General features: G+C 64.6%; 53 protein-coding genes and 2 tRNA genes (1 of these 55 only partly in view). 24 read left to right on the top strand and 31 right to left on the bottom strand.

Translation table 11 applies throughout. The annotated features are described in order from the left end of the window. Positions 1-690 carry the 5' portion of a sulfite exporter TauE/SafE family protein gene (locus DI606_RS06780; protein WP_293980824.1) on the bottom strand. Its footprint begins 75 nt before the window's first position, so 690 of the gene's 765 nt are visible here — the first part of the coding sequence; the start codon lies at positions 688-690; the stop codon falls past the left edge of the window. A gap of 160 nt (positions 691-850) precedes the next feature. Here DI606_RS06780 and epsC point away from each other — a divergent pair, with 160 nt between their 5' ends. Both epsC and DI606_RS06770 read left to right on the top strand, forming a co-directional pair. Further along, positions 851-1567: a serine O-acetyltransferase EpsC gene (gene epsC, locus DI606_RS06775; RefSeq protein WP_293980823.1), complete on the top strand. Its 717-nt coding sequence runs from the start codon at positions 851-853 to the stop codon at positions 1565-1567. Further along, complete coding sequence (locus tag DI606_RS06770; RefSeq protein WP_293980821.1) at positions 1567-1905, top strand: DUF2794 domain-containing protein; 339 nt, start codon at positions 1567-1569, stop codon at positions 1903-1905. Before epsC ends, DI606_RS06770 begins: the two co-directional genes overlap by 1 nt. A gap of 25 nt (positions 1906-1930) precedes the next feature. On the opposite strand, the gene DI606_RS06765 is transcribed toward DI606_RS06770, so the two are convergent. Continuing rightward, positions 1931-2989: a hypothetical protein gene (locus DI606_RS06765; protein ID WP_293980820.1), complete on the bottom strand. Its 1059-nt coding sequence runs from the start codon at positions 2987-2989 to the stop codon at positions 1931-1933. A 137-nt stretch (positions 2990-3126) separates the two neighbouring features. Here DI606_RS06765 and DI606_RS06760 point away from each other — a divergent pair, with 137 nt between their 5' ends. Then, positions 3127-4071: a nitronate monooxygenase family protein gene (locus DI606_RS06760; protein ID WP_293980819.1), complete on the top strand. Its 945-nt coding sequence runs from the start codon at positions 3127-3129 to the stop codon at positions 4069-4071. Here DI606_RS06760 and DI606_RS06755 read toward each other — a convergent pair. Both DI606_RS06755 and DI606_RS06750 read right to left on the bottom strand, forming a co-directional pair. Further along, positions 4048-4932, bottom strand: coding sequence for an alpha/beta hydrolase (locus tag DI606_RS06755; protein WP_293980818.1), 885 nt, complete (start codon positions 4930-4932; stop codon positions 4048-4050). The two genes, DI606_RS06760 and DI606_RS06755, sit on opposite strands and share 24 nt — an antisense overlap. A 102-nt stretch (positions 4933-5034) precedes the next feature. Next, positions 5035-6999: a PAS domain-containing sensor histidine kinase gene (locus DI606_RS06750; RefSeq protein WP_293980817.1), complete on the bottom strand. Its 1965-nt coding sequence runs from the start codon at positions 6997-6999 to the stop codon at positions 5035-5037. A gap of 164 nt (positions 7000-7163) precedes the next feature. On the opposite strand from DI606_RS06750, the gene DI606_RS06745 reads away from it, so the two are divergent. Both DI606_RS06745 and DI606_RS06740 read left to right on the top strand, forming a co-directional pair. Beyond that, positions 7164-8078, top strand: a complete 915-nt coding sequence (locus DI606_RS06745; protein WP_293980815.1) for a sugar kinase — start codon at positions 7164-7166, stop codon at positions 8076-8078. A 48-nt stretch (positions 8079-8126) separates the two neighbouring features. Continuing rightward, positions 8127-8200 (top strand) — tRNA-Gly (locus tag DI606_RS06740). 535 nt (positions 8201-8735) lie between these two features. Here the strand turns inward: DI606_RS06740 and DI606_RS06735 are convergent. From DI606_RS06735 to cyoA, 7 genes are read right to left on the bottom strand one after another with little or no spacing between them, the layout of a single operon-like run. Continuing rightward, a complete protein-coding gene (locus tag DI606_RS06735) occupies positions 8736-9269 on the bottom strand; it encodes a response regulator transcription factor (RefSeq protein WP_293980813.1) in 534 nt (177 codons plus the stop codon). Further along, positions 9259-10590 (bottom strand): ATP-binding protein, encoded by a 1332-nt coding sequence (locus DI606_RS06730; protein WP_293980812.1) that lies wholly within the window; start codon positions 10588-10590, stop codon positions 9259-9261. The genes DI606_RS06735 and DI606_RS06730 overlap by 11 nt, the downstream gene beginning before the upstream one ends. After that, the gene (locus tag DI606_RS06725) at positions 10587-11303 is read right to left on the bottom strand and encodes an SURF1 family protein (RefSeq protein ID WP_293980811.1); all 717 of its coding nucleotides are present in this window, start codon (positions 11301-11303) and stop codon (positions 10587-10589) included. Before DI606_RS06725 ends, DI606_RS06730 begins: the two co-directional genes overlap by 4 nt. After that, on the bottom strand, positions 11300-11725 hold the full coding sequence (gene cyoD, locus DI606_RS06720) for a cytochrome o ubiquinol oxidase subunit IV (RefSeq protein ID WP_293980810.1): 426 nt from the start codon (positions 11723-11725) through the stop codon (positions 11300-11302). Before cyoD ends, DI606_RS06725 begins: the two co-directional genes overlap by 4 nt. Beyond that, a complete protein-coding gene (gene cyoC / locus DI606_RS06715; protein WP_293980809.1) occupies positions 11722-12345 on the bottom strand; it encodes a cytochrome o ubiquinol oxidase subunit III in 624 nt (207 codons plus the stop codon). The genes cyoD and cyoC overlap by 4 nt, the downstream gene beginning before the upstream one ends. A 6-nt stretch (positions 12346-12351) precedes the next feature. Next, positions 12352-14343, bottom strand: coding sequence for a cytochrome o ubiquinol oxidase subunit I (cyoB, locus tag DI606_RS06710; protein WP_293980808.1), 1992 nt, complete (start codon positions 14341-14343; stop codon positions 12352-12354). A 5-nt stretch (positions 14344-14348) separates the two neighbouring features. Further along, positions 14349-15467: a ubiquinol oxidase subunit II gene (cyoA, locus tag DI606_RS06705; protein WP_293980807.1), complete on the bottom strand. Its 1119-nt coding sequence runs from the start codon at positions 15465-15467 to the stop codon at positions 14349-14351. A 187-nt stretch (positions 15468-15654) separates the two neighbouring features. Here cyoA and DI606_RS06700 point away from each other — a divergent pair, with 187 nt between their 5' ends. Further along, positions 15655-16986, top strand: a complete 1332-nt coding sequence (locus DI606_RS06700) for an MFS transporter (protein ID WP_293980805.1) — start codon at positions 15655-15657, stop codon at positions 16984-16986. Here DI606_RS06700 and DI606_RS06695 read toward each other — a convergent pair. The 5 genes from DI606_RS06695 to DI606_RS06675 all read right to left on the bottom strand — a co-directional run bounded on the left by DI606_RS06695 (position 16983) and on the right by DI606_RS06675 (position 21123). Then, positions 16983-17828, bottom strand: a complete 846-nt coding sequence (locus DI606_RS06695; protein WP_293980803.1) for a glycosyltransferase — start codon at positions 17826-17828, stop codon at positions 16983-16985. The genes DI606_RS06700 and DI606_RS06695 overlap by 4 nt on opposite strands. Before the next feature lie 5 nt (positions 17829-17833). Beyond that, positions 17834-19108, bottom strand: a complete 1275-nt coding sequence (locus DI606_RS06690; protein WP_293980801.1) for an ammonium transporter — start codon at positions 19106-19108, stop codon at positions 17834-17836. A 71-nt stretch (positions 19109-19179) separates the two neighbouring features. Then, positions 19180-19902, bottom strand: coding sequence for a head GIN domain-containing protein (locus tag DI606_RS06685; RefSeq protein WP_293980799.1), 723 nt, complete (start codon positions 19900-19902; stop codon positions 19180-19182). Further along, positions 19854-20603, bottom strand: a complete 750-nt coding sequence (locus DI606_RS06680) for a head GIN domain-containing protein (RefSeq protein WP_293980797.1) — start codon at positions 20601-20603, stop codon at positions 19854-19856. The genes DI606_RS06685 and DI606_RS06680 overlap by 49 nt, the downstream gene beginning before the upstream one ends. A 124-nt stretch (positions 20604-20727) precedes the next feature. Beyond that, complete coding sequence (locus tag DI606_RS06675; protein ID WP_293980795.1) at positions 20728-21123, bottom strand: VOC family protein; 396 nt, start codon at positions 21121-21123, stop codon at positions 20728-20730. A gap of 120 nt (positions 21124-21243) precedes the next feature. Between DI606_RS06675 and hemB the strand changes: the two genes are divergently transcribed. Further along, positions 21244-22239 carry a porphobilinogen synthase gene (gene hemB / locus DI606_RS06670; protein ID WP_293980793.1) on the top strand — a complete coding sequence of 332 codons (996 nt, stop codon included), beginning with the start codon at positions 21244-21246 and terminating at the stop codon, positions 22237-22239. 122 nt (positions 22240-22361) lie between these two features. Then, positions 22362-22940, top strand: coding sequence for a gamma carbonic anhydrase family protein (locus DI606_RS06665; protein WP_293980791.1), 579 nt, complete (start codon positions 22362-22364; stop codon positions 22938-22940). A 6-nt stretch (positions 22941-22946) separates the two neighbouring features. On the opposite strand, the gene DI606_RS06660 is transcribed toward DI606_RS06665, so the two are convergent. The 5 genes from DI606_RS06660 to zwf form a co-directional block, all read right to left on the bottom strand. Beyond that, positions 22947-23459, bottom strand: a complete 513-nt coding sequence (locus DI606_RS06660) for a hypothetical protein (RefSeq protein ID WP_293980789.1) — start codon at positions 23457-23459, stop codon at positions 22947-22949. Between the two features lie 40 nt (positions 23460-23499). Then, positions 23500-24117 carry a bifunctional 4-hydroxy-2-oxoglutarate aldolase/2-dehydro-3-deoxy-phosphogluconate aldolase gene (gene eda / locus DI606_RS06655; RefSeq protein WP_293980788.1) on the bottom strand — a complete coding sequence of 206 codons (618 nt, stop codon included), beginning with the start codon at positions 24115-24117 and terminating at the stop codon, positions 23500-23502. After that, the gene (glk, locus tag DI606_RS06650) at positions 24114-25094 is read right to left on the bottom strand and encodes a glucokinase (RefSeq protein WP_293980787.1); all 981 of its coding nucleotides are present in this window, start codon (positions 25092-25094) and stop codon (positions 24114-24116) included. The genes eda and glk overlap by 4 nt, the downstream gene beginning before the upstream one ends. A 93-nt stretch (positions 25095-25187) precedes the next feature. Further along, on the bottom strand, positions 25188-27014 hold the full coding sequence (gene edd, locus DI606_RS06645; protein WP_293980785.1) for a phosphogluconate dehydratase: 1827 nt from the start codon (positions 27012-27014) through the stop codon (positions 25188-25190). Beyond that, positions 27007-28470: a glucose-6-phosphate dehydrogenase gene (zwf, locus tag DI606_RS06640; RefSeq protein ID WP_293980784.1), complete on the bottom strand. Its 1464-nt coding sequence runs from the start codon at positions 28468-28470 to the stop codon at positions 27007-27009. Before zwf ends, edd begins: the two co-directional genes overlap by 8 nt. 189 nt (positions 28471-28659) lie before the next feature. Between zwf and DI606_RS06635 the strand changes: the two genes are divergently transcribed. Then, positions 28660-29280 (top strand): flavodoxin family protein, encoded by a 621-nt coding sequence (locus DI606_RS06635; RefSeq protein ID WP_293980783.1) that lies wholly within the window; start codon positions 28660-28662, stop codon positions 29278-29280. 98 nt (positions 29281-29378) lie between these two features. After that, positions 29379-29463: transfer RNA gene (locus tag DI606_RS06630), tRNA-Leu, on the top strand. Positions 29464-29478: 15 nt separating this feature from the next. Here the strand turns inward: DI606_RS06630 and DI606_RS06625 are convergent. Beyond that, positions 29479-30636 carry an aminotransferase class I/II-fold pyridoxal phosphate-dependent enzyme gene (locus DI606_RS06625; RefSeq protein ID WP_293980781.1) on the bottom strand — a complete coding sequence of 386 codons (1158 nt, stop codon included), beginning with the start codon at positions 30634-30636 and terminating at the stop codon, positions 29479-29481. Positions 30637-30703: 67 nt separating this feature from the next. Here DI606_RS06625 and DI606_RS06620 point away from each other — a divergent pair, with 67 nt between their 5' ends. Further along, positions 30704-31006 carry a hypothetical protein gene (locus tag DI606_RS06620; RefSeq protein WP_293980779.1) on the top strand — a complete coding sequence of 101 codons (303 nt, stop codon included), beginning with the start codon at positions 30704-30706 and terminating at the stop codon, positions 31004-31006. Here the strand turns inward: DI606_RS06620 and pgl are convergent. The 5 genes from pgl to DI606_RS06595 form a co-directional block, all read right to left on the bottom strand. After that, positions 30964-31656 carry a 6-phosphogluconolactonase gene (gene pgl, locus DI606_RS06615; RefSeq protein ID WP_293980777.1) on the bottom strand — a complete coding sequence of 231 codons (693 nt, stop codon included), beginning with the start codon at positions 31654-31656 and terminating at the stop codon, positions 30964-30966. The two genes, DI606_RS06620 and pgl, sit on opposite strands and share 43 nt — an antisense overlap. 2 nt (positions 31657-31658) lie before the next feature. Further along, a complete protein-coding gene (locus tag DI606_RS06610) occupies positions 31659-32135 on the bottom strand; it encodes a YbaK/EbsC family protein (protein WP_293980776.1) in 477 nt (158 codons plus the stop codon). Further along, positions 32132-33136, bottom strand: a complete 1005-nt coding sequence (gene galE, locus DI606_RS06605; RefSeq protein WP_293980775.1) for a UDP-glucose 4-epimerase GalE — start codon at positions 33134-33136, stop codon at positions 32132-32134. The genes DI606_RS06610 and galE overlap by 4 nt, the downstream gene beginning before the upstream one ends. Before the next feature lie 68 nt (positions 33137-33204). Then, on the bottom strand, positions 33205-35379 hold the full coding sequence (locus DI606_RS06600; RefSeq protein WP_293980773.1) for a 3-hydroxyacyl-CoA dehydrogenase NAD-binding domain-containing protein: 2175 nt from the start codon (positions 35377-35379) through the stop codon (positions 33205-33207). A gap of 24 nt (positions 35380-35403) precedes the next feature. Then, the gene (locus DI606_RS06595) at positions 35404-36612 is read right to left on the bottom strand and encodes an acetyl-CoA C-acetyltransferase (protein WP_293980771.1); all 1209 of its coding nucleotides are present in this window, start codon (positions 36610-36612) and stop codon (positions 35404-35406) included. Positions 36613-36891: 279 nt separating this feature from the next. Here DI606_RS06595 and DI606_RS06590 point away from each other — a divergent pair, with 279 nt between their 5' ends. Beyond that, on the top strand, positions 36892-38541 hold the full coding sequence (locus tag DI606_RS06590) for an MFS transporter (RefSeq protein WP_293980769.1): 1650 nt from the start codon (positions 36892-36894) through the stop codon (positions 38539-38541). On the opposite strand, the gene DI606_RS06585 is transcribed toward DI606_RS06590, so the two are convergent. Continuing rightward, positions 38542-39141: a nucleotidyltransferase family protein gene (locus tag DI606_RS06585; RefSeq protein WP_293980767.1), complete on the bottom strand. Its 600-nt coding sequence runs from the start codon at positions 39139-39141 to the stop codon at positions 38542-38544. A 152-nt stretch (positions 39142-39293) separates the two neighbouring features. On the opposite strand from DI606_RS06585, the gene folE reads away from it, so the two are divergent. The 9 genes from folE (at position 39294) to DI606_RS06540 (ending at position 50719) form a co-directional block, all read left to right on the top strand. Next, positions 39294-39899 carry a GTP cyclohydrolase I FolE gene (folE, locus tag DI606_RS06580; RefSeq protein ID WP_293980766.1) on the top strand — a complete coding sequence of 202 codons (606 nt, stop codon included), beginning with the start codon at positions 39294-39296 and terminating at the stop codon, positions 39897-39899. After that, complete coding sequence (locus DI606_RS06575) at positions 39896-40735, top strand: SDR family oxidoreductase (protein ID WP_293980764.1); 840 nt, start codon at positions 39896-39898, stop codon at positions 40733-40735. Before folE ends, DI606_RS06575 begins: the two co-directional genes overlap by 4 nt. A 204-nt stretch (positions 40736-40939) precedes the next feature. Further along, the gene (locus tag DI606_RS06570) at positions 40940-43312 is read left to right on the top strand and encodes a TonB-dependent receptor (protein ID WP_293980762.1); all 2373 of its coding nucleotides are present in this window, start codon (positions 40940-40942) and stop codon (positions 43310-43312) included. Then, positions 43312-44535 (top strand): dipeptidase, encoded by a 1224-nt coding sequence (locus tag DI606_RS06565; protein WP_293980760.1) that lies wholly within the window; start codon positions 43312-43314, stop codon positions 44533-44535. The genes DI606_RS06570 and DI606_RS06565 overlap by 1 nt, the downstream gene beginning before the upstream one ends. Positions 44536-44661: 126 nt before the next feature. Continuing rightward, positions 44662-46809 carry a histidine kinase dimerization/phosphoacceptor domain -containing protein gene (locus DI606_RS06560; protein WP_293980758.1) on the top strand — a complete coding sequence of 716 codons (2148 nt, stop codon included), beginning with the start codon at positions 44662-44664 and terminating at the stop codon, positions 46807-46809. Beyond that, complete coding sequence (locus DI606_RS06555) at positions 46809-48530, top strand: PAS domain-containing protein (protein ID WP_293980756.1); 1722 nt, start codon at positions 46809-46811, stop codon at positions 48528-48530. The genes DI606_RS06560 and DI606_RS06555 overlap by 1 nt, the downstream gene beginning before the upstream one ends. A gap of 113 nt (positions 48531-48643) precedes the next feature. Then, positions 48644-49537, top strand: coding sequence for an iron-containing redox enzyme family protein (locus DI606_RS06550; RefSeq protein ID WP_293980755.1), 894 nt, complete (start codon positions 48644-48646; stop codon positions 49535-49537). After that, positions 49537-49890, top strand: a complete 354-nt coding sequence (locus DI606_RS06545) for a hypothetical protein (RefSeq protein WP_293980753.1) — start codon at positions 49537-49539, stop codon at positions 49888-49890. The genes DI606_RS06550 and DI606_RS06545 overlap by 1 nt, the downstream gene beginning before the upstream one ends. A 106-nt stretch (positions 49891-49996) precedes the next feature. Continuing rightward, entirely contained in the window at positions 49997-50719 is a 723-nt protein-coding gene (locus DI606_RS06540) for a Crp/Fnr family transcriptional regulator (protein WP_293980844.1), read from the top strand. A gap of 29 nt (positions 50720-50748) precedes the next feature. On the opposite strand, the gene mprF is transcribed toward DI606_RS06540, so the two are convergent. From mprF to DI606_RS06525, 3 genes are read right to left on the bottom strand one after another with little or no spacing between them, the layout of a single operon-like run. Then, positions 50749-53319: a bifunctional lysylphosphatidylglycerol flippase/synthetase MprF gene (mprF, locus tag DI606_RS06535; protein ID WP_293980752.1), complete on the bottom strand. Its 2571-nt coding sequence runs from the start codon at positions 53317-53319 to the stop codon at positions 50749-50751. Positions 53320-53323: 4 nt separating this feature from the next. Next, positions 53324-53734, bottom strand: a complete 411-nt coding sequence (locus DI606_RS06530) for a DUF2147 domain-containing protein (protein ID WP_293980751.1) — start codon at positions 53732-53734, stop codon at positions 53324-53326. Position 53735: 1 nt separating this feature from the next. Then, positions 53736-54440 carry an AcvB/VirJ family lysyl-phosphatidylglycerol hydrolase gene (locus DI606_RS06525; RefSeq protein ID WP_293980749.1) on the bottom strand — a complete coding sequence of 235 codons (705 nt, stop codon included), beginning with the start codon at positions 54438-54440 and terminating at the stop codon, positions 53736-53738. A 171-nt stretch (positions 54441-54611) separates the two neighbouring features. Between DI606_RS06525 and DI606_RS06520 the strand changes: the two genes are divergently transcribed. The 3 genes from DI606_RS06520 to DI606_RS06510 are packed head-to-tail and all read left to right on the top strand — an operon-like array spanning position 54612 to position 57066. Further along, positions 54612-55055 carry a PDZ domain-containing protein gene (locus tag DI606_RS06520; RefSeq protein ID WP_293980748.1) on the top strand — a complete coding sequence of 148 codons (444 nt, stop codon included), beginning with the start codon at positions 54612-54614 and terminating at the stop codon, positions 55053-55055. Further along, the gene (locus DI606_RS06515) at positions 55024-55701 is read left to right on the top strand and encodes a response regulator transcription factor (RefSeq protein ID WP_293980747.1); all 678 of its coding nucleotides are present in this window, start codon (positions 55024-55026) and stop codon (positions 55699-55701) included. The genes DI606_RS06520 and DI606_RS06515 overlap by 32 nt, the downstream gene beginning before the upstream one ends. Positions 55702-55704: 3 nt before the next feature. Beyond that, positions 55705-57066: a HAMP domain-containing sensor histidine kinase gene (locus DI606_RS06510; RefSeq protein WP_293980745.1), complete on the top strand. Its 1362-nt coding sequence runs from the start codon at positions 55705-55707 to the stop codon at positions 57064-57066. Positions 57067-57108: the final 42 nt, after the last annotated feature.

The following is a 57108-nucleotide window of genomic DNA, read 5'->3' as shown; positions in this document are numbered from 1 at the left end:
CGGGGCCATATGGCGCGCCAGCATCGCGCCGAAGGGCGCGGCGATGACGCCGCCGATCAGCAGGCCGACGGTGTATGTCGTAAAGCTTTCCCAGCCCAGATGAATCAGGAAGGCGAGGCTGATCGAACTGGTGAGGAAGAATTCGACGGTGTTGACAGTGCCGATGGTGTGGCGCGGACTCGATCCCTGAAGCAGCAGGTTCGACGTGACGATCGGCCCCCATCCGCCGCCGCCCGTCGCGTCCAGAAAGCCGCCCGCGACGCCCAGCGGCGCGACCAGTCGGGGGTCCCGCTGCTTGGGCGGCAGGTGGAAACCGCGCCACAACAGATAGAGGCCGATCGCCGTCAGGTAGAGGAGGATGAAAGGCTTGATGACCGATCCGTCGATATTGGAAAGGACATAGGCCCCCGTCACGCCCCCGACCACGCCGGGGATGATGAGCCGCGCGAACAGTTTCCAGTCCACATTGCGATGCAGGATGTGGCTGATCGCGGACACGCCGGTGGTGAAGGTTTCGGCCAGATGGACGCTCGCTGACGCGCGGTTCGGCGGCACGCCCATGGTGAGCAGCAGCGTGCTGGAAATGACGCCGAATGCCATGCCGAGCGCTCCGTCGATCACCTGCGCCCCGAAGCCGATAAGGATAAACGGCCAGAGATCGTCGAAATTCGCCAAGAACATGTCGATCATCCGGCACCCTTCTTCATATTTGTCTATCGCATTGATAGGGAAGGCCACGATGAGCAAGCAACCCTTATTTGTGGGCGGAAAAGCCCGGATTTCGCTTCGTCTGGAATATAAGGCGAAGCTCCCTTATATGGATCGCTCATAAACGGTCTGGACTTCAGGGATGATCCGCAACCTTATTACGTATCTGGATTCGGTCAAAAGCCGCGATCCCGCCCCGCGTTCCCGCGCGGAGATTCTTCTGTATCCGGGCGTCTGGTCGCTGGCCTTTCATCGCGTGGCGCATCGGTTGTACCGCGCGCGGCTCTTTTTTCTGGCGCGGGTGGTCAACCACGCCTCTCGGTTCCTGACGGGCAACGACATTCATCCCGGCGCACGGATCGGCAAGCGTTTCTTCATCGACCACGGCTTTACCGTGATCGGGGAGACGGCGGAAATCGGCGACGACGTGACGCTGTACCAGAACGTTACGCTGGGCGGCACCGATCCGGCAAACGGCATTGCGGGAAAGCGCCACCCCACGCTGCACGATGGCGTGATCGTGGGGTCGGGCGCGCAGGTCCTGGGCCCGATCCAGGTCGGCGCGCGGGCGCGCGTGGGCGCAAACGCGGTGGTGACCAAGGATGTAGCGGAAGGCGCAACGATGGTCGGCATCCCGGCGCGCGCCATGCTGGTCGACGTGACGGCCTACCAGCGCGACTTCGTGCCTTATGGAACGCCCTGTTCGGATTGTTTCGACCCGGAAAAGCAGAAGCTGGAACTGCTCCAGTGCGAGGTCGAGCGGTTGCAGGCGCGCCTGTCCGAACTCATGGCGGAGCGGCGCGGGAGCGCGCCGTCCGGCCATGAACCGATGCCGATGAGGGAGCATGGCCTGCGCTGATGAACAATGTCACCCCGTTTCCCCGCCACGGTGCCGGTCAGGTCGGGTTCGACCGGTTGGAGTTGCAGCGTATCCTCGACCTGTACGGCCGCATGGTGGCGGCGGGTCACTGGCGGGACTATGCGATGGACATGGGGCGGGAGGCTGCCGTGTTCTCCGCCTTTCGCCGCACCGCCGAGCGTCCCGAATATCGCATCGAGAAGCGCCCGTCGCTGCGGCATCGGCAGGGCATGTGGGCGCTCGTGGGTGAGAGCGGTCAGGTGTTGAAACGCGGGCAGGAGCTTCAAGGCGTGCTGGCGCCCGTCGAACGCAAACTGCTGCGCATCGTCGAGGACTGACTCGCAGCAGTCGTCGTTAGCGGAATCAGGCGACGGCCCGGTCGAGATACGGCAGGCGTGCCGATATGCTTTCGGGGAGGCTGTGCACCACCATCGCCCGCGCATTGTGCCAGAGCGCCGACAGCAGCAGCAGCGCCGATCCGATCACCAGCGCCGTCAGCGCCCACGACAGTTCCACCGCGCCTGCATGACGAAACAGTGCATAGAGCGCATAAAGCACGTAGGCGAGGCTCGACACCAGCAACGCGCGCCGGTCTATCGCGAGCGCAACGACGCCGAACGCAACATAGAGCGCGATCACCATCAGCGCGCGACCGCCGCCGATCTCGCCGCCGTCCAGCACGCCCAGCAGATGAAACAGCGAATGCGCGATCATGGGCGCTGCGGCCAGATGCAGCCAGAATGCGACGTCGGAGCGGCGCGTCAAACGCGCGCGGTCGCTCATGTCCCACCACATGGCGAACGCGAACAGCGCGATGCCCGCCGCAAGTATCAGGAGGAACGGCAAGGGGGCGAACCCCGGCGCGGCCGCCATGACGAGGCCACCGACCACGCCGGCCGCCGCCGCCGATCCCGCCGCGACGGTGATAGGCACCATGAACCGTCGCCAGTGCAGCCACGCGGCAAGGGCGCAGCACGCGGCGACCGCCGATGCGATCAGCGACGCGATGCTGTCCCCGACATCGGGCGCGATCTGCGCGACGATTGCGATCAGGGCCAGCGCAACGCCTCCCACAAATCCCGCCAGCAGCAGGATGGAGGGCAGTGCCATCCGTCGTCTGCGCGTAAAATATTCGGCCAACCCCCAACTCGCCGCCGCGACCAGAACGCCCGACATGAAGGCGGGCTGGCGATCGGCAATGCCGAATCGCAGGCTGTTGCCCAGCCACCCCAGCGCGACCAGCAGGATGATCCCCGCGATCGACACGAAGATGTCGTTGAAGCCGGTCAGCAGGCGGAACTGCTCCTCGTCCACCAGCGGGCTCGCCCGCAGGCGCGCCACATGATCGCGCAGAGCCTGTGCCGCCTGCGCCGGGATCGCGCCCGCCGCTACGGCATCCTGCAAGTCGCTTTCGCTATACATTCATCCTCCACCCCGGACTTCGTTCAGCCGGCAAGATAGCAGTGGTGTGTTGCCATATCAATACAGTTGAAATTACCGCTTTTCGGGCGCTTTGACTGATGTTAGCGCCGCGTCGAACAGGAGAGGAAAGCATCGTCATGACCCTGCCGTCGCTGTTGAAGGATCGTCTGGCCCTGCCGCTCATCGGCTCACCGATGTTCATCATTTCGCAGCCGGAACTGGTGATCGCGCAATGCCGGGCAGGCGTGGTCGGTTCTTTCCCCTCGCTCAACGCCCGGCCTTCGGGTGTCTTCGAACAATGGCTGCAACGGCTCCAGTCGGAATTGACCGATGCCGATGCGCCCTTCGCGGTCAACCTCATCGTCCATCGGTCCAATCCCCGGCTGGAAGAGGATCTGAAGCTTTGCGTCCAGTATCGCGTGCCCATCGTCATCACCTCGCTCGGTGCGCGGGAGGATGTGAACGAGGCAGTGCACAGCTATGGCGGGATCGTGCTGCATGACGTCATCGACGACCGTTTCGCGCGCAAGGCGATCGAGAAGGGGGCCGATGGCCTCATCGCGGTAGCAGCCGGGGCGGGCGGGCATGCGGGCACTCTGTCGCCCTTCGCGCTGGTGCAGGAGATCCGCCGGTGGTTCGACGGCCCGCTCGCGCTGTCGGGCTCCATCGCGACCGGGCGCGCCATCGCGGCGGCGCAGATGATGGGCGCGGACCTTGCCTATATGGGGTCGCCGTTCATTGCGACAGTCGAAGCCAATGCCGACGCGGGTTACAAGCGAATGATCGTGGACAGCCATGCCGACGATATTCTCTATTCCGATGTCTTCACCGGTGTTCATGGCAATTATCTGCGCCCCAGTATCGTCGCGGCGGGGCTCGATCCCGATCATCTGCCTGAAGCGAAGGACATGGATTTCGCCAGCATGACCGGCGGCGACAAGAAGGCGTGGCGCGACGTGTGGGGCTGCGGGCAGGGCATCGGCGTGATCGACCAAGTGCAGCCCGCCGCCGATTTCATCGCCGACCTCAAAAAAGACTATGCGGCGGCCATCGCCGGTCTAGGCGCGCAGAAAATCGCCTAGCTCAGCGATGAAGCGGTCGAACTGGTCGTGGTGCAGCCAATGGCCGGCATCGGCGAACTCGACCAGCTTCGCATCCTGGAAATGCGCCATGCGTCCGTCGCTCGCCGGGTTTGACGCCCAGCTGTTGGCGCCGAGGCACAACAGGGTGGGGCAGGTCACGCGCGACCAGAATTCCGGCAGCTGTTCGTCGACTTTCTCCTGCGGCGGCATGACGCTGAGGCAGGGGTCGAACTTCCAGCTATAGCTTCCGTCCTCGTTGCGGTTGACGCCATGGTTGGTGAGGTGCAGCGCCTGTTCCAGGGTTAGCTGCTCGTTGCGTTCCTGCATCCGGCCCACTGCCGCCTCGATGGTGGGGTAACAGCGAGCGACACGTCCGGCCTTCCGGCGGCGTTCGGCGATCCAGCCGGCCCAGCGTTCGGGCGCGGGCTTGTCGGCCTTTTCCCGCATGGCGGCAGGCGACATCCCCAGCCCCTCTATCGCGACGAGGCGCCGCACCTTATCGGGGAACAGCCCTGCATAGCGCAGGGATACAGAGCCGCCGAGCGAGTGCCCGACGATTGCTACCGGGGCGCGGTCGAGAAGGTCGACCAGCAGCGCGAGATCGTAGACGAAATTCGCCATCGAATAGGTGCCGTCCGCCGCCCAGCCGCTGTCGCCATGCCCGCGCAGATCGAGCGCCACGACATGATGGTCCCGCGCCAGCGCCCGCGCCGTCCAGTCCCAGCTGTGCGCATGGTCGAAACCGCCATGGACGAGGATCACGGTCGGCGCGGACGGATTGCCCCAGTCCAGATAATGCAGCCGGGTGCGCAGCGACGTGAAGAAATGCGATGTCGGCGTCGGAAGTGTCGGCGTGTCCATGCGGCCCTTCAGGATCGTCGGGTGGGGAGGGGTGGGACCCCCTTCGACGAACTGCCGCGCCGTTGCAACCCTTGGAGCGCCCTAAATCGGGCTTGGCGGCGTTCAGCCCCGGACGCTCGGCCCGCCATATCCTCCATCGGGCTGCATGGCGCGCGCGGCAGCGGTGACTGACGCGACGACATAGGCAAGGTCGGCCTGACGGAACGGCTTGTCCAGCCTCGGCCGCCTCGTCGCATGGGGCGGCAGTTCGGCAAAGCCGGTGATGATGATGACCGGCAATCCCGGTCGCAGCGCGTCGATGGCGTCGGCCAATTGCGCGCCCGTCATTCCCGGCATCGCGTGGTCCGTCACTACCAGATCGACTTCGCTCGTTTCCAGCATCCGCAGCGCGTCCCGCGCCGAACTCGTCTGGAATACGGTATGGCCAAGATTTTCCAGCATTCCGGCGGTGTTGGCCAGGACCAGATCGTCGTCGTCCACCGCCAGGATGACGAGCGGGCGATCTTCTGCCGGTTCGTCGTCCGCCACCGCGATCAGCGGCGCATCGCCGCCTTCCTCTGCGACAGGCAGCCACATCGTGACACTGGTTCCCTCTCCCGGCGCGCTGGCGATGGTGAGCGATCCGCCGCATTGATGGACAAAGCCATGCACCATGGAAAGGCCCAGCCCCGTTCCCTTGCCCACGCCCTTCGTCGTGAAAAAGGGTTCGCGCGCCCGTTCCAGCGTGTCGGCATCCATGCCCTCGCCATCGTCATGGACGGTGAGGCGGATATAGCTGCCGTCGTCCAGATCGGGCCGTTCCTCCCGGCTGACGTCCACCTCCGCAGCGTCGATGCGGATGCGCCCGCCGTCGGCCAGGGCGTCGCGCGCATTGACGGCAAGGTTGAGCAGCGCCAGTTCCAGCTTGGCGGGATCGGCATGGGCCTTGCGCATCGAGGGCGGGAAGTGTGCGTCGATGGCGATGGCGCCGCCGAGTGTCGTGCGCAACACATCGGCCATGCCCTGCACCAGCGTCGCACAGTCGACCGGTTGCAAGTGCAGGTCCTGCTTGCGCGCGAAGGCCAGCATCCGCTGGGTCAGCGTCGCCCCGCGATCCGCCGCCGTCATGGCATTTTCGATATAACGGCTGATGTCGCCGCCGATCGCCAGCCGCTGTCGTGCGAGATCCAGGCTGCCCATGATGACCGCGAGCAGATTGTTGAAATCATGCGCGACGCCGCCGGTCAGTTTGCCGATGGCCTCCATCTTTTGGGTCTGGATGATGGCCTCTCGCGCTTCCTCCAGCACGCGCTCCGCTTCGCGTCTTTCGGTGAGGTCGCGCGTGATCTTGGCGAACCCGATGAGGGTGCCGTCATCCCCGTGCACAGCGTCGATGACCGAATTGGCCCAGAAGCGCGACCCGTCCTTGCGGACGCGCCAGCCTTCGCTCTCAAACCGCCCATCCGCCTGCGCCGTGGCCAAAGCCTGAGCGGGCACGCCTGCCAGCCGGTCGTCGTCGCCGTAGAAGCGGGAGAAATGCTGGCCGATGATCTCCTCGGCTGTGTAACCTTTCGCCCGCTGTGCGCCCAGGTTCCAACTGCTGACGGTCCCTGCGGGATCGAGCATGTAGATGGCATAGTCGGTCACGCTTTGCACCAGCAGCCGGAACCGCTCCTCGCTGACGCGGAGCGCTTCCTGTGCGTCGCGGCGCTCCGTCAGGTCGCGCGTGACCTTGGCAAATCCCAATAGCGTGCCGTCCTCCGACCGGATCGGGTCGATGACCACGCTGGCCCAGAAGCGCGTTCCGTCCTTGCGTATGCGCCACCCCTCCGCCTCGAACCGGCCCTGCGTCCTCGCGGTGTCGAGAGCGTGTCCCGGAAGGTTCGCCGCCCGGTCTTCCGGCGAATAGAAGCGGGAGAAATGCTGTCCCAATATCTCGTCCGCCTCATACCCCTTGAACCGCCGCGCGCCCGCGTTCCAGCTGATGACTGTTCCTGAAGGATCGAGCATGTAGATGGCATAATCGGTCACGCTCTGGACCAGCAACTCGTATCGGTTGCTCGCCTGATCAAGTGAAGCAGTAATCATAAATCCCCGCACAGGGCGTATCGCGCTGGCCGCCTTGTGCCAAAAATTCGCGCATTCGCCAATGTTCCATAATGGAGCATGTTATCGCTCACGTCCTCGGACTTGACTTGCCCTTATGTGCGGGTCACGACCGACATAACAGCGGCGGAGGAACTGAACAGCGCATGAAGAACGACACGGCCACCGTCACTGTCATCGGCGAAGGCATGCTCGAACTCAGCCGGGGCGAGGGCGATGGCTGGAATCTGCGCTATGGCGGCGATGTGATAAACACCGCCGTCCATCTGGCGCGGTTCGGCGACCGGGTCCGGCTCGCCAGTGCGCTTGGCACCGATCCCATGAGCACGCAACTGCGTGATCAATGGGAGGCGGAAGGCGTGGATACGGCGCTGGTCATTGCAGCCGACGGGCGGCTTCCGGGGCTTTATGCCATCGAAACGGACGCGCAGGGGGAACGCAGTTTCCACTATTGGCGCGGGGAGGCAGCGGCTCGCCGCATGTTCGATCTGCCGCAAAGCGCGGCGATGGTGGCGCAGGCGGCGCAATCGGACCTTCTCTATTTCTCGCTCATCACGCTGGCGATCCTGCCCGACCGGGGGCGCGAGGCTTTGCTGTCCCTGTGCGAGCAGGTGCGGGGCCGCGGTGGACGGGTCGCGTTCGACGGCAATTACCGCGCTCGCCTTTGGGAAGATGCAGCGACCGCGCGGCATTGGCGCGATCGTGCGATTGCTGTGAGCGACATGGGTCTTCCGACACTGGCGGATGAGGTCGAGATGGGCGAAGCGGACGATGCCGCCGACGCGGCGCAGCGCTGGGGCGCTGGCGACGGTCGCGAAGTCGTCGTCAAGCTGGGCGGCGACGGGTGCCTCGTCGACGGTGCGATGGTACCGATCCCCCGCGCGCTGACCGTCATCGATTCGAGCGGAGCGGGGGATGCGTTCAATGGCGGCTATCTTCACGCACGCCTTGCCGGAGCATCGCCGCAGGCGGCCGCGCTGGCGGGTCATACGCTCGCTGGCTGGAACATCGGTCGTCGCGGCGCCATCCCCGCGCGCGACGCGCAGGCGCCCTACGCCTGACCCCCGTTGACAGCGCCTGCCGCTCTGGGCAATGGAGACAGCAGGCACGCGGGTGTAGCTCAATGGTAGAGCAGCAGCTTCCCAAGCTGACGACGGGGGTTCGATTCCCCTCACCCGCTCCAACACCTCACGCCCGTATCCAACGATTATACGTCGCTGAAATTCAGCAAGTATTTTTTAGTGCAGGCTGGCTTTCGTCCGGTGAACAAGGCGGCCTTTCTCAAGACGCTGCGAGGGCCATTCACAGGCTTTTAGCGAACGTTTCGTCAATGCGTCGCGGCGCTGAACCTTTTGCTCGCCTTGGGGCTGGACCCGGATGAGGCGCACTTGCCGCATGCCGTGCAGCATATATGGGGGTGTGTCGCGGCGGAACGGTTCGATGCGGTCAGGGTACGCGAGGAATTGCTTTTCCGGATGGAAACCGCCTTTGTGGAGCGTGCGCGTCCAGAAGATAACGGCTGGAGAGCAGGCTATGCTGCCGCTAGGCGCGAAGCGATCAATTGGGCGGCGGAGCAGGGGCAGAGGACGCCCTTCGCTGTGCCGAAAACGAAGGGGGCCATCCTTCGGTCCATCATCCGGGTGGCGAAAAGCCGTGCCGCCGCAGACCCCGGCCGGACCGGCGGCTCGCCTCGCCCCAGCCACGAGGCAAGGCGCCGGTTATCCGACCTGCCGCTTGGCGAGCTTGCGCGCCAATGTGCGCCTGTGCATCCCCAGGCGGCGCGCTGCTTCCGATATGTTGAATTCGCTGTCCTTGAGCACTTCGTGGATATGCTCCCACTCCAGCGTCTTGATCGACGTGGGGCGCGGGGCAAGCGGCGTGTCGGGATTGCCCGCGCCCCGTGCAAAGGCCGCTTCGATATCGTCGGTGTTGGACGGTTTGGCCAGATAGTTGGTCGCGCCCAGCTTGATCGCCTCGACCGCCGTCGCGATGCTGGCGAAGCCGGTCAGCACCACGACCAGCATCGCCGGATCGTGGGCATGGAGTGCCGCCACGCAGGCGAGGCCAGATTGCGGGCCGAGTTTCAGGTCGACGACCGCATAGCCGGGCCGGTGGTTCGCGAGCAGGGCGTTGACGCCTTCCAGACTATCGGCGTGCAGCACATCATAACCCCGCCGCTCGAACGAGCGCTTGAGCGTGCGGGCGAAGGCTTCCTCATCCTCGACGATCAGCAATTGCCTGTCAGCCGTCATCGGCGTCCGCCTCCTCATCCTCCAGCGCGACGGTGGTCAGCGGCAGGCGCAATTGCACCATCGCGCCGCCGTCCGCGCCGTTGCTCGCATCGACCCGCCCGCCGAGCTTGCGCGCGACGTTGAACACCAGAAAAAGGCCGAGGCCGCCGCCCTGCCGCCCCTTGCTGGACCGATAGGGTTTGCCGACATCGGCCAGCATGTCGGGGCTGAACCCGGGACCGTTGTCCCGCACGGCGACATGCAGCCATTCGCGATCGCGGCTCACCATCATGTTGACGTAGGACGCGCCCGCTTCCCGAGCATTGTCGAGCAGGTTGGTAAGCGCCTGCCGGATGACCGGATCGGCGATGATGCGCGGATAGTCGTGCGGCCCGAAGTCGCAGCGCAGGGCCACGCCCGGATTGGCGGCGCGCCAGCGCTGGGCGATGGCCTCCACGAAATCTCGTACCTGCGTGACCTGTGGCGCTTCGCCGCGCGCTTCGCCGGCCGACATGAGCACGCCGGTGAGGATCGCCTTGCAGCGCTTGACCGCCGCCTCCATTTCCTCGACCTCCTCGACGAGGGTGGGGTCCTTACGGATTTGAGGCATATGCCGCCAGTCTCCCAGCACCACGGCCAGTTGCGCGAGCGGCGTTCCCAGTTCATGCGCGGCGCCCGATGCCAACAGCCCCATGCGCACGATATGCTCTTCCTCCGCCGCTTGTTGCCGCAGCCGGGCGAGATGCGATTCTCGCTCCTGGATGTTGCGGTTGATCGGCGTCATGAACAGCACCAGCAGCACCGCAATCATGGTCAGACATATCCATGTGCCGACGATATGCAGATCGAACAGATGACCTTCCAGCGGGCCGCTGACGACAAGGGGGCGATGCACGAAGGCCAGCATCGCCGCGCAGGCGCTCGACACCGCAACGATGCCCCATACGCTCCAGCGATGCAGCAGCACCGCGCCCAGCGCCACCTGCACGAGATAAAGGGACACGAAGGGATTGGTCGCCCCGCCGCTCAGGTACAGTTGCGTCGTCAGCGCCAGAACGTCGAACAGCAACGCCAGGAACAGTTCGGCATGGGTGATGTCGGTGCGTCGCCGCACGACCATCAGGCTGCCGATGTTCATGAGCACGGCTATGCACGGCACCACCATCATGGAACTCAAAGGCAGGCGGATGCCCATGAGGAAATGGGTAATGAGGATCGTCGCGACCTGGCCGGCCACCGCGACCCAGCGCAGCTGCACCAGCAGCGCCATGTTGCGCCGTCCCGCGGCGTCTGCGGGCCACTGGCTCGGCAGCCATCGCGGGCGCCTGCGCGGCTGGCTCATGGCGTAGGGGCTTTTCCCGGATGGCGCATGACGAGGATATAGGCACCCACGCTCATCGCCGCCAGCGCGAACCATGTGATCGCATAGCCCAGATGATTGTTGGGGAAATGCAGAACCGTAAGGCCGCCCACCGGCAGCGCGTCGGGGGAGGGGCCAGCCTCCGCATCGACGAAATAATTGGCCGCCGACAGGCCGCGCGCCCTGGCGATCGCTTCGATATCGCGGGAGTACCAACGATCTGCGGCGGGATCGTTACTGCGCAGGAATCCGCCGCCCGGCTCCGTGAGCCGCAGCAGGCCGACGATCCGCACGTCGCCCGCCGGACGCGCATAGTCTGCCTTGCGGCCCGGAACGAAGCCGCGATTGACGAAGAGGATTTCGCCGTCCGCACGGCGCAGAGGCGTGAGTACCCAGAAGCCGGCACCGCGTACGGTGGACGCCTGAACCAAGGCAGCCTTGTCGTGAAGGAACCGGCCGGACACCGTCACCCGGCGATATTCGTCATTGCTGACGGCGCTGGCGGGGGCGGTCACGGCGGTTGCATGGACCCGACTGTCGACCCGCGCGATGAGGTCGCGTTTCCAGCCGAGACGCTGCACCTGCCAGACGCCGAGCGCGCAAAAGCCCGCAACCAGCAGCAGGGCGATCAGCGTGGCGCCGATCAGGAAGGCCGGGGAACGCCGGCGGCGCCCCTCGACCTCCTGAAATGTCACGGCATCTCACCCATATTCTGCATGGTCCGCATTTCCTGCGTCGATCCCATGTCCATCTGCATCTGGTCGTGCGGCATCATGTTGGCGTTGAGGTGATACATCACCCACATGGATCCGGACAGGGTGATCACCACCAGCACCAGCGTCAGCATCATCGCCATGAAGGACCAGCCGCCTTCCACCCGCGTGTTCATGTGGAGGAAGTAGATCATGTGCACCACCACCTGCACGGCGGCGAAGGCCATGATGATGAAGCCGGTGAGGCGCGGATTGCCCAGCGCGTTCGACATCACGAGCCAGAAGGGGATGGCCGTCAGGATCACCGACAGGCCAAAGCCGATCATATAGCTGCCCATGGTCCCGTGTGCGCCCGCGTCATGATGTTCCTCATGATGGCCGTGGCTGTGGACTGCGTCGCTCACCGCAGGACTCCCATCAGATAGACAAAGGTGAAGACGCCGATCCAGATGACGTCGAGGAAGTGCCAGAACATCGAAAGGCACATGAGGCGGCGCTTGTTGGCCGAAATCAGGCCCTTCTTCCCGACCTGAACCATCAGCGTGACGAGCCAGATCGACCCGAAGGTGACGTGGAGGCCGTGCGTGCCGACCAGCGTGAAGAAGGCCGAAAGGAACGCGCTGCGCTGCGGACCGGCGCCCTCGTGGATGAGGTGCGCGAATTCGTAAAGCTCGATCGACAGGAACGCCGCCCCGAACAGCAGGGTGACGAACAGCCATCCCTGCGTCGCGCCGACCCTGTTCTTTTCCATCGCCAGCATGGCAAAGCCGTAAGTGATGGACGAAAAGAGCAGCATCGCGGTGTTGACCGCGACCAGCGGCAGGTCGAACAGGTCCTTCGGACCCGGCCCGCCCGCATAATTGCCGCCGAGCACCGCGTAGGTGGCGAACAGGATGGCGAAGATGAGGCAATCGCTCATCAGGTACATCCAGAAGCCCAGCATGGTGCTGTGGCCTTCGTGGAGGTGCGGTTCTTCCGCCGGGTGGTAGGACCGGGGGTCCATGGGGGCAGTCGTGCTGCTCATAGTGGGTCAGGCTCCCGCCGCGAGGGCGCGGGTCCGCGCGTCCTCGGTACGCGTCACGACATCCGCGGGGATGTAGAAATCGCGCTTGTAGTTGAAGGTGTGGCCGATGGCGACCGCGACGATGCCGACGAAGCTCAGCGCCGCAAGCCACCAGATGTACCAGATGAGGCTGAAGCCGCAGAGGGTGGCGAGGCCCGCCAGGATCACGCCCGCGCCCGTGCTGCTGGGCATATGGATCGGCTGGAAGCCGGTCACGGGCCGCTTGTAGCCATGGCGCTTCATGTCGGCCCAGCTGTCGCCGTCATGCACCAGGGGCGTGAAAGCGAAGTTATACTCGGGCGGCGGCGAGCTGGTCGCCCATTCGAGCGTGCGGCCGTTCCACGGATCGCCCGTCTCGTCGCGCAGTTCGTCGCGCTTCCAGATGGAGACCGCGAACTGGACCAGCATGGCGCCGATGCCTGCCGCGATGACCGCAGCGCCGATCGCCGCCACGATGAAATAGGGTTGCAGCGTCGGGTCGTCGAACACCCGCATCCGGCGAGTGACGCCCATCAGACCCATGGCATAGAGCGGTGCGAAGGCGAGCCAGAAGCCGATGTTCCAGCACCAGAAGCTGACATGACCCCAGAACTGATTGAGCTTGAAGCCGAACGCCTTGGGCCACCAGTAGTTGATCGCCGCGAACAGGCCGAACAGCACGCCGCCGATGATCACGTTATGGAAGTGCGCGATCAGGAAGAGCGAGTTGTGCAGCACGAAGTCCGCGGGCGGCACCGCCAGCAGCACGCCGGTCATGCCGCCGACCGTGAAGGTCAGCATGAAGGCGACGGTCCACATCATCGGCAGTTCGAAGCGCACCCGGCCCCGATACATGGTGAACAGCCAGTTGAAGAGTTTCGCACCCGTCGGGATCGAGATGATCATCGTCGTGATGCCGAAGAAGCTGTTGACGCTCGCGCCCGACCCCATCGTGAAGAAGTGGTGCAGCCACACGAGATAGGAGAGCACCATGATGCAGCAGGTCGCGTAGACCATGGAGGTGTAGCCGAAGAGGCGCTTGTTCGAGAAGGTCGACGTGACTTCGGAAAACACGCCGAACAGCGGCAGGATAAGAATGTAGACTTCCGGGTGGCCCCAGATCCAGATGAGGTTCACGTACATCATCGGGTTGCCGCCGAAGTCGTTCGTGAAGAAGTTGGTGCCCGCGTAACGGTCTAGCGACAGCAGGACCAGCGTGGCGGTCAGGATCGGGAAGGAGGCGACGATCAGCACGTTGGCACACAGCGATGTCCAGGTGAAGACCGGCATCTTCATAAGGGACATGCCCGGTGCGCGCATCTTGATGATGGTGGCGATAAGGTTGATGCCCGACAATGTCGTTCCCACGCCCGCGACCTGAAGCGCCCAGATGTAATAATCGACGCCCGTCGCCGGGCTATAGTCGATGCCCGAGAGCGGCGGGTAGGCGAGCCATCCGGTCTGCGCGAATTCGCCGAGGAACAGCGACGCCATCACCAGCACCGCGCCGCCCGTCGTCATCCAGAAGGAGAAGTTGTTGAGGAACGGGAAGCTGACGTCGCGCGCGCCGATCTGGAGCGGCACGATATAGTTCATCAGGCCGGTGATGAACGGCATCGCGACGAAGAAGATCATGATGACGCCGTGCGCCGTGAACACCTGGTCGTAATGGTGAGCGTTCAGATAGCCTTCCGACCCGTTGAACGCCATCGCCTGTTGCAGGCGCATCATCACCGCGTCGGCAAACCCGCGCAGGAACATGACAAGGCCCAGCACCATGTACATGATGCCGATCTTCTTGTGATCGACGCTGGTGAACCACTCTTTCCAGAGATAGCCCCAAAGCTTGAAATAGGTCAGCGCCGCGACCAGCGCCGCGCCGCCCAGCACCACCGCGCCGAACGTCGCGACGACGATGGGCTCATGCCAGGGAAAGGCGTCCCAGGTCAGGCGACCGAAGATCAACTGTGTCGTTGTCATGTCTCTTACCGATGCTGGGCGTGCGCGTCGGCGCCGCCGGGAGAAGTGTGATCCATGGCGGGAGAATGTTCCGCGCCCGCGGCATCCGTGGCCGTTTCCTTACCCTCGTTGCGATCCTGCTGATCGACCACATGGCTGCTGGGGAAGTCATATTGCAGCCCGCGGATGTCGCGCGCGGATTCCTTTCCGCCGCCGCCCATCATGTCGGTGTGCATCAACTCGCTCATGCAGCGCTGGCCGGGGCGGGGGCAGAGGTTGACGACCGCGTCGAACAGCTTGGGGTCTGCCGTGGTGAAATAGGCGACAGGCGCCTTTTCGCTGGGCTTGGCCAGCGTCAGATAGATCTTGCGATCGAGGCCCACGCCGCTGCTCTTCACGCCCGCGACCCAGCGGTCGAAAGCGGCCCGATCCATCGCCCTATAGTTGAAGCGCATGTGGGTGAAGCCCGCGCCCGAATAATTGGCCGAAAAACCCTTGCCGGTGGCGGCGCGGTTGGCGACCGCGTGCAACTGGGTCTTCATGCCGGGCATTGCGTAGATCTGTCCGGCGAGTTCGGGGACATAGAAGCTGTTCATCACGGTGGATGCGGTGATGTCGAACCGGACCGGCACGTTGGTGGGCAAGGCCAGTTCGTTCACCGTCGCGATCCCGAGTTCCGGGTAGATGAACAGCCACTTCCAGTCGAGCGCCACCACCTGCACTGTCATCGGTTTCACCGCCGGATCGACCGTCTTGCCCGCTTCCAGCCGCTCGAGCGGGCGATAGGGGTCGAGCTTGTGCGTGCTCACCCATGTCAGCGCGCCCAGCGCGATGATGATGAGGAGCGGGGCGGACCAGATCAGCAGTTCCAGCATCGTGCTGTGATCCCAGTCGGGATCATAGTCCTTTTCCGTGGCTGCATTGGTCGCGCGGTATCGCAGCGCGAACCAGACGACCATCGCCATGACAGGCAGCACGATCAGCAACATCAGGCCGGTCGAAATCAGAATCAGATCGCGCTGCTGCAACGCAACATCGCCCGAAGGGTTCATGACGACCCAGTTACATCCCGAAAGGGACGCGGCGAGGACCGGCGCGGACCACCGCAACAGGCGGCCTGGATAGCGAAGATAGGGCTGTGACATGGCCTGCGCCTACTCTTTGTCTGCAGAGTCGGCCAGTGGGCAATTTGTCCCATGCTGTGCATCTGCAAAAAAACTTTTGTGAGTGGGATACTGCTTAGATTCTGGCCGTTTTCTGTTATGTTGCCTTTTCCTGGCCACTGGCAGACGCGCACCCCGCCCCGGTGGCCCAGCCAAGGAGCGGACGTTCATGAATTCAGGGGCCATCGCCTTCACTTCCACCCCCCTTGAGGATGACGCGCGCAAGATCAACGCGCGTGACCATGGCGTCGCGCCGGGGGATATTTCGATTGGCGTGATCATCGGTCGCACCTCCGAATTTTTCGATTTCTTCGTTTACGCCATCGCGTCGGTCATCGTCTTTCCGAATCTGGTGTTCCCTTATGTCGATGCGCTGACGGGCACGCTCTATTCCTTCGCGATCTTTTCGGTTGCCTTCATAGCGCGGCCTATCGGCTCTCTCATCTTCATGACCATCGACCGCCGCTACGGGCGAGGTACGAAATTGACGGGGGCCTTGTTCCTGCTCGGCACATCGACCGTCGCCATCGCCTTTCTACCCGGTTACGAGACGATCGGCCACTATGCTGCGGTGGTGCTCGTCGCGTTGCGCGCGTTGCAGGGGATTGCGCTGGGCGGCACGTGGGACGGTCTTGCCTCGCTCCTGTCGCTGAACGCGCCGCAACAGCAGCGCGGATGGTATGCGATGGTGCCGCAACTGGGCGCACCGCTCGCGTTGCTGGTGGCAAGCGGGCTTTTCGCTTTCTTCCTCGTCAACATGTCTAGCCAGGATTTCCTCGACTGGGGCTGGCGTTATCCCTTCTTCGTGGCGTTTGCGATCAACGTGGTTGCGCTGTTCGCCCGCCTGCGCATCGTCGTCACCCATGAATTTGCGCGCCTCTTCGAACAACGCGATCTCGTTCCCTCGCCGGTTCTCCCGACCGTCAAGAAAGAAGGGCGCAACATCATCATCGGTGCCTTCGCGCCGCTGGCGAGCTTCGCGCTGTTCCACATGGTGACGGTGTTCCCCTTGAGCTGGGTTGCCCTCTACACCGATCAGCCGATCGAACGCTTCCTCATCATCGAGATGATTGGCGCTTCGGTGGGCCTGCTCGCCATCGTCGTGTCGGGCTTTATCGCCGACCAAATCGGTCGCCGCTCGCTGCTTGGCTGGTCGGCGGGCGGTATCGCGGTCTTCGCCCTGATGGCACCGCTGCTGCTCAATGGCGGCGACCTCGGCGAAGTGGCGTTCATGATCCTGGGCTTCATGCTGTTGGGGCTGTCCTTCGGCCAGTCGTCTGGCGTCGTCGCATCGAATTTCTCGACCGAGGCGCGTTACACCAGTTCGGCGCTGACGTCCGACCTGGCATGGCTGGTGGGCGCAGGCTTCGCCCCACTCGTCGCGCTGGCGCTTTCGGTGCGGTTCGGACTGGCGGCGTCGGGGGCCTATCTGTTGTCCGGCGCGGTCGCGACGATGGTCGCGCTCTACGTCAACAAGGAACTGGCAGGCCGCGACCGTTAAGCGGCCCTGCGCATCTTCCTGAGCGCGCGGCGGTCGAACCATCCGGTCAGGCCGCCGCGCGGGCGAAAGCGCGGGAGCCACTCGCCATACAAGCTCGACAGGCGTGCGGGGAGGCCATTCGGCCCCTCGCGCGCCATGATGTCGGACAGAATGCGGTTTTGAAAGAAGCGCACCGAGTAATTAACCATCCGCTTATATTGCATCGCCCATGTCGACGGTCGCGCGATGCTGACCTGCTCGCACAGGAATCCCGCGCCCTCGCATACGACGACGTGGCCATGCACCCAGTGGCTGTCATCCCGCAGCCCCGTATGCGCCCAGGCCGCCACCATGCCGTCGTCGCCGATCAGGTCTTCAGGCAATTGCAGACCTCGCGTTCGGATCGCGCGCACGAAGTCGCCGGACAGCGCGTAAAGATCGCCGAACATTCCGCCCTCGGCCCGCAACCCGGCCTGATAGGTCGCCGCCATCCGCCCGTTCATGGGTAGCCCGGCGGCCGCATGAGCGTCCGGACGGGCGGCCAGATCCGTAACGAGCGCATCGATGGATCCGGCCACGATCTGCGCGTCGCCATCCATGAATATCACCGCTTCCTCTTCGCCAGTCAGGAGGTAGTGGACCATATGGTTCCAGGTCCGCGCCTTGCCGCCCTGCGCGATGTCATGGACGATGACGTTGCGCCGCCCGCCCGCCGCTTCGCGCGCGATCCGCGCCGTCGCGTCGGTCGTCCCGTTGACGAGGACATGGAACAGCGTGTCCGCCCGGTCGAGCGGCAGCGAAGCAAGGCAGGCCGCGATCCGCCTTTCCTCCTGATGGGCGAAGATGGCGACTGCGACGGTCATGGCTTTTAGCGGAAGTCCCAGCCCTGCTGCCCATGCTGCGCCCGGTCCAGCCCTTCGGCTTCCGCCTGGGCGCTGACGCGCATCGGAATGACGAGGGATACCATCAGCGCCGCGACGGCGCTCCCCACCATTGCCCATAGCGCAACCGCGATCAGGCCGATTGCCTGCGCGGTCAATGCGCTATCGAGGGTAATCCCGCTGTCGAAGCCGACTCCGCCCAGCAGCGGCAGGACGCAAAAGGGGAGGGCGACGGCACCAATCGCGCCGCCCAAACCGTGAATGGCAAAGATTTGCGCGGCGTCGTCGACCCGGCGCGCGATCGGCGGGGCGGCGATACGGCACAACAGGGCCGCCGTCAGCCCGATCAGCATAGCGCCTCCGGTCCCGACCAGCCCCGCCGACGCGGCAATCGCCGCCATCCCTGAGAGGGCACCCGACAGAATGCCGGTCGCATTTGCCCGCCCGGCCAGCAACCGATCCGCCGCCGCCCAGCCGAGCGCGCCTGCACAAGCGGCAAGGTGATGGTTGAGAATGGCGCTCGCCGCGTCGTCCGTTGCGCCCAGCGCCCATCCGCCCGCCGCACCCATCAGCCCGATCCACAGCAGCGCCCCGCCGGCAAGGGTGAGCACCGGCGCATGACCGTCGCCCGTCCGTTCGCGACGCGGCCCGACGATCAGCGCGAGTGCGAGTGCGGAAAATCCCGCCACGCCATGCACCACCAGCCCGCCCGCATAGTCCATGACGCCCATCGCCGCGAGCCATCCACCGCCCCATATCGCATGGGCGAGAGGCGCATAGACCAGCAGCAGCCAAAGCGGGGCGAAGGCGATCCACCACCCGGTCCCGGTCCGCTCCGCGACGGAGCCTACCAGCAGGCTCGCCGCCACCAGCGCCAGTGCCAACTGGAACAGCACGAACGCCGATTCCGGCACCGTCAGTCCTTCACGAAGCTGCGCCAGATTGCCCAGCAACAGGTTCGACCCGCCGCCCAGCCACGCGTTGCCCGGCGCATATGCCAGGCTGTATCCGACTGCCGCCCATGCCAGCGATACGCATCCGATCACGGCGCCGCCCTGCGCCAGCACCGACAGCGCGCTGCGCACATTCACCGATCCTGCGTGGCGCAGCATCGATCCGGGCAGCGCCGCCACCATCAGCAACAGGGCGCACAGGATCATCCATCCCGTGTCGCCGCTGTCCGCCGCCGCCGTCACCTGCGCCATGGCAGGCCGGGGTATCGACAGCGCGGCTAGGAAGAGCAGGGCAGGGGCAAGGCGCATCCGGCGATTATCCAGCTTCGAAACGGAGTTCGCCTCCTGCTAGCCGAGCGCGGTAAAGTTTTCGATAAGCCTCAATAGCTTTCGCCGCCGCACATCAGGCGGCCCGTGCCCTTGTTCTCGACCGAGCAGGCGGCTTTCCCCGCCACGCTGATGTCGCCCGACCCGCTGGTCACGATTTTGGCGCTGCCGTCCGCCGTCAGTGCGATGCTGCCCGGCCCTTCGTTCGCGATGCTGGCCTGCTGCACGCGCAAGGGTTCTGCGGCGACCGATCCGGGGCCGGTGACGCGGATGGCGGCAACGCCCGCTTTCCCCGCGAGCGAGACCCTGCCGCCGCCCGCCAGCGCGACGTCGAGCCGGTCGAGTTGCACATCGCCGACGCTGACATCGCCGTTGCCGCCCAGCACGATCTGCGCAGACAGGCCCTTCATCCGATTGACCGCGACCGATCCTCCGCCGGTCAGGACGACGCGCGTCAATGCCCCGGTCGACAACCGCACGGTCGCCGCGCCGCCGCTCTTCTCGCCGGCGCGGGGCCGCTCCATCGACAAGACCAGCAAGCGGCCCGAAACGTCGATCTTCAACCGGTCGAGCGCATTCTGGTCACCCTCCGCCCGTGCCGATGCGCCCGCGCCGGTGGTCAATACCACGGTAACGGGCGCATCCACGCGGATCGCGTCGAAGCTTGTGATGGTAAAGCCCCGCGTGGCCGCCTGCGCCGGTGCGACCGCCAGCAGGCCGCAGCCGATCAGGGCGCGCAGCGCGCCTCGCCCGATCCCATGATGCTTTGCTTGCACTGCGCCTTGCCCTTTACCGTAACGTCGCCCGATCCCATGATATTGATATCAACCGGGCCGTCCGACGCAAAGCCCGCATTGCCCGATCCCTGGATCGACACCTTGCCGCGCCCGGCCTTGAGCGCGTTGCCGGAAAAATCGCCCGATCCGGTGATGGACAGGGCCACGTTCTCCGTCGCTCCCGCCATGTCAAGATTGCCCGAACCTGTAATCTCCGCCTTGAGCGACCGCAGATTGGCCGCGGCCACCTTGATGTTGCCCGATCCTGTGAGGTCGGCGGCGAACGCATCGCCATCGACGCGGTCGACATCGACATTGCCCGACCCCGTCGCCTCGACATTGCGGATCGCGGGCAGGGACACGCGGACCGTCGCACCCCGGTCGTCGCTCCAGGCTATGCCGAACCGTTTTCGGCGGCCGATTTCCAGCGTGTCGCCCTTCACCCGGATGTCCAGCCGGTCGAGTATCTTTGCGTCGCCCTCCGCCTTGACCGAAAAGTCGCCGCGCGTGACGATGACATTGTCCGGGCCGGTCACTTCGATTCCGGTAAAGCCGCTGAGCGCTGCCCAGGCGGCAGGGTCGGTGGGTGCGGTGGCATCCCGGCCCGGCTCCCTGTCCGACGCATTCTCGCGCGAGCAGGCCGCCGGGACCATGGCTAGAGCGGCGATCGTCACGGCGGGAAAGAGGGCAGCGTAACGCATCGAAATCTCCTTTGACTGTGTTGCCGTGCTAATACGCTATCTTCATAACGGTTCCAAGCCTTCTTGTTCTTTGGGCGGGAAGAACTATGACACAGAGGGCCGGATTGAAGCGCCGATCGCTCCTTCAAGCACCTTGCGAAATGATCTGTTCGTAAAGCTCCAGCGGCAACCCGTCCGGGTCGGCGAAGAAGGTGAAGCGCTGCCCGGTATATTCGTCGACGCGGATGGGCTCGCACGCGACGCCCGCCGCCGCCAGTCGTGCGACCTGCGCGTCCAGATCGTCCACGTTGAACGCCAGATGCCTTAACCCCTGTGCCTCGGGGCGGCTCGGCCGGGGCGGGGGCGCGGGAAAGGAAAACAGTTCGATCTGCGCGTTACCCGCATCGAGATCGCATTTCCACGATTCCCGCTCCGCCCGAAACACCTCCCGGATCACGCGAAAGCCCAGCACGTCCCGATAGAACGCGCGCGACCGCGCATAGTCGGAACAGATGATTGCGACATGGTGGATGCTGAGCATGGACGATGACTAAGGGAATGGCGGGTCGGTGGGAAGCGGTGGCGGGGCATACCTCTCCCTCCCGGCTTCTGCGCACCCGTCGCTTGATCCCCCGCGCGCCCACGCCTACACCCCCTTGTCATGACCCATGCTTCCTATCCGGCGCTGCGTTTGCGCCGCACGCGCGCTTCGGCCTGGAGCCGGGCGATGCACGCCGAAAACCGCCTGTCGCCTGCCGACTTCATCTGGCCGCTGTTCGTCACCGAGGGGGAAGGCGTGGAGGAGCCGATCGGCGCGCTGCCCGGCGTGTCGCGCTGGTCGGTGGACGGCATCGTCGACCGGGCGAAGGAAGCGTGCGGCGCGGGTATTCCCTGCCTTGCGCTCTTCCCCAACACGCAGGCCGACCGGCGCAGCGACGATGGCGTCGAAGCGCTCAATCCCGACAACCTCATGTGCCGGGCGATCCGGGCGATCAAGGATGCGGTGCCCGACATCGGCATCCTGACCGACGTGGCGCTCGATCCCTATACGGTGCACGGGCAGGACGGCCTGCTCGATCCTGCCGGTTACGTCGTCAACGACGCGACGGTGGATGTGCTGATCGCCCAGTCGCTCAATCAGGCGGCGGCGGGCGCCGACATCATCGCGCCCAGCGACATGATGGACGGGCGCGTCGGTGCGATCCGCGAGGCGCTGGAGGAAGAAGGGCACGCCAACGTCCAGATCATGGCCTACGCCGCCAAATATGCGAGCGCCTTCTACGGGCCGTTTCGCGATGCGGTGGGATCGCGCGGGTTGCTCAAGGGCGACAAGAAGAATTACCAGATGGACCCCGCCAATGGAGAAGAAGCGCTGCGTGAAGTCGCGCTCGACCTGGCCGAGGGTGCGGACAGCGTGATGGTGAAGCCGGGGTTGCCCTATCTCGACATCGTGGCGCGGGTGCGGGATCGCTTCTCCGTGCCGGTATTCGCCTACCAGGTGTCGGGCGAATATGCGATGATCGAACATGCCGCGGCGGCAGGGGCGGGGGACCGCGACGCCCTGATCCTCGAAACGCTCATGGCGTTCAAGCGCGCGGGTTGTTCGGGCGTGCTGACCTATCATGCATTGCATGCGGCGCGGCTGCTCGGCGCATGAGGGCGTGGAAAACGCGACGGTGTTTCGCCGCGATCCGACGCAGGCTGGCCTGACGCGGTGAACATATAATCACGCCGGCACCCTGAACGCGCCCGGCACCAGAACCCCAGGAAGGCCGTTTCATGTCCACCGTGCATCCCGATGTCAGCATCATTCCGTTCGGCGGCAAGACACCGGTGATCCATCCCACCGCCTTCGTGGCGCCGGGGTGCCGCATCGTGGGCGACGTCGAAATCGGCGAGGACGCGAGCATCTGGTATAATTGCGTGATCCGCGCGGACGTGAATCGCATCCGCATCGGCGCGCGCACGAACGTGCAGGACGGCACCGTCATCCATTGCGACAGCGCAGGCGAGCGCGATGACGGGCGACCGCTGGAAGGGTGGCCGACCGTCATCGGCGAAGACGTGCTGATCGGCCACATGGCGATGATCCACGGTTGCGTGCTGCACGACCGTGCCTTCGTCGGGCTGGGCGCGATCGTCATGAGCGGCTGCACGGTGGAAAGCGACGCGATGCTGGCCGCAGGTGCGATGCTGACATCCGGAAAAACGGTATCGCATCGTCAGCTTTGGGCCGGGCGTCCGGCCAAATATATGCGCGACCTGTCCGACGCTGCGATCATCGACATGCGTGAGGGCGTGGATCACTATGTCCACAACGCCAAGGCGCACAAGGGCGCAGTCCGCGCGGTCGAATGACCGGCGTCAGGGCTGGGGCAGGCGGGACTTCAACGCATCGATGCGGTCGTTCTGCCGGTCGACCTGCGCCAGCGCGGCGGCGCGGGCGGCGTCGACTTCGGCGATACCGCCCTTCGCCTTCCCGTCCGCGACCGCGTTGCTGGTCTGGACATACAGCGTATCGAGACTGGCAAGCGCCGACACGCTGTCGTTGCGCGCCGCCTCCAGCGTGCTGATCGACACTTGCGCCGCCACCCATGCGTCGCTCGAAACCCCGGCGCTGCGTGCTGCGGTCACCGCCCGGTCCGCCTTTGCATATGCCGTCTCGAACGTCGCCGCGCCTTTGTCCGCCTGCGCTGTGTAGCGGGCGATCTGAGTCGTGAGCGACGCGTCGGCGGGGGCTGGCGCGGGCGGCGGTGCAACTTCAGCCACCGGCGCGCTTTCGACCGCGCGCTTCGCCAGCGACGGATAGGATTGCGGCGCGCCCGCGCATCCCGACAGGAAAAGGGCGATGGCGGTCAGGATGCGGCGCGGATTCATGCCTGTCATCTAGGGCGCGGCGGCGCGGTGCGCAACCGGATCAGCGCGGTAGGGCGGCCGCCTCGCGCGCCAGCGCTTCGATCCTGGCAGGATCGACAGGCCCCTTGGGCACGACCCAACTGCCGCCCACGCATTTGATGAAGGGCTGTGCCAGCCATTCTGGCGCGCTTTGTGCCGTGATGCCGCCGGTTGGGCAGAAGCGGGCGGTGTGCAGCGGTGCGGCCAGTGCCTTGAGCGCAGGCAGACCGCCCGATGTTTCGGCCGGAAAGAATTTGAAATGGGACAGGCCCATGTCCATGCCGCGCATGATGTCCGCGGCGGTCGCGGTTCCTGGCAGGAACGGGACGCCTGCGCCAATCGCCGCCTTTCCGAGCGGTTCGGTTAGGCCGGGGCTGACGATGAAGCGCGCTCCTGCCTCCATCGCGGCGTCGAGCTGCTGCGGATTGAGCACCGTTCCGGCCCCCACCACCGCGCCTTCTACGGTCGCCATTTCGCGGATCACATCCAGGGCGGCGGGGGTGCGCAACGTCACTTCCAGAGCGGGAAGCCCGCCTGCCACCAGCGCCCGCGCGATGGGAAGCGCGTCCTCCACGCGATCGACCACCAGCACCGGGATCACCGGAGCCAGTTCCATCACCTGCTCGACCGTAAGGCTCATGCTTTATTCTCCCGAAACGCTGCTGCGGCCCCGAACAGGCCGATTTCTTCATGGATGGCGCATCGGATGGGGATGCCGGCCATCAGGCTTTCGAACCGGCCCTTGGCTTTGAACCGGGAATGAAATCCGCTGTCCTGCAGGAAATCCCGCATCCGTTGCGTCAATCCGCCCGCCAGCACCACGGCGTGCGGGCCGTGCGCCAGCGCCAGATCGCCCGCGACTGATCCATAGCACAGGCAAAATCGGTCCAGCGCCCGGCGGGCGAAATCGTCGCTGCCGTCGAGTGCCGCCTGCCACAATTCGGGATCTTCCATCAAAACGACGCGCTCGTGCCCGATGGTCGCCATCGCCTTATAGATATAATTGAGCCCCGGCCCCGACACGATCCGTTCGGTCGATACGCGCAGGAACTTGTCGCGCAGATAGGAAAGAATGCGCTCCTCCGTATGATCGAGCGGCGCGAAGTCGAGATGCCCGCCCTCCGTCGCGATCACATGCGGATCGCCATCGTCGAAAGCGATCATCGCAACGCCAAGCCCCGTGCCCGGCCCCATGACCGTAACGCCACCGTCGCGTGGGAAGGGGCGATCTTCGCCGAAGAGCAGCGGCAGATTTTCCTTGGGCAGGCGCGATACGGCGTGGGCCACCGCTTCGAAATCGTTGACCAGCCGAACGGTCCGTACGCCAAGGTCGGCGGCGAGCGTATCGGCGCGGATCACCCAACTGCTGTTCGTCAGCTTGATCACTTCCCGCCCGATGGCCGTCGCGAAGGCAATGGACGCTGCATCCGGCAACGCGCCTGCGCCGTCCTTCGCCTCGTCCTGCGCGAAGGCGGCCCAGCAGGCGGAAAGGCTCTGATAATCCGCGACCTTGTATTTGCGCACCGTCCCGAGCGTGGGGACGCCGTTCTCGTCCAATGAAGCGCGGGCGAACCGGGCGTTGGTCCCGCCGATATCGGCGGCAACGATGTCAGTCATGTCGGCATCCTGTTCATTCTTATCGTCGTTCCGTCCCATTCGGGACTGCGAAACTCTCGTCCCGATGGCGTGCGCGTCGCGCGGCTGCGGGCCTTAAAGCTCGCTTTCCATCGCGGCGAGCATGGCGGACGCGCCCTGTTCGGCAAGGTCGCTGTGATGGCGAAACAGCGCGAAAAGCTCGCGTCCCGTGTCGTAGGGCGGGGGCGGGGCCGCAGGCTCGTCACGCGCATCCCACTCCGACGGCTCGACCAGAGCTTCGACCACGCCTTCCTGCGCGCACACCCGCACCCGGTCTCCGTCGCGCAGCTTGCCGATGGGACCGCCGCCCAGCGCCTCGGGCGACAGGTGGATGGCGGCAGGCACCTTGCCGCTCGCGCCCGACATGCGCCCGTCGGTCAACAGTGCGACCTTGAAGCCGCGATCCTGAAGCACGCCCAGCGCGGGCGTCAGCTTGTGCAGTTCGGGCATCCCGTTGGCGCGCGGTCCCTGGAACCGGACGACCACGATGACATCGCGTTCCAGTTCCCCCGCCTTGAACGCGCGCAGCACATCGTCCTGGTCGTGGAAGACGGCGGCGGGAGCTTCGATCATCCAGCGTTCCTTGTCCACCGCGCTCACCTTCATGACGCAGCGACCGAGATTGCCCTGAAGCAGCTTCATGCCACCGTCGGCCTGGAAAGGGTTGGACACGGGCCGCACCATGGCTTCGTCGCGCGAAGCCGGCACGTCCTTCCACGTCAGCGCCTCGTCCTCCAGCACCGGTTCCTTGCCGTAATCGGTCAGGTCTCGCCGTGCCACGGTCAGGATATCGCGGTGGAGCAGACCTGCGTCGAGCAATTCGCGGATGACGAAGCTGATGCCGCCCGCCGCGTGGAAATGGTTCACGTCGCCCGATCCGTTAGGATACACCCGCGCAAGCAGGGGGACGACGTCCGAAATCTCGGCAAAGTCGGTCCAGTCGATGCTGATCCCCGCCGCCCGCGCGATGGCGGGCAGGTGAATGGCATGGTTCGTCGAACCGCCCGTCGCCATCAGGCCGATCATCGCGTTGACGATCGCCTTTTCATCGACGCAGTGACCGAGCGGGCGATAATCGTCGCCGTCCCATCCGATGCTTGCCACCCGATGCACGGCGGCGCGGGTGAGTTCGCTCCGCAGCTTCGTCCCCGGATTGACGAAGGAGGCGGCGGGCATATGCAAGCCCATCATCTCCATCATCATCTGGTTGGAATTGGCCGTGCCGTAGAAGGTGCAGGTTCCCGCGCCGTGATAGGATGCGCTTTCGGATTCCAGCAACTCGTCGCGCCCAACCTTCCCCTCCGCATAAAGCTGGCGGATGCGGACCTTTTCCTTGTTGGCAAGGCCCGACGGCATGGGCCCGGCGGGGATCAGGATCGTCGGCAGATGCCCGAAGCGCAGCGCGCCGATCAGCAGGCCCGGCACGATCTTGTCGCATATGCCCAGCAGCAACGCGCCCTCGAACATCGCATGGCTCAGCGCCACCGCCGTTCCCAGCGCGATGGTGTCGCGGCTGAACAGCGACAGGTCCATGCCCGACTGCCCCTGCGTCACGCCGTCGCACATCGCGGGCACGCCGCCTGCGACCTGTGCCGTCGCGCCGACTTCGCGGGCGGCGATCTTGATCTGCTCAGGGTAGCGGCCATAGGGCTGATGCGCCGAAAGCATGTCGTTATAGGCGGTGACGATGCCGATGTTCATCGCCTGGCCGGTGCGGATGACGGGCTTGTCCTCGCCGCTGGCGGCAAAACCGTGGGCAAGGTTGCCGCACGACAGATTGTCCCGGTTGGTGCCCGCGTCCCGGCCCCGTTCGATCAGGTCCAGATATTGCCGCCGCCGCGCGCGGCTGCGCGCAACGATGCGGTCCGTTACCTTTGCGATGGTGGGGTGAAGATCAGTCATGCCAGCTTGCTCCGTCACGTTCGATCAGCGCAATGGCCGAAGACGGTCCCCAGTTCCCCGAAGAATAGGGCGACGGCTTTACATTGGCGTCCTTCCACCCGTCGATGATGCTGTCGATCCAGGTCCATTGCGCCTCCACCTCGTCACGGCGCACGAACAGCGTCTGGTCGCCCGCCAGCAGATCGAGGATCAGCCGTTCATAGGCGATACGGCGGCGCTGTCCGGCAAATGCTGCGGTAAGGGATACGTCCAGCGTCACTTCCTCCAGCCGCACCTGCCGTTCGAGGCCCGGACGCTTCGTCATGATCTGGAGCCGGATATATTCCTCCGGCTGCAACCGGATGACCAGCGTGTTGGGCTCCAGCCCCGATCCGTGCCCGTCGCGCCCGAAAATGCTGTGGCGCACGGGCTTGAACTGGATGACGATCTCCGACTGCCGGTCGGGCATCCGCTTGCCCGTGCGCAGGTAGAAGGGCACGCCCTGCCACCGCCAGTTGTCGATGAACGCCTTGAGCGCGACGAACGTTTCGGTATCGGACGGTTTGCCCAGTTCGTCGGCGTATCCGGTGACGATCTGCCCCTTCACGGCGCCCGGGTTATATTGTCCGCGCACGCTATGGGTCTTGACCGTCTCGTCCGTCATGGGCCGTAGCGACCGCAGCGCCTTCACCTTTTCGTCGCGCACGGCGGTCGGGTCCATGCGCGCGGGCGGTTCCATGGCGATGATCGACAGGATCTGGAGCATATGGTTCTGCACCATGTCGCGCAGCGCGCCCACGCCGTCATAATAGGAAACGCGCCCTTCCAGCCCTACCGTTTCGCCCACCGTGATCTGCACATGGTCGATGGCGGTCGCGTTCCACAGGGGTTCGAACATCACGTTGCCGAAGCGCAGGGCAAGCAGGTTCTGAACCGTTTCCTTGCCCAGATAATGATCGACCCGGAAAATCTGCTCCTCGGCGAACAGGGCGCCGATGCCGTCATTGACCTCCTTCGACGAAGCCAGATCCTTGCCGATCGGCTTTTCCATCGCGATGCGGGTGCTCGGCGTGATGAGCCCCGCGTCGGCCAGTCCTTGCGCTGTAGGGGCGAAGAGCGAAGGCGGCGTCGACAGATAGACCGACAGGCCACGCTCTGCCCGCCCGTCGATGCGCTCGGCAAGCGCCTGAAACTGCGCCTTGTTGCCCGCTTCCACCGGCTGATACTGGATCATCGCGGTGAAGCTTGCCGCACGGTCCGCATCGTAGCGGTCCGCGGGCAGGAATTCCTTGAGCGCGGCATCGACCTCCGCACGGAAACCGGCGTCATCCTTCTCAGACCGGCCGGAGGCCACGATCCGGAAATCGTCGGGCAACAAGCCATCCGACAGAAGATTGTAGAGCGAAGGGAAGATCATGCGCCGGGCTAGATCGCCGGTGGCACCGAAAAGCAGGAACGTGGCAGACGGATCGGTCAAAGGAAGGTCCTTCTCCGTTTTGGGTCATAACGATGTCTGCACGAACCTGCCTTATAACGGCACAGGATCGTTACGCAAGCAGGCTCGCGTCCTTCCGGAAATGCGGGAACTTAGGCGGTTTTCGCGCGCTACAGCCTTCGTCTGCACGACCATTAACGACATTGCCGGACCGAAACGAAGGAGAGTCGCATGCTGACCGTCCAGCCCCTGAACTGTACCCTGAAGCGCGGCGACGGTGAGGCAAGCTCGACCGACGCGATGATCGCCGTGCTCGCAAGGGAGTTCGAGGCGTTGGACGTCGCCGTTGCCGACACGGTTCGTATCGCCGCGCACAATGTGCTGCCGGGCGTCAGTTCGGATGAGGGCGATGGCGACGACTGGCCCGCGATCCGGAAAAAGATACTTTCGGCGGACATCTTGATTTTGGGCACGCCGATCTGGATGGGGCAGGCGGGTAGCGTCGCCAAGCGCGTGCTGGAACGCATGGACGCCTTTATCTCGGAAACCGACGACAAGGGGCGAATGCCGAGCTATTCGAAGGTCGCGGTCGCTGCGATCGTCGGCAACGAGGACGGGGCCCATGCCGCCTCCGCGCAGATATTCCAGTCACTGAACGATGTCGGCTGGACGATTCCCGCCGTCGCCGCCTGCTACTGGGTTGGGGAGGCGATGGGATCGACCGACTTCAAGGATCTGGAAAAGACGCCCCACAAGGTGTTGCAAACCGCCAGGATGGTGGCTGGCAACGCTACGCACCTCGCGACGGCTCTCCGCTCCAACCCTTATCCGGGGCAGAAGCAGGACGGCTGAGGGCCGCATCATCGGCACGATTCTATGCAACTGAACGCCTTGTCCGATTTTCGACTGGACGCAGGCCTTCGATTTTGCCATTTGCGCACACCGGCCACGCGGGTGTGGTGAAACTGGTAGACGCGCCGGACTCAAAATCCGGTTCCGCAAGGAGTGTCGGTTCGATTCCGACCACCCGCACCATCCTTTTCGTCGGCGTTATGCGCCCTCTGGTGGCCGCTGCCCGGAGCCCTGTCGCTGGAACCACGGCACCATCCGCGCGATGGCGTCTTCCACCCGGTCGCTCGACACCGCGAAGCTGAAGCGGATGAAGCGATGGCCGTCCACCGGATCGAAATCGATCCCCGGCGCGGTCGCCACCCCCGTTTCGCGCAACAGCAACTGGCAAAAGCCCAGGCTGTCGTTCGTCAGATGGCTGATATCGGCATAGATGTAGAAGGCCCCGTCCGGCGGTGCGATCCGGGCGAGCCCCATGGCGGGGAGCGCGTCGAGCAGCAATGCGCGGTTGCGGCGGTATGTGCCCACATGTTCTTCCAGTTCCGCGATTCCGTCGAACGCCGCCAGCCCCGCGCGCTGCGCCAGCACCGGCGGCGTCAGGAACAGGTTCCCCATCCGCGCCCGCGCCGCGTCGACCAGATGCGGTGGGACGACGACCCAGCCCAGCCGCCAACCGGCCATGCTGAAATATTTGGAGAAGCTGTTGACGATCACGGCACCGGGATCGAACTCCAGCATCGAATGCGCCGCTTCGCCGAAGCTCAGGCCATGATAGATTTCGTCCGACACGATGGCCATACCGCGCTCGGCACAGATATCCGCGATGGCGCGCAATTCCCCGGGGGGGATGATCGTGCCGGTCGGGTTGGCCGGACTGGCGAGGATGAGGCCGACGGGCGCGGGATCGATCCGGGCGATCGCCTCGGCACCGATCTGGTAGCGTTCGGCAGGGCCGCAGGCGACCTCGACCGGCTCCAGATAAAGCGCCTTCAAGGTGTTGCGGTAGGCAACGTAGCCCGGTCGTGCCGTCGCCACCCGCGCGCCCGGCGCGAACAGGCTGGTCAGCGCCAGCACCAGGCCCGGCGACGCACCGCAGGTCAGCAGCACCTGCTCGGCATCGACCGCCACGCCATGCCGCTGCGCATAGAGGGCCGCGATCCGTTCCTTGAGCGGCTGGCTCTCCCAATAGCCCATTGGGTCGGTATCCAGCACCGAATGCGCGACCGCGATGGCATTGGCAGGCGCGCCGGTCGAAGGCTGTCCGAATTCCATGTGCAGGATGGATCGACCCTGCGCTTCCAGTTGATGCGCCTCCCGGCTGATGGCGATGGCGTGGAACGGGTCGATCTGTGCAATCATGCCGGTTGCCTAAACGCATGTTATCGCGGTCGCAACTACAGGCGGCATGCCGGGTTCAGGAAGGGTTATGCATCCTTCCCTGCTCACCGCCCTCCAATATTACGGCGCGGGCGCTGCGACGCTGGCGGCGCTCCTCGTTTCGCTCAATCTAGGGCGGCGCGTCACGGGCTGGGCCTTCGTGCTGTTCGTCACCTCGTCGCTGGCGCTGATGGCCTGGGGCTTCGTTGGCGACGATAGCGAAGGGATCGGCTGGCAGAATGTCGCGCTGCTCTTCATCAATGCGACCGGCGTCTGGCGCTATCTGATCGTCGGGGAAACGCCCGGCGATCAGCCTTCCGCAATCCATACCTCCACCGGCACCGCGTCCTGATGCAGGGCGAGGCGGATCGGCAGGTCCTCGACCGGTCCGTCGTTCAGCGCGCGCGCGTAAACGGCCCGTTTTTCCGCGCCTGCGATCTGGAGGAAGATGTGACGGCTGTCGAGGATCGCGCGCGCCGTCAGCGACAGGCGCTGATGCGGCGCTGCGGGCGGCGTCACCGCGATGGTGCGCGCGGTCGTGGAAAGGCCTTCGCCCAGTTCCCGCGCCTCCGGAAACAGCGACGCGGTATGGCCGTCGTCCCCCATGCCCAGCAGCACGATGTCGAGCGGCCAGGGCAGGGCGGCGAACGCTGTCTCTACGTCCGCCTGTCCAGCATAAGCATCCGCCGCCTGCGTTTTCATCGGCACGAAGCGCGCTTGCGCCGCCGGTCCCTGCAACAGGGTTTCGTGCACCAGCCGCGCATTGCTGTCTGCGTTCGCCGCATCGACCCAACGCTCGTCCACCAGCGTCACGATCAGCTTGGTCCAGTCGAGCGGCTCTTTCGCCAGCGCTTCCAGCACGGGGCGGGGGGATCGCCCGCCCGACACCGCGATGGTGGCGACGCCGCGCGCCGCGATGGCGTCCGAGAGAATATGGGCGATGCGGGTGGACAGGTCGGCGGCGGCCTGCGCACCGGTGGCGAAGAGATGATCGGTCGGCATGGTCACTCCGTGGCGTCGGGAAGGGTGCAGATGTCCACCCAGGTCGCGTCGGTCAGGGCCGCGAGCCGGTCTGGCGTCAGTTCGACCGACGCCGTGCGCGATCCGGCGGCGGGAAAGACGGTGGCGAAATTCTTGAGCGAAATGTCGCAGTAGACCGGGAGCGGAGACGGGAGGCCGAACGGGCACACCCCGCCGACCGGATGCCCGGTGATCGCCTCCACCTCCTCCGCGCCCAGCATCCGGGGCTTGGCCCCCAGCGCCGCCTTCGCCTTCCCGTTGCTCAATCGAGCATCGCCCCGTGTGCAGAGCAGCACCACCCGCTCACCCACCCGCAGCGACAGCGTCTTGGCGATGCGCGCAGGCTCGACGCCCAGCGCCTGCGCGGCTTCCGCCACGGTCGCTGTGCTGACGCCCTGGTCGATGATCGCCACGTCCGGCGCATGACTGGCGAAGAAGGCGCGGACGCTGCCCTCGCTCATCGCGCCTGCCGTTCGCTGAGCTTGCGTTCCCAGGTCAGCGCGTGCGTCACGATCTGTGTCAGGTCGGCATGGCGCGGCTGCCAGGGAAACTCCGCCATGATCGCGCGATTGTCGGAAATCAGCGAATCCGGATCGCCCGCGCGGCGCCCTTCCAGCTTGCGCTCGATCTTCATATTGGTCACCCGGTCCACCGCATCGAGCACTTCGAGGACGGAGAATCCCCGGCCATAGCCGCAATTGAGCATATGGTTCCGCTCGGGGTTCGCCATCAGCGCCTCAAGCGCCAGAACATGCGCGGCGGCAAGGTCGGTGACGTGGATATAGTCGCGTACGCCCGTACCGTCGGGCGTATCGAAATCGGTGCCGAACACGCTCACATGGCTGCGCTTGCCCAGTGCCGCTTCGACCGCGACCTTGATCAGGTGCGTCGCGCCCGCCGTCGATTGTCCGCTCCGCCCCTGCGGATCGGCGCCCGCGACATTGAAGTATCGCAGCGCGCAGAAATTCATCGGGTGCGCCGCCGCCACGTCGCGCAGCATATATTCGGTCATCAGCTTCGACATGCCATAAGGATTGATGGGCCGTTGCGGCGTCGTTTCCCTGACCGGGCTTTCCTCGGGAATGCCGTAGGTCGCGGCGGTGGAGGAAAAGATGAAGTGCGGCACGCCCGCCCGCACCGCGCTTTCGATCAGGTCGCGGGTCTTGGCGCTGTTGTTATGATAATATTTGAGCGGATTTTCGACCGATTCCGGCACCACCACGGACCCTGCGAAATGCATGATCGCGCGGATGCCATGCTCGCGCAGCGTCGCTTCGACCAGCGGCTGGTCGGCGATGTCGCCACGCACCAGCGGCACGCCTTCGGCGACGGCCCAGTCGAACCCTGTGACCAGATTGTCGATCACCACCACGCCGTAACCGGCGTCCTTCAGTGCCAGCACCGCATGGCTGCCGATATATCCGGCCCCGCCCGTGACCAGAACCGTGGGCTTGTCGCTCATAAAGAATAGGTCTCCCCAGCTGATGCCGGGGAGACCTAGCCCAGTCTTGCGACGATTTACAGGGGCGCTCAGGCGGCCTTGGCGTTCGCCTCGCCATAGAAGGTCGCGCCGCTCGCTGCCATGTCGCGCAATTGCTGCGTCGGGGCAAAGCGCGTGCCATGTTCGGCAGCCAGCCGGTCCAGCGTCTCGACCACATGGGCGATGCCGACCGTGTCCATGTGGCTGAACGGTCCGCCGGTATAGGGTGCAAAGCCCCAGCCGAAGATCGCGCCGATGTCGCCGTCCTCGGGCGTTTCCAGCACGCCTTCCTCGAAACAGCGGGCACATTCGATCAACTGGCGATAAAGCAGCCGTTCCTTCACCGCCTCGACATCGGGCTGATGCAGCGCGCGCGGGAACATTTCGCCCAGCACCGGGGCAAGATGCTTCTTGTCGCCTTCGGGATAATCGTACCACCCCTTGCTATTCTTGCGTCCCAGACGGCCCGCTTCGACCATCTTCACCATGATATCGTCCGACCCCTGTGGGACATAGGCATCGCCCAGTTCCTTCCGGGCCGCCGTCATGATCTTGACTCCCAGTTCGATCGACACTTCGTCGCTGACCGCCAGCGGGCCGGTCGGCATCCCCAACTGCCTGCCCGCATTCTCGATCAGCGCCGGGTTCACTCCTTCGCCGACCAGCTCCGCGCCTTCCTGCACATAAGTGCCGAAGCTGCGCGAGGTATAGAAGCCCCGGCTGTCATGCACGACGATCGGCGTCTTCTTGATCTGGCTTACGAAATCGAGCGCCTTGGCGATGGCGGCAGGCCCGGTCTTTTCACCCAGGATGATTTCGACCAGCGGCATTTTTTCGACCGGCGAAAAGAAATGGATGCCGATGAAATTCTCGGGCCGGCTCCACGCCTGCGCCAGTTTCGTGATCGGCAGCGTCGACGTGTTCGACCCGAAGATCGTGTCGGCGCCCAGCACTTCCTCAACCTTCCCGGTGACTTCCGCCTTGATGCCGACATCCTCGAACACTGCCTCGATCACGAAGTCCGCGCCCGCCAGAGCGGCATAGTCGGTGGTCGGCGTCACCCGCGCCAGCGTCTGCGTCATCTTGTCGGGCGTCATCCCTTTGCCGAGGCGCTTTTTGAGCACCTCCTCGACATGCGCCTTGCCTTTTTCGGCATAGGCCCGGTCGCGGTCGAACAGCATGACCTCGATCCCCGCCTGCGCCGCGACGGTGGCGATGCCCGCGCCCATCATGCCCGCGCCCAGCATGGCAAGCCTGGCGGTCGGGGCCTTCGCCTCGTCACCGGGACGCCGCGCGCCGCGTTCGGCGGCCTGCTTGTTGACGAAGAGCGTGCGGATCATGTTGCTCGCCTGCGGATCGGCGGCGACCTTCGCAAAATATTTGCTTTCGATCTGGATTGCGCGATCCATCGGCAGGGTGATGCCTTCATACACCGCCGACAGCAGGGCGATGGGCGCATTCATGTTCCGCTGCGTCTGCTTCAACGTCATGGGCAGGGCACCTGCCATCGTCTGCACGAAGGCCGGATTGAAACCGCCCGCGCCGCCCGGAACCTTGTAGCCCTTGACGTCCCAGGGCTGAATGCTGGCCGATGGGTTGGCCTTCACCCATTCGCGAGCGGCTTCCGCTGCCGTCCCCTGCGGCACGACCGCGTCCACGACCTTCAGCATCGCCGCTTCCGCCGGGCGGAACAGCTTGCCCTGAAGCATGTACATCAGCGACGCCTGCACCCCCATGATGCGCGGCAGGCGCTGCGACCCGCCGCCGCCGGGGAACAGGCCGATGAGGATTTCGGGCAGGCCAAGCTGCGTCTTCGGGCTGTCGCCCACGAACCGGCGATGGCATGCCAGCGCCAGTTCGAAACCGCCGCCCACGCACGTGCCCTCGATGGCGCAGGCGACCGGCTTGCCGCAGGTTTCCAGACGGCGGAACATCCGGTTGAGCACGAAAACCTTGTCGAAGATGGCGGCGGGGGCAGGGCGCTCGCCATTCCCGCTCGCCAGCATGGAGCCGAAATATTTAAGGTCCATGCCGGCCATGAAGCCACTGTCCTTGCCGGACGCGATCACCGCGCCCTTGATGCCGTCTTCCGACGCGACGCGGGTGATCGCCGCATCCAGGTCCGTAAGGAAGTCGGGGCCGATGACGTTCATCGACTGGCCCGGCACGTCGATGGTCAGCGTGGCGATGCCGTCGGCGTCGATATCGAAGCGGATGGTTTCCATGTCTTGTCTCTCCTTGTCCGCCGCTTACACGCGCTCGATGATGATGCCGGTGCCCATGCCCGCGCCCACGCACAGGTTGACGAGCGCCGTGCCCTTGCCCGTCCGTTCCAGTTCGTCGAGCGCGGTGCCCAGCACCATCGCGCCCGTCGCGCCCAGCGGGTGGCCCATCGCGATGGCGCCGCCGTTGACGTTGATCTGGCTGTGGTCGAGGTCCATCGCCTGCATGTACCGCAGAACCACCGACGCAAAGGCTTCGTTGAGTTCCCACAGGTCGATGTCGCCCTGCGTCATGCCCGCACGCGCCAGCAGCTTGCCCGCGACGAATTCCGGCCCGGTCAGCATGATAAGCGGTTCGGACCCGATGGAGGCCATCGCCCGGATGCGGGCGCGGGGCTTCAGCCCGTATTTCTCGCCCATCTGCGCGGTGCCGACCAGGACGGCCGCCGCACCGTCGACGATGCCGCTGCTGTTGCCCGCATGGTGGACATGGTTGACTTTCTCCAGTTCGGGATAGCGCAGCAGCGCCACCGTGTCGAAGCCCGGCATATCCTCGCCCAGCGCGGCAAAGCTCGGTTTCAGGGCACCCAGCGACTGCATCGTCGCGTCGGGGCGCATATGTTCGTCATGGTCGAGAACGACGCGGCCGATCACGTCCTTTACGGGCACGATGGATCTGGCGAAGCGGCCTTCGTCCCACGCCTTCTTGGCGCGCTTCTGGCTTTCCACGGCATAGGCATCCGCGTCGTCGCGGCTGATGCCGAACTTGGTGGCGATCACGTCCGCGCCGATGCCTTGCGGCGCGAAATAGGTCTTGTACGCGACCGCCGGGTCCATCGCCCATGCGCCGCCGTCAGACGCCATCGGCACGCGGCTCATCGATTCCACCCCGCCGCCGATGGCGAACATCGCTTCGCCCGAAAACACCTTGGCCGCGGCCATGTTGACGGCTTCCAGCCCCGACGCGCAGAAGCGGTTGATCTGGACCCCCGGCACGGTCTGGGCATAATCGGCGTTGAGCGCGGCAGCGCGCGCGATGTCGGCCCCTTGTTCGCCGACCGGGCTGACGCAGCCCAGAATGACATCGTCCACGTCCGCCGTGTCGATGGCGTTGCGGTCGCGGACCGCCTCCAGAACCTGCGTCGCAAGCTGGATCGGCGTGATTTCGTGCAGCGATCCGTCCGCCTTGCCGCGTCCGCGGGGCGTCCTGACGGCATCGTAAATATAGGCTTCCATATCTTTCCCTCGTCCCTCTCCGTGGAGCCGCGCGGCGGCTGGGATGTGGCATTGAATGTATTTACGTTTACGTAAAGTGCAAGTGTATAGTGCTAACCCGCCGGGCCGTAGGGTCAGCCGACCGGCCGCCCGTGCAAACATCGTTTCTGCTGTCTACTTCGGTGTCTCGTTTATTCTCGACGCAACCCACCGATTCCTCTGGCCGATACGATGCGCATCTTTCGGTGACCGGATCGTTGCCAGCCGCGTCGCTCGACCTATATCCAGCGGATGGACGCCGTGACCCAAGCCCATTCGCAAACGCCGCAGTCGCCCTTTTCCGTCCCGACATTCCGCTCCATCTGGATCGCCAGCCTCGCCTCGAACTTCGGCGGTCTGATCCAGTCGGTGGGCGCGGCGTGGATGATGACTTCGCTGTCCGCGTCGCCGATGCTGATCGCGCTGGTGCCCGCCGCGACGACGCTGCCGATCATGCTCCTGTCGCTCTGGGCGGGGGCCGTCGCCGACAATCTCGACCGCCGCCGTGTGATGATCGTATGTCAGTGCGCGATGCTGGCGACCTCCGCCGCGCTCGCCGCGACTGCCTGGGCGGGGCTCATGACGCCGTGGCTGCTGCTTGGCTTCACGTTCCTCATCGGTTGCGCGACGGCGGTGAACGGCCCGGCATGGCAGGCGTCGGTGGGCGACATGGTGCCTCGTGCCCTACTGCCGAGCGCGGTTGCGATGAATTCCATGGGGTTCAACCTCGCGCGCAGCCTCGGCCCGGCCATCGGCGGCATCATCGTCGCGGCGGCGGGGGCGGCGACGGCGTTTCTGGCCAACGCCGTCAGCTATATAGGGCTGCTCATCGTCCTGGCCCGCTGGCGGCCCAATCGGCCCCCCCAATTGCTGCCGCGCGAGCGGCTGGGCGTCGCGATGGTGGCGGGCGTCGGCTATGTGGCCGCATCTCCCAACATCAAGCGTATCCTGATGCGCGCAGGCGCCTTCGGGCTTGGCGCAAGCGCGGTGTCGGCTCTGATGCCGCTGGTCGCCCGCGATCTGCTGGGCGGCGGCGCGCTGACCTTCGGCATCACCAGCGGCGCGTTCGGCGTCGGCGCTGTGGCAGGCGCGCTCGCCAGCCGCCGCCTGCGCACCCGTGTCAGCAACGAGACCATCGTGCGATCCGCCGCGCTCGCCATGGCAGCGGGCACGGCGATCACCGGCAGCAGCAGCTGGATGGCGATTGCGGCTCCCGGCTATATGATCGCGGGCGCAGGATGGGTGCTCGCGCTGTCGACCTTCAACGTGTCGGTCCAGATGTCGGCCCCGCGCTGGGTCGTCGCCCGCGCCGTCGCATTGTACCAGATGGTGGCCTTCGGCGGCATGGCGGCAGGGGCATGGCTGTTCGGGTGGGTCGCCGAACATCAGGGCGTCGTCATGGGCCTTTATGCCGCTGCCGCGGCGCAGTTCGTCGCTGCCGTGCTCGGCCTTGCCAAGCCCTTGCCGCAGATCGGCGACGACAATCTCGACCCGCGCGGCGATTGGAGGGAGCCGGATACGGCTGTTCCGGTCGAACCGCGCAGCGGCCCGATCGTGGTGACGATCGAATATCGCATCCCTGCCGGGTCGGTCGTCCCGTTCCTGACCGCGATGAGCGAGCGTCGCCGCATCCGCAGGCGCGACGGCGCCCATGGCTGGCAACTGCTGCGCGACCTTGGCGAACCCGATCTCTGGGTCGAGCGCTATCATGTTTCCACCTGGCTCGACTATGTGCGGCACAACCAGCGTCGGACCGTCGCCGATGTCGCCAACAGCGAAGCGATCCAGGCGCTGCACGATCGTCCCGATCCGCCGGTTGTGCACCGCCGGATCGAACGTCAGACCGGTTCGCTGCCGATCAGCCGGACGCCCGACGCGCGGGAGATCGGCCACGGCGTGCCGGAGATGTGATCAGACCGGCGTCGCTCGCCGCCCGGCCAGCAGATTTTCGGGCGTATCGACATCGTGCAGCACCGCGCCCGACGTTTCGATCTGGATGCCGTGGCTCAGCAACGCCCGAGCGCCCTGATCGCCCTTCAAAGCCAGCAGTTCGGGGAAATGCTTGCGCCCGATGAAGGCGGGCGGGGAAGGGGAAAAGCCGTCCGTGCTCGCGACGACGGAGCGGATGTCCTCGGCTGCCATGCAAATGCGGTTGTAGTGCGTCTGCGGAATGTCGGGCATGTCGGCCAGGCAGATGAGCACGCCGCGCACCCGCGGCTTGTTCATCACATGCTCGATGGCTCGCACGATGCTGCCGGAAATGCCGTCTTCGGGCCGGTCGTTGACGATCAGCGTATAGCCCCGCCGTTCCAGCTTCCGGTGGATGACAGGCGCCACCGCCTGCGGTCGCACCACCGCGATCAATTCCCGAAATGCCATCGAAGCGACGGTTTCCAGCGCATGGGCGACCAGAGGCTTGCCCCGCAACGGCGCCATCAGCTTGTCTTCCGCGCCAAAGCGGGATGACGTACCCGCTGCCAGCAGGACAGCGGCGATCCGCTCAGTGCGCATGAAGATTCCGGTGATAAGTCATGGAGTCCGTGTTTTACGAATCGCCGATCTGCCACCCCGATACGCCTGTGTCCAGCAGCCCGATAAGGGGGTGGCCTTCTCCGTAGGCGGACGCCATATGCGCTGCACATAAGCGAAAGGAAACGGCGGCTATGGCGTGCGATGCCGATACAGAGACGGTGGGTAGGGGCAAGGAGCCGGTTCCGGCCGAGGTCAGCGATGCGATCCGCACGTTGATCCGGTGGGCGGGCGATGCGCCCGAACGGGAAGGGCTGATCGAAACGCCCGAGCGGGTCGCGCGCGCCTGGCGGGAATATTGCCGGGGATATGGCGACGATCCGGCCTATCACCTTTCGCGCGTCTTTCATGAAGTCGGCGGCTATGACGACATCGTCCTGTTGAAGGACATTCCATTCCAGTCGCACTGCGAACATCATATGGCACCCATCACGGGGAAGGCGCACATCGCCTATCTGCCCGGCGAATATGTGGTTGGCATATCGAAGCTAGCGCGCGTGCTTCACGCCTATGCCCATCGGCTTCAGGTGCAGGAACGCCTGACCGCCGAAGTCGCCAACTGCATATGGGAACATTTGAAGCCCCAGGGTGTCGCCGTGGTGATCGAGGCGACGCACGGTTGCATGACCGGGCGCGGCGTGCGGACGCCTAATGTCATCATGAAGACCAGCCGGATGTTGGGCGTCTTCCGCGACGACGAGAAGTCGCGCGAGGAAGTGCTGAAGCTCATCGCGGGATGACCGGAGAGGACGATCTTCCCTACCGCCCGCTGGGCCGCGTCGGCGGTCCGGCAGAGCCTGTCGGCGCGCCGCTGGCGCAAAAGCGCCTGGCGCTTGTCACTGGCGGACATAGGCGGCTGGGCGGGATCATCGCGGCGGCGCTGGCGCGGGCGGGGCATTCCCTCGCCATCCATGGCAGCCACGATACGCGGCTCGACTCCCATCTCGCGCTCACCTTCGAGGAAGAAGCGACCGAGTGGGAGGGGTTCCTCGTCGACTTCGCCGATCCTGAAGGGGCTGAGGAACTGGTCGGCATGGTCGCCGCCCGCTTCGGTCGCCCCCCCGACATCCTCGTCAACAGTGCGGCGATGTTCGGCCAGGATCGGCTGGACAGCGTGACCGCCGACGACCTGATGCGGCATTATGCCGTCAATTGCGCCGCGCCCGCGATGCTGACAAAGGCTTTCGCGACGGTGCCCGCAGGAGTGGGCGACCGCTGCATCGTCAACATCCTCGACCAGCGCATCGAGCATCCCCATGGCGACCAGTTCGCCTATACCTTGTCCAAGCTCGCGCTCGCGGGCCTGACCCGCACCAGCGCGCAAAGCCTTGCTCCTGCCGTTCGCGTGAACGCCGTGGCGCCCGGCCTTACCATCGCCACGCCCGATTATGACGGCGCGCAGATGGAGCGCCTGACCGCGATGATGCCGCTCCAGCGCCTGCCGCAGGCGGAGCAGATCGCGCAGGCCGTGCTGTACCTGACTCAGGCGACCGCGACCACCGGACAGACGCTCTATATCGATGGCGGCGCGCATCTCAGAAGTTACGACCGCGATTTCATGCACATGGCGCGCTGACGGGCGATTCGCTTGAGCGGGCGCGCTGTCGCATTGAGAAAATCTCGGTGGTCGATGGCGGATCGCGCCCCCACTCTCGTTTCACAACACAACTGACAAGCCGCCCGAGTCAGGGCGAGGCGGCTGATGCTGTTGTGGCAGGGGATGCAGGCGCGGTGCGCCGCTGGAAGGCTCGTTGTGAAGACAAGGGGGCCTTTTTCGCTTATGATCCATCCGCTCGTTCGCCGTTCCTCCCGCGCTGCGCTGTTCGTCGCCAGCGCCTTGGGTGCGCTTTCTCCTGCCGTCGCGCAGGAACCTGTGGAGAGCGACGAAGACCAGATCATCACCGTGACCGGTCGCCGCATATCGCAATCGTCCGAAGCGATCGGTGAGGACAAGGTGAGCAATGTCGTCGCCGTCACGCGAGAAGCGTTGCTGTCCGCGCCATCGGGTATCTCGGGCCTCAAGATGCTGGAACAGCTTCCCGGCTTCAACGTCCAGACCGACGGCGCACTCGGCCTCTACGAATTCGGCAACAGCGTCCAGACGCGCGCGTTCAACCTCGACCAGATCGGGTTCGTGGTGGACGGCATTCCGACCGGACGCAGCGACGCCTTCGGCGGCAGCCCGGTCTTCCGTTACGTGGACAACGAAAATCTGGGCGTGGTGGAAGCCGCGATCGGCGCGGGCGACGTGTCGCTTCCCAGCTATTCGACGCTCGGGCCGGTGGTGCAGTATAACAGCATCGCGCCGCAGGAGGACATGGGCCTCTTCGTCTCGCAGAGCTTCGGCGACTTCAACATGAAGCGTACCTTCATCCGCGCCAGCACCGGGCAGGTGGGGCCGTTCCGCGCCTATGTCAGTCGCACCAAGCTCAACAGCGACCTGTGGCGCGGGCCCGGCTCGGTCGACCGCGAACATTGGGAAGCGCAGGTCCACGCCGACCTGGGCGGCGACAGCTGGGCACGCTTCAAATTCGTGTCGAACGATTTCTTCGATTACGACTCGCCCACCATCACCCGCGCGCAATATAACTGCACCGTGCGCAGCTTGGTCGGCGCATGCGGACGTGACTTCGCCTATATCGAAAATGTCCCCAACACGACGCCGGGCTTCGCCCCGACCGCTGCGGGTGTCCCTTATTCCAACCCCAACTACGCGCAGGTCTACAATCTCGCCATCAACGTGCGGAAGGACAAGCTCTACGGCGCGACGTTCCATGCGGGTATCGCCGAAGGGGTTTGGGCGGAATCGACGCTCTATTGGGAAGACAAGGACGGATATGGCGTTTCGCCCGACACCTATGCCAACTCGCTTAGCCGCTACAACGGACAGGTTGCTGTCGGTCTTCCGGTCACCCGCCCCAAGGGCATCGAATATGGTCGTTCCGGCGTAGGCGGCGATCGCTACGGCATCACGACGAAGTTGCATTGGGACATGGGCGTCAACAGCATAGAAGCTGGCCTGTGGGCCGAGGTCGACAAATATCACCGCACGCAGGCGCGCTACAATACCATCGACGGCGCGCCCGACAGCGCCCCCAATCTCGCCGAACTCGTCTACCTGCGCCGCGACTACCGGTCGAAGCGGGATACGTTGCAGACTTTCGTCCGCGATACGCTGAAGCTCGCGGACGAGCGGCTCGTGCTCGATTTCGGGTTCAAGGGGCTGCTGCTCGATTACGCCTATCGTGGCTATCGCGATTTCGACGACTATTACCGGACCGCAGGCACTCGCTTCGTGCCGGGCTATGGCATCAGTTCGAACAACGCCACCTATCGCGATTTCTTCCTGCCGATGGCGGGCTTGCTCTACAAGATCGACGGAAGAACGCAGGTCTTCGCATCCTACGCCGAAAATATGGCTTTGCCCAAGGGGATGGACGACATCTATTCGGTGATCCGTCCGGGCGGCGGGCTGGTGCCGCAACCGGATGCGGAACGCTCCACCAACATGGAAATCGGCGTGCGCACCAACCAGGGCCAGATTTACGCCTCGCTCGCGGGCTTTTACACCAAGTTCAAGAACCGCATCCAGTCGATCACGACCATCCTGCCGGGCAGCGGCGGGGCGGCGACCGAGACATTCTTCCAGAATGTCGGGCGCGTGCGGGCTTATGGCGTCGAATTTGCCGGAACCTACAAGCCGTCCTTCCTCGATGGCATTGCCTATGGCAATCTCAACGTCACCTACAACAATGCCAAGTTCAAGGATGACATCCCGGCGTCCACACCCATCCTGATCGGCGGCAAATACATTCCCGACAGCGCGAAGTGGATCGTGAGCGGCGGCGTCACCGTCGAGCCGGCAAGCTGGCTGGTGGCCAATATCTCCGGCAAATATACGTCCAAACGCTGGTCTACCTTTACCAATGCGGCGGGGTCCAGCGTGCCGGGCTTCACCGTGTTCAGCGCCTATGTCGACATTGGCGACGGCTGGAGCTTCGGACCGGTCAAGAGCGTCAAGGCGCGCTTCAACGTCGACAATCTCTTCGACAAGGACACGCTTTCCTATATTTCTTCGTCGGTGACGGGGGACGGGCTGTTCAGGCCGCTCTCGCCGCGGACGTTCCAGTTCACGATCACGGGGGAAATCTGATGCGAAGGGCGATGATGACCGCGGCGGCGCTGGTCGCGCTGCTGCCGGTTGCGACGGGTGCGCAGGAAGTGTCGAAGAAGGTGTACCAGTTGCACCAGAGGTTGCTCACTCTCGACAGCCATCTCGACACGCCTGCCTCGCTCGACTTCCCCGGCTGGTCGATCGAGGAGGAGCATGGCGTCCACACCGACTTCACGCAGGTCGACCTGCCCCGCATGAAGAAGGGGGGGCTGGATGGCGGTTTCTGGGCGATCTACACTTCGCAGGGACCGCTGACCGTGGAAGGGTTCCGCAAGGCACGCGATTTCGCGCTGCTGCGCGGCATGTCTATCCGGTCGATGGTTGCCGCCGATCCCGCCAACTTCGCGCTGGCGACGAAGGCAAGCGATGCCGCGCCCATTGCGGCGGCGGGCAAGCGTGTCGTCTACATATCGATGGAAAATGCCTATCCTCTGGGCGAGGACGTCTCGCTGCTCAAGACATTCTACGACATGGGTTTGCGGGTCGCGGGCTTTGCCCATTTCGCGCACAACCAGTTCGCCGACAGCTCGACCGACCCGTCGAACAAGCCGCGCTACGGCGGACTGTCGCCGCTCGGCAAGGAACTGTTGAAGGAAATGAACCGGCTCGGCATCGTGCCCGATGCGTCGCATAGCAGCGATCAGGTGCTGGACGACCTGCTGGCGCTTTCGACCACGCCGATCCTGCTGACCCATTCGGGCTGCAAGGCCATCTACGATCATCCGCGCAACATCGACGACGATCATCTGAAGGCACTGGCCGCCAAGGGTGGCGTCATCCAGATGAACGCCTATGGCGGGTATCTGAAAGCTTCCAAGCCCAATCCCCAGCGGCAAAAAGCGCTGACCGAACTCTATTCCCAGATGCGAGAGGACGCCAAGCTGTCGGCGGAAAAGCGAGCCGAATTGTTGGCAAAGCGGCGGGAGATCGACCGCCTCTATCCTGAAACCGACCGCGCGACATTCGACGATTTCATGGCGCATATGCTTCACGCGCTGAAGGTCGTCGGTCCCGATCACGTGGGCATCGGGCTGGATTGGGACGGCGGCGGCGGTGTCGTGGGGCTTGAAGATGTCGCTGCAATACTGAAGATCACGGACGCCCTTTTGAAGGCGGGCTACAGCGAGGCCGACATTGCCAAGATATGGTCCGGCAACGTCCTTCGTGTTCTTGCCGTGACAGAGGCAGCCAAGCCCAAATAATCCCGTTTCTTGATCTCCATCAAGCTAAGCCACGGCAAGCACCGGCTTTTCTTCATCTGCGGGAAAAGCTAAGCTGCCTTGGCGTGAGCCGTTTGATCGGTCGAGCCGCCACGCCGGACTTGGAGCGTGGTTTTGGATATTACGGAATGCGATCGCGAACCTATTCATCTGTCGGGCGCGATACAGCCCGGCGGATGCATGCTGATCGTGAACGCCGTCGATTTGACCGTCGCCGGGGCGGCGGGGGATGTTCCCGCCTTCCTCGGGCGAGCGTGGCAGGAAGGCCAGCCGCTCGCCGATCTGGCGGGCGAAGCTGTTGTCGATGCGCTGGCCCATGCCCGCGCGCAGCGGGTGCAACTGGGCTACGACGCGCGGCTGGCGTGCGACATCGTGGCAGCACGATCGGGCGACTACTGGTTGGTACAATATGAACGCTCCGACGGTTCGCAGCCCGCCCTCGATGTCCTTGGCTGGATGGACGAAATCGGATTGCAGTTCGAAAAGACGGCTGGTCTTACCGAATTGTGCCAGCGCGCCGCCGACGCGTTCAGCGTGCTGACCGGTTATGACCGGGTGATGATCTATCGCTTCCTCGACGACGATTCCGGTGTGGTCGTCGCGGAAACGGCGCGTGGAGGCGGCGACAGCTTTCGCAACCATCATTTCCCGGCGTCTGACATCCCGCAGCAAGCTCGCGCGCTCTATGTGCGCAACCGGGTCCGCGTCATCGCCGACGTGCATTACGATCCTCAGCCGATTGAACCTGCTGCGCTGCGTACCGTCGACCTCTCCGACGTCGAACTACGCAGCGTTTCGCCGATCCATATCCAGTATCTCAAGAATATGGGGGTCGGCGCTTCGGCATCGGTGTCGATCGTGCGCGACGGGCTGCTGTGGGGATTGGTCGCCTGTCACAACCAGACGCCGCGCTCGCTCGGCATGACGCAGCGTCGCGCGGCGCAATTGCTGGCCAGTGGTCTCGCGCGTCAGGTAGCGGCGAAGGAGGAGGCCGAACGTTACCGCGACCGCATCCGCGTCCACGCCGAAGAGGACGCGCTCTACGGTCGCATGGGCGGGGACAAGGGCTTGTTCCATCTGCTGGCCGAATCGTCAGACAGCCTACGCAAGATGTTCGACGCCGACGCCTTTGCGGTCGTGCATGGTGCCAAGATTTTCCTGACGGAACTGTGCCCCGACGAGTATGACGTGCGGGAAATTGCCGACTGGGCCAGGGGGTGCGGGCCTGCGCCCTATCATACGGCTGAACTGCCCAAGGTTTTCCCGGCCGCCGCTGCTTATGCGGGGCGGGCCAGCGGGCTGCTGTCGATCACATTGTCGACGCGCATCCCGACTGTGCTCATGTGGTTTCGCGCCGAAGCGCAGCAGGTGGTCGAATGGGCGGGCAATCCGCACAAAGCGACGCAGGCCGCTCCCGGCGAAGCGCTGACGCCGCGTGCGTCCTTCGCTGCCTGGACGGAGATCGTGCGCAGCCAGGCGCGCCCATGGTCCGCTGCGGAGGTGGAGGGTGCGCACAGGTTGATCGCCAAGCTCTACGACATCCGCCAGAACCGTCGCATCCGCGATCTGGCCGAAAGCCTCACGGTAGCGGCGGCGGACAAGGACCGGCTGCTGGAGCAGAAGGACACCCTCATCAAGGAGGTCAATCATCGTGTCCAGAACAGCATCCAGTTGGTAATCGCCTTTCTGGCTCTCCAGACGCGCGATGCCGGCGACCCGGGCGTCAAGACCAGCCTGGAGGAAGCCCAGCGGCGTCTGAGCGCCGTCGCGCTGGTCCATCGTCGCCTTTACGCCGACGACAATGTCGAAAGCATCAACCTGTCCCGCTATCTCGACGAGTTGCTGGACGATCTGCGTCTGTCTATGGGGCCGGAATGGTCCGACCTGCTGACCACGGACCTCGCACCCGTGATGATCCCTGCGGATAATGCGGTGAATGTGGGATTGATCCTCGTCGAACTTGTCATCAATGCGCAGAAATACGCCTATGATGGGGCACCCGGACCGATTTCGGTCGTTCTGGAACAGCACCGGGCGCGCTTTCGGCTCATCGTGGCGGACCGCGGCAAGGGGCGGAACGGCAATCGCCGGGGATTTGGATCGCGTATGCTGAATGCCATGGTCAAAAGGCTGTCGGGAACGATCGAGGACGATGACAATCAGCCTGGCCTTCGCGTGATCTTTGCCGCGCCGATTGCGCCCACTCAGGGGGGCGGCACGGGGCAGGACGGCGCCATGGCGGACGGAATGGACTGATGACTGACGGTAACGAAGCTACAGGCATCCCTTCCGGCGGAGAGATGGATTCGCCCAGCGACGACATTCTGGGAACGCGTGGCGGCCAGCATCATTGGAAGCAGAGCCGGATCACCGATCCTTCGCTCGACGACCGCGGCAGTGTGTTTTTCGCCGCGCTCGAAATGACTCGCATGCCGATGATCCTGACGGACCCGAACAGGGACGACAATCCAATCGTCTTTGCCAACAACGCGTTTCTCGATTTGACCGGCTACGATCTGGAAGAGATCATCGGCCACAATTGCCGCTTCCTGCAAGGGGCGCAGACCGATCGCGAGACCGTGGCGCAATTGCGCGAAAGCGTCGCGGCGCATCGCGCGATCAGCCTGGAAATCCTGAATTATAAAAAGAACGGTCAGCCTTTCTGGAATGCTGTCTTCATCGGCCCGGTCTATGGCGAAGATGGCGGCCTGCTCTATTTCTTCGCCAGCCAACTTGACGTCACCGCACGCAAGGAAGCAGAGGCGACACGGTTCCAGTCGCAAAAGATGGAATCGATAGGGCAGCTGACTGCGGGGCTGGCCCACGACTTCAACAATCTGCTTCAGGTGCTGAGCGGCAGCCTCGACATGATGACGTTGCGGCGTGAGGATGAGAAGTCGTTCAAACGCTATCATCTGGCCGCCACCCAGGCGGCGGAACGTGGAACGAAGTTGACGGCGCAGCTGCTGTCCTTCGCGCGGCGCAGCCGTCTCGAGCCCCGGCGAGTCGATTTGTCGGGCCTCATCAATTCCATCGCCGAACTGCTCGATTCGACCGTGGGATCGCGCGCACAGCTTCAACTCAATCTGCGCCGCCGCCTGCCGGAGATCGAGGCGGACCCCCAACATCTGGAAATGGCCCTCATCAACGTGGTGGTGAATGCCCGGGACGCCGTTTCGACCGGTGGGGCGATCACCATATCGACCGGCCAGGAAGTGGTGGGCGCGGCCAATGCCGTACCCGGTCTGCCCGATGGCGAATATATCGTGATGAAGGTCGAGGACGACGGCGTTGGTATGCCGCCGCAGACGCTTCAGCGTGCGGTGGAACCGTTCTTCACCACGAAGGCGAAGGGTGCAGGAACCGGTCTCGGTCTCGCGACGGCGCACGGTTTCGCGCTCCAGTCGCGGGGTGCGTTGCGTATCGACAGCAACGAAGGGGAGGGCACGTCGGTGCAGTTTTTCTTCCCCATCCCGGTGGACGATGACCGTACTCTTGCGCTCGAACCCGACAAGGACGGGTTCCGACCCGAAGAAGTGGACCGCGAAAGCCCCAAGACCGTGTTGGTGGTGGAGGATGAGGTCGTTATCGCGGAACTTGCCGAAACGACCCTTACCGAAGCGGGCTATCATGTGCGTCTGGCCCACGATTATGAGCAGGGCTTGGCGGTGTTTCAGGAACTGATGGCGGGGGGCGGCGTCGCGCTGGTCTTTTCTGATGTGTTGATGCCGGGAACCCGCAATGGGCTTGCGCTGGCGCAGGATATCCGCCGCATCGCACCTGAGGTGCCGGTGTTGCTCACCACCGGCTACAACGATGAGATGGCCCTGCAAGGCCCTCAACCCGAAGCGCTGGACGTGCTCGGAAAACCTTATCGCAGGACCGAACTCATCGCGCGCGTCCAGGCGGCAATCCGTCGCGGTGGCCGCAACAAGCGTTCGCACCAGACATCGGACTTCGGCCATGCGCAGGGGTAGGCGAATGATCGCCGGTCCTGGAGCGTCGCATAACTAAAGCTGATCCTTGTTAGGATGATTTGATGGAACGGCTTCCTGCCTCCCGGGATTGAGAGAGGCATAACAGGAGGCCCATGTCTGTGGCGACGCAACTCAAGATCGAACAATCGCAATTTCTCCAGCAGGGATTTCAGGAAAGCCTGACCCGTTGGAACCGCAAGCGGCTCGCACCCGGTTTCCCCGAAGACTTTACCGCCGGTCGGTTCGATGACGATCGCGCCATGCTTCATCTGGAAAATGCGTTCGTCGAGGAACTTCGGGCGGGCGTTCGGCATGCCGCAGCCCAAGCGCCTACCGATCCGGACGGGTTCATTGCCTGGTTCGAGGCACTCAAGCAAAACGGCCCCGGCCAGCACGATCGGCTTTTTCCGTGGCTGGCGGAGGAGGCCAACCGCGATCAGATTCGCTGGTTCCTGTCGCAGGAGGCAGCAGGCGAAGCCGGATTCGACGACCTCGTCGCGATGACGCAGGTCAAACTACCGGACGGCGCAAAACTGGAACTCGCTCGCAACTATTGGGACGAAATGGGCCGAGGCAATGCCAAGGGCATGCATGGTCCGATGCTCGGACAGTTGGTGGAGATCCTCGAATTGGACACTCGTACGGAAAAGACGGTGTGGGAAAGTCTGGCGCTGGCAAATGCGATGACGGCGATGGCGTCGGCGCGACGCTACGCTTGGCATAGTATCGGTGCGCTCGGCGTGATCGAACTTACCGCGCCGGATCGATCTGCCTGCACGGCGAAGGCCTTGTGTCGAATCGGCCTCAGCAATGCACAGCGCCGCTATTTCGATCTCCACGCTGTGCTGGATATCAAGCACAGCCAGGATTGGAACGACGCTGCCATCCGACCCTTGGTGGCCGAAGACCCTCGCCGTGCGACTGCGATGGCCGAAGGCGCGCTGATCCGCCTCAACTGCGGCGCACGCTGCTTCGATCGTTATCGCGCGCATTTCGGGCTGGCGTGATGAAGGATACGCATCGCATCCTGCTGGTCGAGGACGATCCCGCCATCGCCGCCCTGATGACCGACATGCTCGAACAGGCGTCCTACGAAGTGGATGGGCCCTATGCCACGTTGGCGGAAGGGGTCGAGGCGGTTGCCGAGCGGATGCCTACCGGCGCGGTTCTCGACGTTCATTTGCGGGGAAGCGATGTAGACCTGCTCGCGGGCGATCTGGACAACTACGCCATTCCCTATGTCCTGTGTTCGGGCGCCGATGCGCACCAGATGAAGGATGCGCATCCGACCGCCTCCTTCATTCTTAAGCCCGACATGGGAACTCAGCTTGTGGCGGAACTGCATCGACTGCTGCATTGAACCCCACATCCGAAATGGTTTCGCCATACGTCGAATGCCGTCATGCAACGTCGCCCCGACTTGCGCGTTTGGGAGGGCACGGCAACGCAAGCCACGGGGGCGACACATTTACACGGAACATTTTCTTCGAGACAAACGCGGTGCGACATTAAGCGCGGAAGAGCGCGCCCGACTGGAAAGCGCGATCGGGGAAGTCCGCACTTTCGGCCCGCGCACCACCATCGTGCGCGCGGGCGATACGCTGCACCAGAGCACCTTGCTGATCGAAGGCATCCTGTCTCGCTATATCGACGATCGAAACGGTTTTCGACAGCTTGTCGCGGTCCATGTGGCGGGCGATTTCGTCGACTTGCACGCTTATCCGCTGCGTACCTTGGACCATGACATCGCCACGATGACGGCGGCGAAGGTCGCAATCGTTCCCCATCGCAATCTCGACGCTATTCTGATCGAAGACCCCGGCCTTACGCGCAAGCTATGGTTTTCGACGCTGCTCGATGCCGCGGTTCACCGCGCCTGGCTTTTTCGGCTGGGGCGGCTCGACGCCGTGGGGCGCGTCGCCCATTTTCTATGCGAAATGAACGCGCGCCTCGTATCGGCGGGGCTGAGCGACGGCAGGCGTTTTCCGCTCGGCATCACGCAGGTCGATCTGGCGGAAATCTGCGGCATGACCAGCGTCCACGTCAACCGCGTGATGCGCCAGCTTCGTGAGGACGGGCTTTGCGTTTTCCGGTCCTCGGTGGTCGAAATCCTCGACCTGCCTCGCCTGACCGAGCGGGGGCAGTTCGATGCCGACTATCTTTACATGAAAGAACCGCCCGGGCCTTAAGCGGGACGATATCGTTCCCGCCGACCCGGCTATTCCCGCTGCGGTCCGCCGATCAGCGATTGAAGGTCCATCAACGTGCGCGCGAAGGCGAGGCCCTGCGGTCCTGCAACATAGCGTCCAACCCACTCCGGCGCGAACTTCTCCTTATAGGCGCGCAAGCCTTCGAATCCGTAAAAGGCGTTGCCATGTTGGTAGATGAGTGCGCCCAGTCTCGACCAGATCGACGCCAGCCGCCGCGCTTCCAGCCCCGCCAGCGGAGCCATGCCCAGATTGAAGCGGGCATAGCCCTGTTCCTTGCCCCATTGCATCAGGCGGATGAACAGGAAATCCATCGTTCCGTATGGCATTTCATCGGCGTGGCGCATAAGGTCGACCGACAATTCGCTGCGGTCGTGCGTTGTCCAGATGTTGGCAAAGGCGATGATGCGCCCCTCCTGCCGGATGACCGCGCAATCGAACAGGGCGATATAGGCCGGGTCGAAGCGCCCGACGCTGAAACCCTTTTCCCGCTGGCGTTTGCTGGTCATCCATTGCCCGGACACCTGCGCCAGCTCCGCCATTACGCCACCCGTTTCCGACGCAGGGACGATGTCGAACGTCGCGCCTTCGCGGGTCGCGCGCCGTTCGGCGTGTCGTAGGGACTTAGCGGCGGGGCCATCCAGCGTGAACTGCGCCAGATCGACCTGCGCTTCCTCGCCATATTTGGTCACCTGCAAACCCAACTCGATCGCGAGGGGCAGTGCATCCACGCTGATCTGGTATAGGAGCAGGCGGCCTTGCGCGGCGTCGACCCGCTCCCGCAGCGTCCATAGCAGATCGGCCCATTCGCTTTCGTCTCCGACTGGATCGCCCATGACGATCCAGCTGTGTCCGCGAACCTGGTACATAAGGAAAGCGCGGCCGCTCTCGGCGACGAGGAAACGCTTGTCGCCGACCAGCGCCAGATTGACGTCGGCCCGGCGCGCCATCGCGATGGCTTGCGGGGGAACGGCGGCCCCGTCGCTCGTGACGCCGCGATAGGGCCGGGCGGGGCGGAAAAGGTGCCAGAAGGCGATGACGCCCAGCAGCACGGCGACGCCAAGGCTCGCACGCAGGAAGCGGGATGCGTCTCCCCTGACGGCGAACTGCCACCACAGGTCGTCCTGATATTCGACATGTTTGTAGGCGAAGAACCCGATCCAGATCGACAGCGCCAGCACGACCCCGACCGTCGCCAGCCAGCCGGGCGTGAACGCTTCGGCAAGGAAATGCGTTCGCCGGTAAAAGGCCGCCCGCGTCCATTGCAGCGCGGACGCGATCAGGATCATGATGGACGCTTCCTCGTAATCGAGGCCTTTGAGCAGGGAAAAAAGCGCCCCGGCCAGAAGCAGCAGCCGCGTGAGCCAGAACGCGCCGTCGAGGCGGCGGTAAAGCCCTGCCGAAAGCACCAGGAGGGCTGCCCCGACCAAGCTTCCCGCCAGATGCGAAATCTCCGTCACGGGCAACGGTACGAAATCCGACAGCAGGTTGGCCCGGCCCGGGACGGTCGGCAGCGATCCCGACACGAGCAGCACGCATCCCCCGAAGAAGACCAACGCGGCGGACATAGCGGGGGCAAGGCTGGACACGACCGACCGCACGCCGTCGATGGTGCGGGCGATAGGTTCGCGCCGCCGCCAACCTTCCTGAATCAGGATGAGGGCGATCGCGATGAGCAGCGGCGCGATGTAGTAAATCAGGCGATAGGCGAGCAGCGCCGCCAAAAGCTCCGGCTGGCTGGTATCGGGCAGCGCCGCCAGCATCACCGCCTCGAACACGCCGACGCCGCCGGGCACATGGGTCACCAGCACGGCTATGATCGCCAACGTATAGCCGATGAAGAACACCGGCCATGTGCCAAGGGCCGCCCCCGGCACCAACACGAACAGCGCGGCGCTCGCAGCCAGCAGATCGACTGTACTGATCCCGATCTGTGCAAGGATGACGGGCGCGGGCGGCACCGGCATCTTCATGCCCCGCAGGGATAGTTGTCGCCCTTTGCGGCCCGCCCACGCCAACAATCCCACTACCAGCAGTAACACCGCCATGCCTGCGACACGCAACATATCTGCGGACAGCGGCAGGATGTCGGTCGCCACTTCGGGGCGCACCGCCAGCATGGCGCTGGCCAGGACGAGGATGCCGCCCCAGAATGTTGCGCTCGCGACCATGACGACGCGCGCAATTTCTCCGGCGCTGAGCCCCGCCGCATTGTAGATGCGAAACCGGGCCGAACCGCCGGTCAGCAGCGCAAGCCCCAAATTGTGGCTGAGCGTATAGCTGGTGAAGGACGCCAGCGCCGCCGTTCGGTAGGGCAGCGGTCGCCCGATGGTCCGCAGTGCCATGACATCGTAAAGGGTGAGGGTCACATAGCTGACAGCGGTAAGCGCCGCAGCGGCCAGCAGGGCGCGGGTCGGCATGGCGTGCCATGCATGCCGCACATCGCTCAGCCGCACCTCACGCAGCATGTGAGTGAGCGCGACGAGGCCGAGCGCCGCCAGCACCAGCACCATCGCGACCGAAAGCGCCGTGCGTTGCCGGGACGAAAGCCGCGCCGCCAATTTGCTCAGTGAAATCGCCATGCGATCAGTCCGCCTTCGGTCGCGACCAGATCTGGCTGCGGCACATCCACGAACCGATCAGGCATCCGGAAATCTTGACGTGCGTCGGATCGACCGGTCGGATGGTCGAGGAAAAACTGCGCCCGATGTCGGGTACGTAGACGCGGCCGCTCCATCCGCCGCGCCCGTCCGACTTGTAATCCTGCAACAATTCGGTGCCGACGAGGTGCGCCACCCCGGCTTCCTGAGCATCCGACTGCGCTTCGCCATTGGCCCAGCGGACCCAGCCGCAAAGGCCACCCTGACAGGGCGCCGTCGCCACGATGACCGTACCGCGCGGATTGATCCATTCGCCCCCCAGCGAAGGCTCTGCCTGCGCCGCGACGGGCAGCACCGACACCAATGCGGCCAGCGCCGCGAACCACTTTCCGTTCATGTCACTTCCCTCCCGCAACGCCGGGCAATGCCATGACCCGGCGCAAAACCCCATAAACCGCCTCGTCGTCCCGGCGCAGCGGATGGCCGCCGGGGAGGAGGACGGTGCGAACGCCACGCTGGTGCAGCAGCGGGCACAAACTCGATGTTTCGTCACGCCCGCCGATGCACAGCGTGGGCGCCCAGCCCAGCGTGCGCGCAGTCGGCAGGGCAGAATCCTCGTGCAGCGCAAAGGTGAAGATTTCCGTTGGCGACGCCCGGAATGCAACCGTCACACCCGGTACGATCAGGACGATCTGTCCGACCGCTCCACGCTCCCGCGCCGGCAACCGCGCCAGCGCGACCTGAAGCATATCGGCGCCATAGGATTGCCCGATGAGGACCAGTCGCGCTTTAGGATCGATCCTGCGCGCCTCTTCGATCGAGCGCTCCAGCAACGCTTCGGTTTCCTCCGGCGTGCGCTTGACGTTGAAATAGGCGAGTGAATTCATGCCTACGACCGGAATGCCGTCCTTTACCAGACGATTGGCGATCTTCGGCCCCATCCCGGTATGGAAACCCATGTCGCCGGACCAGAGAATGGCAACGGAGCCTTCGGGGCGGGGCCGGTAATGATCCGGGAGCATCGGCGTGAAGACAGTGCCCCCGATATATCCGAGCCACAAGAACGTGCCGAGCAGCAGGGCGATCGCAAAAGCGATTGTCATCATCATCCTCTTGCCCGTCTTGCGACGCATCCGCGTTACTCCCCATGGAACTGTCTTTCGAACAGGGGCGATGTGCCACGGGTGCCCGGTCGGCGCTCTGACCCTCGCATGAACTTTATGTCATGTCCCTGTCAGACCGATGACACGCCTTATTCTCTAGAAAATCGATCCATGGCATGGAAACCCCGATATTTCTTTGCAGCGGCCATGCTGCTGGCGGCGATCCCGCTCGCTCTTGCCATGCGTTATCCCCGCTCGCCCGCGACGGCGGTGGTCGTCAGCGATGCCATGGGACTTACGCTCGGGGAATATTACGGGCGGCGCGTGGTGGTGACGAGCCTGCGCAGTCGCGGTCCCGCCGACCGAAGCGGGATCAAGGTCGGCGACATGCTCGATGCGGTTGCTTCCCGTCCCGTTTCCGGCCTCACCGAAGCCCAAAGGCTCATCCAGAGCGGACTGCCTTGCGGCGGAATTCTCCAACTCCATCATGGACCCATTCCCTATGAAGCGCGAATTTGGCAATGCAGGAAATCCGTCGAAGGACGAAACCGGCACATTGCCGCAGGACAGGAGCGCAAGGGGGATGGGACGAAAGATCCTGCTGGTCGAGGATGACCGCACGACAGCGGAGTTCATCGTCAAGGGGCTGGTCGAACATGGTCATGTCGTAGACCATGCCGAAAACGGTCGGGACGGCCTCTTCATGGGGACGGACGGCAGCTACGACGCCATCGTGCTGGACCGGATGATCCCCGGCATGGACGGGCTGGCGGTGCTGGGCGCGTTGCGCGCGGCGGGGATCGAAACGCCCGTTCTGTTCCTGTCGGCGCTGGGGTCGGTGGACGACCGCGTCACCGGTCTTACCGCCGGGTCGGACGATTATATGGTGAAGCCTTTCGCGTTCGCCGAACTGCTGGCCCGGCTTGAACTGCTGATGCGGCGGCGCGGCGCGGGCACCACGGTGGAAACGACGCTGAGCTGCGGGACGCTGTCCATGGATTTGCTCAAGCGGGAAGTCCGACGCGGGGATCGCGTCATCGACCTTCAACCGCGCGAATTCCGCCTGCTCGAATATCTCCTGCGCCATTCGGGGCAGGTGGTGACGCGGACCATGCTGCTGGAAGGCGTGTGGGACTATCATTTCGATCCCGGTACAAATGTGATCGATGTACATATCAGCCGCCTGCGCCGCAAGGTGGACGGCGAAGGCGACACGCCCCTCATCCTGACGGTGCGTGGCGCGGGCTACCGGCTCGGCTGACGAATGCCCCTTGCCCTGACGCGCTGGCTGCGCTCGTCCCATGCCCGGTTCATCGGGCTCATCCTGCTGCTGGAGATCGTCTTCGGCGCGGCTTTGCTGCTGTCCGTCACGCAACTGGTGCGCAGCAACCTGGATGAAGCGGACAGCGCGACCGCCATCGACATGCGCGACGCGCTGCTGGCCATCGGGCGTGACGAAGGCGCAAAGGCGCTGACCAGCGCGGTGGCCGAACAGGCGCGCAACGAAACGGACGCCGTCATTCTCCTCCTTACGGCGGACGGGCGCATCGCGGCAGGCAATCTGGCGGGCTGGCCGCCCAATATTCCGGTGCGTACCAGTGGCATTCGCGCGAAGCTGTATCGGGTGGGCGATCGACAGCCCGGCCCCTTCATCATTTCTGCCGCGCCCACATTCGACGGGGGGCGCCTGCTGGTCGGCGAAAGCACCGACGACAGCGATCAGATTCGCTCGACCATTGGCGGCGCGCTGCTGACGGCGCTCCTGACCGCATTGCCGCTCGCGGCCGTCGCGGCGTGGCTGGTGGTGCATATCATCGACCGCCGCATCGTCCACATTGCCGAAACCGCGGCACAGGTTGGCGCGGGGCGTATCGACCATCGGGTCGCGCTCGATGGATCGGGCGACAGCTTCGATATGCTCGGGCGCACGATCAACGACATGCTCGACCGGATCGTCGGGCTGCTCGCGGAGTTGCGCACCGTGACGGACAGCATTGCGCACGACCTGCGCTCGCCGCTCACGCGCCTGCGCGCCCGCATCGACCGCGCCATGTTGACCGAGGACCCGGCAGCGCTGCGCGACGCTGTCGACGGCATCAGCCGCGAAGCCGACGCGCTGCTTGCCATGCTCGCGACGGCGCTCGAAGTCAGCCGGATGGAAGCGGGCATCGGTCGGGAGCATCTGACACCCACCGACCTCGCGCTCCTGCTCGCGGACATCGGCGAGCTATACGAGCCGTTGTGCGAGGAACAGGGGCGTGCCCTGCGCATATCGGCCACCGGTCCCGCCATCGTCCCTGCGCATCGCGAACTGTTGGGGCAGGCGCTGTCCAACCTGATCGACAATGCGCTCAAATATGGGGAGGGTGCGATGACGCTCTACCTTGAAGATGCGCAGGACACCTGGCGCGTAGGGGTGTCGGATTGCGGCCCCGGTATTCCTTCGGAGCGGGAGGCGGATGCCTTGCGCCGCTTCGGACGGCTCGACCCGGCGCGCGGCATCGCGGGCGCGGGCCTTGGCCTGTCGCTGGTGTCTGCCGTTGCGGGCATCCATGACGGCGCGCTCCGCTTCGCCCGCCACGAGGGCCAGTTCGCGGTCGAGATATCGATAGCCAAAGGCGCCTGATCGCCGGATCATACGCTAATACTATGCGCGGCGCCGGTCCTG

This window comes from Sphingobium sp. (assembly GCF_003248505.1).
Taxonomy (GTDB): domain Bacteria; phylum Pseudomonadota; class Alphaproteobacteria; order Sphingomonadales; family Sphingomonadaceae; genus Sphingobium.
This window is presented reverse-complemented; position numbering and strand designations above follow the sequence as displayed.

Excerpts from the sequence above, each read along its gene's own strand:
- DI606_RS06610 (WP_293980776.1), bottom strand. The coding sequence starts at position 32,135 with ATGAGCGAGGGCAGCGTCCGCGCCTTCTTCGCCAGTCATGCGCCGGAC.
- epsC (WP_293980823.1), top strand. The coding sequence starts at position 851 with ATGATCCGCAACCTTATTACGTATCTGGATTCGGTCAAAAGCCGCGAT.
- DI606_RS06515 (WP_293980747.1), top strand. The coding sequence starts at position 55,024 with ATGGGACGAAAGATCCTGCTGGTCGAGGATGACCGCACGACAGCGGAG.
- DI606_RS06510 (WP_293980745.1), top strand. The coding sequence starts at position 55,705 with ATGCCCCTTGCCCTGACGCGCTGGCTGCGCTCGTCCCATGCCCGGTTC.
- folE (WP_293980766.1), top strand. The coding sequence starts at position 39,294 with ATGGCGTGCGATGCCGATACAGAGACGGTGGGTAGGGGCAAGGAGCCG.
- DI606_RS06735 (WP_293980813.1), bottom strand. The coding sequence starts at position 9,269 with ATGACGGCTGACAGGCAATTGCTGATCGTCGAGGATGAGGAAGCCTTC.
- cyoB (WP_293980808.1), bottom strand. The coding sequence starts at position 14,343 with ATGACAACGACACAGTTGATCTTCGGTCGCCTGACCTGGGACGCCTTT.
- DI606_RS06680 (WP_293980797.1), bottom strand. The coding sequence starts at position 20,603 with ATGCGTTACGCTGCCCTCTTTCCCGCCGTGACGATCGCCGCTCTAGCC.
- DI606_RS06575 (WP_293980764.1), top strand. The coding sequence starts at position 39,896 with ATGACCGGAGAGGACGATCTTCCCTACCGCCCGCTGGGCCGCGTCGGC.
- glk (WP_293980787.1), bottom strand. The coding sequence starts at position 25,094 with ATGACTGACATCGTTGCCGCCGATATCGGCGGGACCAACGCCCGGTTC.
- DI606_RS06625 (WP_293980781.1), bottom strand. The coding sequence starts at position 30,636 with ATGATTGCACAGATCGACCCGTTCCACGCCATCGCCATCAGCCGGGAG.
- DI606_RS06765 (WP_293980820.1), bottom strand. The coding sequence starts at position 2,989 with ATGTATAGCGAAAGCGACTTGCAGGATGCCGTAGCGGCGGGCGCGATC.
- DI606_RS06595 (WP_293980771.1), bottom strand. The coding sequence starts at position 36,612 with ATGGAAGCCTATATTTACGATGCCGTCAGGACGCCCCGCGGACGCGGC.
- cyoA (WP_293980807.1), bottom strand. The coding sequence starts at position 15,467 with ATGTCACAGCCCTATCTTCGCTATCCAGGCCGCCTGTTGCGGTGGTCC.
- hemB (WP_293980793.1), top strand. The coding sequence starts at position 21,244 with ATGACCCATGCTTCCTATCCGGCGCTGCGTTTGCGCCGCACGCGCGCT.
- eda (WP_293980788.1), bottom strand. The coding sequence starts at position 24,117 with ATGAGCCTTACGGTCGAGCAGGTGATGGAACTGGCTCCGGTGATCCCG.
- DI606_RS06585 (WP_293980767.1), bottom strand. The coding sequence starts at position 39,141 with ATGCGCACTGAGCGGATCGCCGCTGTCCTGCTGGCAGCGGGTACGTCA.
- mprF (WP_293980752.1), bottom strand. The coding sequence starts at position 53,319 with ATGGCGATTTCACTGAGCAAATTGGCGGCGCGGCTTTCGTCCCGGCAA.
- pgl (WP_293980777.1), bottom strand. The coding sequence starts at position 31,656 with ATGCCGACCGATCATCTCTTCGCCACCGGTGCGCAGGCCGCCGCCGAC.
- DI606_RS06700 (WP_293980805.1), top strand. The coding sequence starts at position 15,655 with ATGAATTCAGGGGCCATCGCCTTCACTTCCACCCCCCTTGAGGATGAC.
- DI606_RS06730 (WP_293980812.1), bottom strand. The coding sequence starts at position 10,590 with ATGAGCCAGCCGCGCAGGCGCCCGCGATGGCTGCCGAGCCAGTGGCCC.
- DI606_RS06550 (WP_293980755.1), top strand. The coding sequence starts at position 48,644 with ATGTCTGTGGCGACGCAACTCAAGATCGAACAATCGCAATTTCTCCAG.
- DI606_RS06545 (WP_293980753.1), top strand. The coding sequence starts at position 49,537 with ATGAAGGATACGCATCGCATCCTGCTGGTCGAGGACGATCCCGCCATC.
- DI606_RS06620 (WP_293980779.1), top strand. The coding sequence starts at position 30,704 with ATGCATCCTTCCCTGCTCACCGCCCTCCAATATTACGGCGCGGGCGCT.
- DI606_RS06690 (WP_293980801.1), bottom strand. The coding sequence starts at position 19,108 with ATGCGCCTTGCCCCTGCCCTGCTCTTCCTAGCCGCGCTGTCGATACCC.
- DI606_RS06555 (WP_293980756.1), top strand. The coding sequence starts at position 46,809 with ATGACTGACGGTAACGAAGCTACAGGCATCCCTTCCGGCGGAGAGATG.
- DI606_RS06520 (WP_293980748.1), top strand. The coding sequence starts at position 54,612 with ATGGCATGGAAACCCCGATATTTCTTTGCAGCGGCCATGCTGCTGGCG.
- galE (WP_293980775.1), bottom strand. The coding sequence starts at position 33,136 with ATGAGCGACAAGCCCACGGTTCTGGTCACGGGCGGGGCCGGATATATC.
- DI606_RS06570 (WP_293980762.1), top strand. The coding sequence starts at position 40,940 with ATGATCCATCCGCTCGTTCGCCGTTCCTCCCGCGCTGCGCTGTTCGTC.
- edd (WP_293980785.1), bottom strand. The coding sequence starts at position 27,014 with ATGACTGATCTTCACCCCACCATCGCAAAGGTAACGGACCGCATCGTT.
- DI606_RS06665 (WP_293980791.1), top strand. The coding sequence starts at position 22,362 with ATGTCCACCGTGCATCCCGATGTCAGCATCATTCCGTTCGGCGGCAAG.
- DI606_RS06760 (WP_293980819.1), top strand. The coding sequence starts at position 3,127 with ATGACCCTGCCGTCGCTGTTGAAGGATCGTCTGGCCCTGCCGCTCATC.
- DI606_RS06755 (WP_293980818.1), bottom strand. The coding sequence starts at position 4,932 with ATGGACACGCCGACACTTCCGACGCCGACATCGCATTTCTTCACGTCG.
- DI606_RS06660 (WP_293980789.1), bottom strand. The coding sequence starts at position 23,459 with ATGAATCCGCGCCGCATCCTGACCGCCATCGCCCTTTTCCTGTCGGGA.
- DI606_RS06695 (WP_293980803.1), bottom strand. The coding sequence starts at position 17,828 with ATGACCGTCGCAGTCGCCATCTTCGCCCATCAGGAGGAAAGGCGGATC.
- DI606_RS06530 (WP_293980751.1), bottom strand. The coding sequence starts at position 53,734 with ATGAACGGAAAGTGGTTCGCGGCGCTGGCCGCATTGGTGTCGGTGCTG.
- DI606_RS06525 (WP_293980749.1), bottom strand. The coding sequence starts at position 54,440 with ATGACAATCGCTTTTGCGATCGCCCTGCTGCTCGGCACGTTCTTGTGG.
- DI606_RS06745 (WP_293980815.1), top strand. The coding sequence starts at position 7,164 with ATGAAGAACGACACGGCCACCGTCACTGTCATCGGCGAAGGCATGCTC.
- DI606_RS06675 (WP_293980795.1), bottom strand. The coding sequence starts at position 21,123 with ATGCTCAGCATCCACCATGTCGCAATCATCTGTTCCGACTATGCGCGG.
- DI606_RS06635 (WP_293980783.1), top strand. The coding sequence starts at position 28,660 with ATGCTGACCGTCCAGCCCCTGAACTGTACCCTGAAGCGCGGCGACGGT.
- DI606_RS06565 (WP_293980760.1), top strand. The coding sequence starts at position 43,312 with ATGCGAAGGGCGATGATGACCGCGGCGGCGCTGGTCGCGCTGCTGCCG.
- DI606_RS06750 (WP_293980817.1), bottom strand. The coding sequence starts at position 6,999 with ATGATTACTGCTTCACTTGATCAGGCGAGCAACCGATACGAGTTGCTG.
- DI606_RS06770 (WP_293980821.1), top strand. The coding sequence starts at position 1,567 with ATGAACAATGTCACCCCGTTTCCCCGCCACGGTGCCGGTCAGGTCGGG.
- DI606_RS06600 (WP_293980773.1), bottom strand. The coding sequence starts at position 35,379 with ATGGAAACCATCCGCTTCGATATCGACGCCGACGGCATCGCCACGCTG.
- cyoC (WP_293980809.1), bottom strand. The coding sequence starts at position 12,345 with ATGAGCAGCACGACTGCCCCCATGGACCCCCGGTCCTACCACCCGGCG.